At 65.6% G+C, this 47,285-nt stretch carries 45 protein-coding genes; 25 read left to right on the top strand and 20 right to left on the bottom strand.

What is annotated here, in order from left to right; all coding sequences use genetic code 11:
- Positions 1-35: 35 nt before the first annotated feature.
- From msrQ to HMPREF2716_RS29595, 7 genes are all read right to left on the bottom strand, one after another.
- Positions 36-644, bottom strand: a complete 609-nt coding sequence (gene msrQ, locus HMPREF2716_RS06270; RefSeq protein WP_023518112.1) for a protein-methionine-sulfoxide reductase heme-binding subunit MsrQ — start codon at positions 642-644, stop codon at positions 36-38.
- Positions 644-1,657 (bottom strand): protein-methionine-sulfoxide reductase catalytic subunit MsrP, encoded by a 1,014-nt coding sequence (gene msrP / locus HMPREF2716_RS06275; protein ID WP_003121058.1) that lies wholly within the window; start codon positions 1,655-1,657, stop codon positions 644-646. The genes msrQ and msrP overlap by 1 nt, the downstream gene beginning before the upstream one ends.
- 60 nt (positions 1,658-1,717) lie before the next feature.
- Positions 1,718-2,533, bottom strand: coding sequence for a CDP-diacylglycerol--serine O-phosphatidyltransferase (pssA, locus tag HMPREF2716_RS06280; RefSeq protein WP_070621837.1), 816 nt, complete (start codon positions 2,531-2,533; stop codon positions 1,718-1,720).
- 154 nt (positions 2,534-2,687) lie between these two features.
- The gene (gene ilvC, locus HMPREF2716_RS06285) at positions 2,688-3,704 is read right to left on the bottom strand and encodes a ketol-acid reductoisomerase (RefSeq protein WP_003095066.1); all 1,017 of its coding nucleotides are present in this window, start codon (positions 3,702-3,704) and stop codon (positions 2,688-2,690) included.
- A 42-nt stretch (positions 3,705-3,746) separates the two neighbouring features.
- Positions 3,747-4,238 carry an acetolactate synthase small subunit gene (gene ilvN / locus HMPREF2716_RS06290; protein WP_003095069.1) on the bottom strand — a complete coding sequence of 164 codons (492 nt, stop codon included), beginning with the start codon at positions 4,236-4,238 and terminating at the stop codon, positions 3,747-3,749.
- Positions 4,239-4,240: 2 nt separating this feature from the next.
- On the bottom strand, positions 4,241-5,965 hold the full coding sequence (locus tag HMPREF2716_RS06295; RefSeq protein ID WP_003095071.1) for an acetolactate synthase 3 large subunit: 1,725 nt from the start codon (positions 5,963-5,965) through the stop codon (positions 4,241-4,243).
- 288 nt (positions 5,966-6,253) lie between these two features.
- Positions 6,254-6,526, bottom strand: coding sequence for a hypothetical protein (locus tag HMPREF2716_RS29595; RefSeq protein ID WP_152934532.1), 273 nt, complete (start codon positions 6,524-6,526; stop codon positions 6,254-6,256).
- Between HMPREF2716_RS29595 and HMPREF2716_RS06300 the strand changes: the two genes are divergently transcribed.
- The gene (locus tag HMPREF2716_RS06300; protein WP_003095076.1) at positions 6,516-6,968 is read left to right on the top strand and encodes a DUF4124 domain-containing protein; all 453 of its coding nucleotides are present in this window, start codon (positions 6,516-6,518) and stop codon (positions 6,966-6,968) included. The genes HMPREF2716_RS29595 and HMPREF2716_RS06300 overlap by 11 nt on opposite strands.
- 107 nt (positions 6,969-7,075) lie before the next feature.
- Here HMPREF2716_RS06300 and HMPREF2716_RS06305 read toward each other — a convergent pair whose 3' ends face one another.
- Genes HMPREF2716_RS06305 through mrcB form a run of 3 tightly spaced genes read right to left on the bottom strand, consistent with a single transcriptional unit; the run spans position 7,076 to position 10,525 of the window.
- A complete protein-coding gene (locus HMPREF2716_RS06305; RefSeq protein ID WP_003111351.1) occupies positions 7,076-7,405 on the bottom strand; it encodes a YqcC family protein in 330 nt (109 codons plus the stop codon).
- On the bottom strand, positions 7,405-8,184 hold the full coding sequence (gene lpoP / locus HMPREF2716_RS06310) for a penicillin-binding protein activator LpoP (RefSeq protein ID WP_003116066.1): 780 nt from the start codon (positions 8,182-8,184) through the stop codon (positions 7,405-7,407). Before lpoP ends, HMPREF2716_RS06305 begins: the two co-directional genes overlap by 1 nt.
- Before the next feature lie 16 nt (positions 8,185-8,200).
- The gene (gene mrcB, locus HMPREF2716_RS06315; protein WP_003100154.1) at positions 8,201-10,525 is read right to left on the bottom strand and encodes a penicillin-binding protein 1B; all 2,325 of its coding nucleotides are present in this window, start codon (positions 10,523-10,525) and stop codon (positions 8,201-8,203) included.
- Positions 10,526-10,737: 212 nt separating this feature from the next.
- Here mrcB and HMPREF2716_RS06320 point away from each other — a divergent pair, with 212 nt between their 5' ends.
- The 4 genes from HMPREF2716_RS06320 to cbpA all read left to right on the top strand — a co-directional run bounded on the left by HMPREF2716_RS06320 (position 10,738) and on the right by cbpA (position 14,140).
- Positions 10,738-12,300, top strand: a complete 1,563-nt coding sequence (locus tag HMPREF2716_RS06320) for a bifunctional aminoglycoside phosphotransferase/ATP-binding protein (RefSeq protein WP_003095088.1) — start codon at positions 10,738-10,740, stop codon at positions 12,298-12,300.
- Between the two features lie 91 nt (positions 12,301-12,391).
- Positions 12,392-12,739, top strand: coding sequence for a pentapeptide repeat-containing protein (locus HMPREF2716_RS06325; protein ID WP_003095090.1), 348 nt, complete (start codon positions 12,392-12,394; stop codon positions 12,737-12,739).
- Between the two features lie 225 nt (positions 12,740-12,964).
- On the top strand, positions 12,965-13,237 hold the full coding sequence (locus HMPREF2716_RS06330) for a TfoX/Sxy family protein (protein WP_003095094.1): 273 nt from the start codon (positions 12,965-12,967) through the stop codon (positions 13,235-13,237).
- A 105-nt stretch (positions 13,238-13,342) separates the two neighbouring features.
- A complete protein-coding gene (gene cbpA / locus HMPREF2716_RS06335; RefSeq protein WP_003095096.1) occupies positions 13,343-14,140 on the top strand; it encodes a cAMP-binding protein CbpA in 798 nt (265 codons plus the stop codon).
- A gap of 463 nt (positions 14,141-14,603) precedes the next feature.
- On the opposite strand, the gene HMPREF2716_RS06340 is transcribed toward cbpA, so the two are convergent.
- Genes HMPREF2716_RS06340 through HMPREF2716_RS06360 form a run of 5 tightly spaced genes read right to left on the bottom strand, consistent with a single transcriptional unit; the run spans position 14,604 to position 19,270 of the window.
- The gene (locus tag HMPREF2716_RS06340) at positions 14,604-15,491 is read right to left on the bottom strand and encodes a ChaN family lipoprotein (RefSeq protein ID WP_023518114.1); all 888 of its coding nucleotides are present in this window, start codon (positions 15,489-15,491) and stop codon (positions 14,604-14,606) included.
- 10 nt (positions 15,492-15,501) lie between these two features.
- Positions 15,502-16,269, bottom strand: coding sequence for a heme ABC transporter ATP-binding protein (locus HMPREF2716_RS06345; RefSeq protein ID WP_003095098.1), 768 nt, complete (start codon positions 16,267-16,269; stop codon positions 15,502-15,504).
- Complete coding sequence (locus tag HMPREF2716_RS06350) at positions 16,269-17,261, bottom strand: FecCD family ABC transporter permease (protein WP_079279930.1); 993 nt, start codon at positions 17,259-17,261, stop codon at positions 16,269-16,271. Before HMPREF2716_RS06350 ends, HMPREF2716_RS06345 begins: the two co-directional genes overlap by 1 nt.
- Positions 17,262-17,302: 41 nt before the next feature.
- On the bottom strand, positions 17,303-18,196 hold the full coding sequence (locus HMPREF2716_RS06355; RefSeq protein WP_003095100.1) for a hemin ABC transporter substrate-binding protein: 894 nt from the start codon (positions 18,194-18,196) through the stop codon (positions 17,303-17,305).
- Positions 18,197-18,205: 9 nt separating this feature from the next.
- The gene (locus HMPREF2716_RS06360; protein ID WP_003095101.1) at positions 18,206-19,270 is read right to left on the bottom strand and encodes a hemin-degrading factor; all 1,065 of its coding nucleotides are present in this window, start codon (positions 19,268-19,270) and stop codon (positions 18,206-18,208) included.
- Positions 19,271-19,450: 180 nt separating this feature from the next.
- Between HMPREF2716_RS06360 and phuR the strand changes: the two genes are divergently transcribed.
- The 3 genes from phuR to HMPREF2716_RS06375 all read left to right on the top strand — a co-directional run bounded on the left by phuR (position 19,451) and on the right by HMPREF2716_RS06375 (position 22,788).
- A complete protein-coding gene (phuR, locus tag HMPREF2716_RS06365; RefSeq protein WP_003095102.1) occupies positions 19,451-21,745 on the top strand; it encodes a heme/hemoglobin uptake receptor PhuR in 2,295 nt (764 codons plus the stop codon).
- A 102-nt stretch (positions 21,746-21,847) separates the two neighbouring features.
- Positions 21,848-22,195 carry a Rieske (2Fe-2S) protein gene (locus tag HMPREF2716_RS06370; protein ID WP_073650764.1) on the top strand — a complete coding sequence of 116 codons (348 nt, stop codon included), beginning with the start codon at positions 21,848-21,850 and terminating at the stop codon, positions 22,193-22,195.
- An 80-nt stretch (positions 22,196-22,275) separates the two neighbouring features.
- The gene (locus tag HMPREF2716_RS06375; RefSeq protein WP_003095104.1) at positions 22,276-22,788 is read left to right on the top strand and encodes a DUF4136 domain-containing protein; all 513 of its coding nucleotides are present in this window, start codon (positions 22,276-22,278) and stop codon (positions 22,786-22,788) included.
- Between the two features lie 3 nt (positions 22,789-22,791).
- Here HMPREF2716_RS06375 and HMPREF2716_RS06380 read toward each other — a convergent pair whose 3' ends face one another.
- Positions 22,792-23,241, bottom strand: a complete 450-nt coding sequence (locus HMPREF2716_RS06380; RefSeq protein WP_003095105.1) for a DUF4345 family protein — start codon at positions 23,239-23,241, stop codon at positions 22,792-22,794.
- A 248-nt stretch (positions 23,242-23,489) separates the two neighbouring features.
- On the opposite strand from HMPREF2716_RS06380, the gene HMPREF2716_RS06385 reads away from it, so the two are divergent.
- A complete protein-coding gene (locus tag HMPREF2716_RS06385; protein ID WP_003095106.1) occupies positions 23,490-23,939 on the top strand; it encodes a DUF411 domain-containing protein in 450 nt (149 codons plus the stop codon).
- Positions 23,940-23,997: 58 nt separating this feature from the next.
- Here HMPREF2716_RS06385 and alaC read toward each other — a convergent pair whose 3' ends face one another.
- Positions 23,998-25,233, bottom strand: a complete 1,236-nt coding sequence (alaC, locus tag HMPREF2716_RS06390; protein WP_004365361.1) for an alanine transaminase — start codon at positions 25,231-25,233, stop codon at positions 23,998-24,000.
- 169 nt (positions 25,234-25,402) lie between these two features.
- Between alaC and HMPREF2716_RS06395 the strand changes: the two genes are divergently transcribed.
- Positions 25,403-26,257 carry a PhzF family phenazine biosynthesis protein gene (locus HMPREF2716_RS06395; RefSeq protein WP_023518116.1) on the top strand — a complete coding sequence of 285 codons (855 nt, stop codon included), beginning with the start codon at positions 25,403-25,405 and terminating at the stop codon, positions 26,255-26,257.
- A 67-nt stretch (positions 26,258-26,324) separates the two neighbouring features.
- On the top strand, positions 26,325-27,221 hold the full coding sequence (locus tag HMPREF2716_RS06400; protein ID WP_023518117.1) for a KPN_02809 family neutral zinc metallopeptidase: 897 nt from the start codon (positions 26,325-26,327) through the stop codon (positions 27,219-27,221).
- A 21-nt stretch (positions 27,222-27,242) separates the two neighbouring features.
- On the opposite strand, the gene HMPREF2716_RS06405 is transcribed toward HMPREF2716_RS06400, so the two are convergent.
- Positions 27,243-27,719 carry a SecDF P1 head subdomain-containing protein gene (locus HMPREF2716_RS06405; protein WP_023518118.1) on the bottom strand — a complete coding sequence of 159 codons (477 nt, stop codon included), beginning with the start codon at positions 27,717-27,719 and terminating at the stop codon, positions 27,243-27,245.
- A gap of 413 nt (positions 27,720-28,132) precedes the next feature.
- Between HMPREF2716_RS06405 and HMPREF2716_RS06410 the strand changes: the two genes are divergently transcribed.
- Together HMPREF2716_RS06410 and trmA are read left to right on the top strand one after the other, a co-directional pair.
- Positions 28,133-29,428, top strand: a complete 1,296-nt coding sequence (locus HMPREF2716_RS06410) for an NCS2 family permease (protein WP_003095114.1) — start codon at positions 28,133-28,135, stop codon at positions 29,426-29,428.
- A complete protein-coding gene (gene trmA, locus HMPREF2716_RS06415; protein ID WP_023518119.1) occupies positions 29,425-30,516 on the top strand; it encodes a tRNA (uridine(54)-C5)-methyltransferase TrmA in 1,092 nt (363 codons plus the stop codon). The genes HMPREF2716_RS06410 and trmA overlap by 4 nt, the downstream gene beginning before the upstream one ends.
- Positions 30,517-30,547: 31 nt before the next feature.
- Here trmA and sfsA read toward each other — a convergent pair whose 3' ends face one another.
- On the bottom strand, positions 30,548-31,255 hold the full coding sequence (gene sfsA / locus HMPREF2716_RS06420; protein ID WP_003123499.1) for a DNA/RNA nuclease SfsA: 708 nt from the start codon (positions 31,253-31,255) through the stop codon (positions 30,548-30,550).
- Positions 31,255-32,427, bottom strand: a complete 1,173-nt coding sequence (locus tag HMPREF2716_RS06425) for a pyridoxal phosphate-dependent aminotransferase (protein ID WP_003113459.1) — start codon at positions 32,425-32,427, stop codon at positions 31,255-31,257. The genes sfsA and HMPREF2716_RS06425 overlap by 1 nt, the downstream gene beginning before the upstream one ends.
- 192 nt (positions 32,428-32,619) lie before the next feature.
- Here HMPREF2716_RS06425 and dksA point away from each other — a divergent pair, with 192 nt between their 5' ends.
- From dksA to acs, 12 genes are all read left to right on the top strand, one after another.
- The gene (gene dksA, locus HMPREF2716_RS06430; RefSeq protein WP_003095122.1) at positions 32,620-33,066 is read left to right on the top strand and encodes an RNA polymerase-binding protein DksA; all 447 of its coding nucleotides are present in this window, start codon (positions 32,620-32,622) and stop codon (positions 33,064-33,066) included.
- A gap of 67 nt (positions 33,067-33,133) precedes the next feature.
- On the top strand, positions 33,134-34,015 hold the full coding sequence (gluQRS, locus tag HMPREF2716_RS06435) for a tRNA glutamyl-Q(34) synthetase GluQRS (RefSeq protein ID WP_003146131.1): 882 nt from the start codon (positions 33,134-33,136) through the stop codon (positions 34,013-34,015).
- A 69-nt stretch (positions 34,016-34,084) separates the two neighbouring features.
- Positions 34,085-34,261 (top strand): hypothetical protein, encoded by a 177-nt coding sequence (locus HMPREF2716_RS06440; RefSeq protein WP_003095129.1) that lies wholly within the window; start codon positions 34,085-34,087, stop codon positions 34,259-34,261.
- Positions 34,245-37,196 carry a two-component system sensor histidine kinase CbrA gene (gene cbrA / locus HMPREF2716_RS06445; RefSeq protein ID WP_003095132.1) on the top strand — a complete coding sequence of 984 codons (2,952 nt, stop codon included), beginning with the start codon at positions 34,245-34,247 and terminating at the stop codon, positions 37,194-37,196. The genes HMPREF2716_RS06440 and cbrA overlap by 17 nt, the downstream gene beginning before the upstream one ends.
- Before the next feature lie 26 nt (positions 37,197-37,222).
- Positions 37,223-38,659, top strand: a complete 1,437-nt coding sequence (gene cbrB, locus HMPREF2716_RS06450) for a two-component system response regulator CbrB (RefSeq protein WP_070611156.1) — start codon at positions 37,223-37,225, stop codon at positions 38,657-38,659.
- Positions 38,660-39,559: 900 nt separating this feature from the next.
- Positions 39,560-40,963, top strand: a complete 1,404-nt coding sequence (locus HMPREF2716_RS06455; RefSeq protein WP_003095142.1) for a polynucleotide adenylyltransferase PcnB — start codon at positions 39,560-39,562, stop codon at positions 40,961-40,963.
- Complete coding sequence (folK, locus tag HMPREF2716_RS06460) at positions 40,960-41,448, top strand: 2-amino-4-hydroxy-6-hydroxymethyldihydropteridine diphosphokinase (protein ID WP_003095144.1); 489 nt, start codon at positions 40,960-40,962, stop codon at positions 41,446-41,448. The genes HMPREF2716_RS06455 and folK overlap by 4 nt, the downstream gene beginning before the upstream one ends.
- 249 nt (positions 41,449-41,697) lie before the next feature.
- The gene (panB, locus tag HMPREF2716_RS06465; protein WP_003095147.1) at positions 41,698-42,498 is read left to right on the top strand and encodes a 3-methyl-2-oxobutanoate hydroxymethyltransferase; all 801 of its coding nucleotides are present in this window, start codon (positions 41,698-41,700) and stop codon (positions 42,496-42,498) included.
- Positions 42,495-43,346 (top strand): pantoate--beta-alanine ligase, encoded by an 852-nt coding sequence (gene panC / locus HMPREF2716_RS06470; RefSeq protein WP_023105604.1) that lies wholly within the window; start codon positions 42,495-42,497, stop codon positions 43,344-43,346. Before panB ends, panC begins: the two co-directional genes overlap by 4 nt.
- A 93-nt stretch (positions 43,347-43,439) precedes the next feature.
- Positions 43,440-43,820, top strand: a complete 381-nt coding sequence (gene panD / locus HMPREF2716_RS06475) for an aspartate 1-decarboxylase (protein WP_003095150.1) — start codon at positions 43,440-43,442, stop codon at positions 43,818-43,820.
- 89 nt (positions 43,821-43,909) lie between these two features.
- Positions 43,910-45,574, top strand: a complete 1,665-nt coding sequence (gene pgi / locus HMPREF2716_RS06480) for a glucose-6-phosphate isomerase (protein WP_003100194.1) — start codon at positions 43,910-43,912, stop codon at positions 45,572-45,574.
- A 193-nt stretch (positions 45,575-45,767) separates the two neighbouring features.
- Positions 45,768-47,285 (top strand): acetate--CoA ligase (gene acs, locus HMPREF2716_RS06485; RefSeq protein WP_049263567.1); only part of this gene is annotated, 1,518 nt, incomplete at its 3' end.

Consider the following 47,285-nt stretch of genomic DNA (forward strand, 5'->3'; position numbering starts at 1 on the left):
TAGAAACTGGCGTCAACACTTATTTGAAACTTTTATTACGAAACACCGTGACGAGTTCGAAGCCTGGGCAGGCGGCGAGCGATCGAGGGTAGCCGCAGCAGCATGAGCGACGCACCAACCACAGCGTACAGGGTCCACTCCTCCAGGTCTGCCCGCACCACCCAGAGCATGTGCAGCAAGCCGAGCCCAAGGATCAGGTAGACCAGGCGATGCAGCTTCTTCCAGCGGCTACCGAGCTTGCGCATGGCGAAGCGGTTGGAAGTGATCGCCAACAGGAACAGGCAGACGAATCCAAGCATTCCCACGATGATGTAGGGACGCTTGCTCAATTCGATGCCCAACTGCCCCCAGTCCAACCCCAGGATGAACACGCAGTAAGCGCTCAGGTGCAGCAGCACATAGGTGAAGCACCACAACCCCAACGGGCGACGCACGGCGATCCAGCCCGGCCAGCCGCTCAGCTTCTGCAGTGGCGTCATCGCCAGGGTGAGTAGCAGCAATACCAAGGCGCCCAGCCCCAGTCGATCGACCAGGGTCTTGCCCGGGTCAGGTCCGAGGGCAAAGATCCAGGCTTGGTACAACCACCAGGCCGGCACCGCCAGCGCCCCCAGGAATACCGCAAGGCGCAGATACCAGTAGCGCATCAGTAGTACTTCCTCAGATCCATGCCGCTATAAAGGGAAGCGACCTCGCTCCCGTAGCCATTGAACATCTGCGTATCCCGTACATTGGGGCTGAACAAGCCACTGGGCAGGCGCCGCTCGCGGGCCTGGGACCACCGAGGGTGGTCGACCTGCGGATTGACGTTGGCATAGAACCCGTACTCGTTGGCGGCAATGCTTTCCCAGGTGGTCTTCGGCTGCTCGCGGACCAGACTGATACGCACGATGGACTTGATGCTCTTGAAGCCATACTTCCACGGCACCACCAGGCGCAACGGCGCGCCATTCTGGTTGGGCAACAGCCGCCCGTACATGCCCACCGCCAGAATTGCCAGGGGATGCATCGCCTCGTCCATGCGCAAGCCTTCCATATAAGGCCAGTCGATCACCGAGAAACCGGAGCGTTGGCCGACCATCTGTTCCGGACGCTGCAGGGTTTCGAAACGGACGAACTTCGCCTGCCCATTGGGTTCGACCCGCTTGAGCAGGTCCGCCAGGGGAAAGCCCAGCCAAGGGATCACCATCGACCAGGCTTCCACGCAGCGCAGCCGATAGATGCGCTCTTCCAGTTGGTAGGGTTTGACGAAATCCTCGAGGGCATAGGTACCCGGCTTGCCGACCTCGCCGTCGATCACCACCGACCAGGGCTCGGTCTTCAGGGCCGAGGCGTTTTCCGCCGGGTCGCCCTTGTTCGGCCCGAATTCGTAGAAATTGTTGTAGTGGGTGGCGTCCTTGAATGGCGTGATCGCCTCCCTCTGGACATCCACCGCCTGCCAGCGGGTCTGCGGTAGCTTTTCGGCGAACCAGCCCGGCGCCGGCACCGGCTCGACGCCGGCATAGCGCTGTTCGTCGGCAAAGCCCAGGCGCGGCAGGCCGCTGGCCAGCGCCAATCCGGCGAAGGAAGCACCGAGCAGACGCCGACGGGACAGGTAGAGGGTTTCGGACGTGACTTCCGACTCGGAACAGTCGGAACGGGAGGGAATCTTGATCAGCATGACGGGCTCCGCAATGACCAGCTTTGTGCCAGTAGACTACGGAGCCCGTTGGAAATTACATCAGCTCGGCTGCTTCCGGCGACGCAGTTGCAGCAGGTATTGCACAGGACCGGAGGCCGCGTAGGCAAGGAACAGCAACAGGAGGATGCGCGGCGGGTCGGTAAAGACCACGGCGAAGGCCAGCACCACGATAAGGATCGCCACGAACGGCACCCGGCCGCGCAGGTCGAGATCCTTGAAGCTGTGGTACTTGATGTTGCTGCCCATCAGCACACCGGCGGCGGCGACCAGCAGGGCGACGAGGAAGGCAACCTTGGCGCCCTGGATCTCGAAATCGCTGAACGCCCATACCGTGCCCGCCACCAGTGCCGCGGCGGCCGGACTGGCCAGGCCGATGAAATAGCGCTTGTCGGCCTTGCCGACCTGGGTGTTGAAACGAGCCAGACGCAGGGCGGCGCCCGCAACGTAGATGAAGGCGACCATCCAGCCGACCTTGCCGAGGCTGCCAAGCGCCCATTCGAAGGCGACCAGCGCCGGCGCCACACCGAAGGCGACCATGTCGGACAGCGAGTCATACTCGGCGCCGAAGGCGCTCTGGGTGTTGGTCAGGCGAGCCACACGGCCGTCCAGTCCATCGAGGACCATGGCCACGAAGATAGCGATGGCGGCGTTGGCGAACTGGCCGCTCATGCCATTGATGATGGCGTAGAAGCCGGAAAACAGGGCCGCCGTGGTGAACAGGTTGGGCAGCAGGTAGATACCGCGGTGACGAACCTTCCGCCCTTCGGCGTCGTGCCCTTCTTCTATATGTTCGTCGATGGGCAGCAGGCTTTCTTCGTCGGAGGCCTTGTTCGGCTCCTCGGGACGTTCACTCATGGACAATTCCTTGGGAACTGATGGGGTACGAATATGCCGACAGCTCTTCTGACTAGGAAGACAACTCCGCCGGCCCAGGCTTTATACCAGATCGCCAGGCAAGAACGAAAAAACGCGGCCGGGGCCGCGTTTCTTCGTCTGTCGCCGGAGCCGCTTAGTTCTTGCTCTTGTCGACGATCTTGTTGGCTGCGATCCACGGCATCATCGCGCGCAGCTTCTCGCCGATCTGCTCGATCGGGTGAGCGGCGTTGTTGCGGCGGTAGGCAGTCATCGACGGGTAGTTGGCCGCACCTTCGGTAATGAACATCTTCGCGTACTCGCCGTCCTGGATGCGCTTCAGGGCGTTGCGCATGGCAGCACGGGACTCGGCGTTGATCACCTCCGGACCGGTTACGTACTCACCGTATTCGGCATTGTTGGAGATGGAGTAGTTCATGTTGGCGATGCCGCCTTCGTACATCAGGTCGACGATCAGCTTCAGCTCGTGCAGGCACTCGAAGTAGGCCATTTCCGGCGCGTAACCGGCTTCGACCAGGGTTTCGAAACCGGCCTTGACCAGCTCGACGCAACCACCGCAGAGAACGGCCTGCTCACCGAACAGGTCGGTTTCGGTCTCGTCCTTGAAGGTGGTTTCGATGATACCGGTACGACCGCCGCCGACGCCGCAGGCGTAGGACAGGGCGACGTTCTTGGCGTTGCCGGAAGCGTCCTGGTAGATGGCGATCAGGTCAGGGATGCCACCGCCCTTGACGAACTCGGAACGCACGGTGTGACCCGGGGCCTTCGGCGCGATCATGATCACGTCGAGGTCGGCGCGCGGGACGACCTGGTTGTAGTGGATGGAGAAGCCGTGAGCGAAGGCCAGGGTGGCGCCCTTCTTCAGGTTCGGCTCGATCTCTTCCTTGTACAGGCGGCCCTGGAACTCGTCCGGGGTGAGGATCATGACCACGTCGGCTGCGGCGACGGCGGTCTTCACGTCGGCAACCTTCAGACCGTGCGCTTCGGCCTTGGCCACGGTGGCGGAGCCGCTACGCAGGCCCACGGTGACGTCGACGCCGGAGTCCTTCAGGTTGCAGGCATGGGCGTGGCCCTGGGAGCCGTAGCCGATGATGGCAACTTTCTTGCCCTGGATGATCGAGAGGTCACAGTCTTTATCGTAGAAAACGCGCATGGGAATTCCCCTTCAGTAAGGCCTCGCGGGCCTGCTTTCAGTTCAGATGCTCAGAGTCTTGTCGCCACGGGCGATGCCGGTGACGCCACTGCGGACCACTTCCAGGATCGACGCGGTGCCGATGGCCTGGATGAAGCTGTCCAGTTTGTCGCTGGTACCCGCCAGTTGCACGGTATAGACGCTACTGGTGACGTCGACGATCTGCCCACGGAAGATATCGGTGGTGCGCTTGACCTCGGCGCGCTGGGCGCCCGTGGCCTTGACCTTCACCAGCATCAGCTCGCGCTCGATATGGGCGCTTTCCGACAGATCCACCAGCTTGACCACTTCGATCAGCTTGTTGAGGTTTTTGGTGATCTGCTCGATCACCTCATCGTGCCCCACGGTGGTCAGCGTCAGACGCGACAGGGTCGGGTCCTCGGTCGGCGCCACGGTCAGGCTTTCGATGTTGTAGTTGCGTTGGGAGAACAGGCCGACCACGCGGGACAATGCGCCTGGCTCGTTTTCCAGCAGCAGGGAAATGATGTGTCGCATGATCAGGTACGCTCCGTCTTGCTCAGCCACATGTCGCGCATCGCGCCGTCACGGATCTGCATCGGATAGACGTGTTCGCTGGCGTCCACCTGGATGTCGAGGAAGACCAGGCGATTCTTCATGGCGAACGCCTCCTCCATCTTCGGCTTCAGATCCTTCAGGTCGGTGATGCGCATGCCGACATGCCCGTAGGCTTCGGCAAGCTTGACGAAGTCCGGCAGGGATTCCATGTAGGAATGCGAATAACGGCTGTTGTACTGCATGTCCTGCCACTGGCGGACCATGCCCAGGGCACCATTGTTCAGGTTGACGATCTTCACCGGCAGGTCGTACTGCAGGCAGGTAGACAGTTCCTGGATATTCATCTGGATACTGCCCTCGCCGGTCACGCAGGCGACATCGTCGTCCGGGAAGTTGAGCTTGATGCCCATCGCCGCCGGGAAGCCGAAGCCCATGGTGCCGAGACCGCCGGAGTTGATCCAGCGATTGGGCTTGTTGAACTTGTAGTACTGCGAGGCGAACATCTGGTGCTGGCCGACATCGGAGGTGATGAAGGCATCGCCATGGGTAACCTCGTAGAGCGTCTCGATGACGGTCTGCGGCTTGATGATGCTGCCGTCGCCCTTGTCGTACGGGAACAACCCACGGTTACCACGCCATTCGTCGATCTGCTTCCACCAGGCAGCCTGGGCATCCTGGTTCGGGGTCTCGCCGATTTCCCTGACGATCGCGACCATTTCGGTGAGAACGCTGTCCACCGGGCCGACGATCGGGATGTCGGCCTTGATGGTCTTGGAAATCGACGCCGGATCGATGTCGATGTGGATGATCTTGGCGTTCGGGCAGAACTTCGCCGCGCCGTTGATGACCCGGTCGTCGAAACGCGCGCCGACCGCGAGGATCACGTCGCTGTGATGCATCGCCAGGTTGGCGGTGAAGCTGCCGTGCATCCCGAGCATGCCGAGGAACTGGCGGTCCGCGCCGGGATACCCGCCGAGGCCCATCAGGGTGTTGGTCACCGGCAGGTTGAGCATCTGCGCCAGCTCGGTCAGCGGCGCCGCGGCATTGCCCATGATCACGCCGCCGCCGGAATAGACCACCGGGCGCTTGGCGGCCAGGAGCATCTCGGCGGCCTTGCGGATCTGCCCCGAGTGACCGCGAACGGCCGGGCTGTAAGAACGCAACTTGACCTTCTTCGGATAGGAATATTCGAACTTCTGCGTCGGGTCGCCCATGTCCTTCGGAATATCCACGACCACCGGCCCCGGACGACCGGACTGCGCCAGGTAGAAGGCCTTCTTGATCACCTCGGGAATTTCCGAGGGATGCTTGATGATGAAGCTGTGCTTCACGATCGGCCGGGAGATCCCGACCATGTCGGTTTCCTGGAACGCGTCGGTACCGACCATGTTGCTCGGCACCTGGCCCGACAGGATCACCATCGGGATGGAGTCCATGTACGCGGTGGCGATACCGGTGATGGCGTTGGTCGCGCCCGGGCCGGAAGTCACCAGCACGACACCGGGTTTGCCGGTGGCGCGGGCGTAGCCGTCGGCCATATGGGTAGCCGCCTGTTCGTGGCGCACCAGGATGTGGGTCACGTCGTGCTCCTTGAAGAGCGCGTCGTAGATATGCAGGAGGGCACCACCCGGGTACCCGTAGATGTACTTAACGCCTTCGTCGCGCAACGAGCGGACGACCATTTCAGCGCCAGATAAAAGCTCCACGTTTTCACCTCTAGAACGCTATACGGCCACCCAGGGGCGGGCGACCGAAATTCGGTTGGCTGCCCGGCAGAGCATGGGTGACGGTAGTCACCGGCTACGTCAACTGCCGATTGAGCAAACTTGGAAGGGCGCCTGGTGTTACGGAGCTCTTCCACCCAGCGCGAGGTAACGCGAAGCAGGGTGTAACTTTCGGCGCGGGTAGGCACCTCATGGTCTGCCGGAGAGGGGACTGGGTTGCAGACGGCCCGCTACAGCGAGCTTGGATTCTTCGCATTCGTCGAACGCAAGTCAAGCTTTATTCTGAAAATTATCAAAAAAAATTCCAAGGAAGCTGCCATACCCTTCCATAAAAAAGCTGATCAATGACCAAAAACAGATTTTATGGCTAGAAAATTCCGATTTAGAGCAAACTTTTCCAAAATGCCCATGATTCCCGCGAGGACTTGCCACGGCGAGGCCGTCTCCGGCGGCGGTTGTGATGCCGTGCAGCATGCCGCGCTGGCGGATTTGGTTATAGTTAGCCGCAGTTAGCGCATTCCAAGGACTCCGCATGCGACGCATGATCCTCCCGGCCAGCTTGTTGCTCGCCCTCTCCTCTTTCGCCATGGCCGCCCCGATCTACAAATGGGTCGACGCCGAGGGCGTCACCCACTTCGGCGCACAACCGCCGCAAGGTGCGCAAGCGACCACGGTGAATACCCAGACCGCCCCGCCGCCGGACAACTTCCCCCTGCCCCCCTCGACCCCGGCACCGACCATCCAGCAGAAACCGGCCGATCCCGAGCAGAAGGCGATCGACGACAAGGTGAAGCAGCAAGTGGCGAAGGAAGAGGCCGAGCGCAAGCAGTTCTGCGAAGAGACCCGCAACAACCTCGCGCAACTGAAGAACAACCCGCGCGTAAGGGTCGACGAAGGCAAGGGCGAACTCCGTCGCCTCGGCGAGGAAGAACGCCAGGAGCGAATCGCCAAGGCCGAAAAGGCGATCCAGGAGAATTGCCGCTGAGGCGAACACAGCCCCGTCCCGCAGCATGGGGCTGACCCGGCTCTCCGCCTTGCTTGAAGCAAAGAAAAACCCGGCCTGTAGCCGGGTTTTTCTTTACTGCCGAAGCTTCATGACGGCCCGCCGATCAGCCGGTCGAACTCGCCAAGCGCCGCCAGCAGGCCGGCGACTTCCTCGCCACGCTGCGCATAGGCCACCTCGGCCATGGCCAGGATACCCGAGGCTTGCGGCAAGGCGCTGTCGCTTTCGAGAATCAGCTTCATCCGTGGCAGGAAGATCCATTGCAGCCATTGCTCGAGCGCCAGCGTATCCACGCAGAACGGCTCGGGGCTGGCCAGCGCTTCCGGGGCGGGGCTGCTTTCGCTCCACCAGCCGAGGGCACGCAACTCACGCTCGATCAGCAACAACTGGTCGGCCAGCGCATAGACCCGTCGATCCATCAGGAGCTGACCTTGGCCTTCTGCCGGGCCAGCGCAGCGCCGGCGGAGTCTCCCTGCTTCTCCCGAGCCTGGGCGATCAGTTCCCAGAGCCCGGCCTGCAAGGCCGGCCGGCCATTGGCGTAGCTCAAGCCACGGCGCGCGACCTGCTCGGCCTGGGCCGCATCGCCCTGGGCCAGGCGCACCTGGGCCAGGCGATAGAGCACCTGCGGCTCGCGCGGAGCGATGCGCTGGGCTCGCTCGAGGCTGGCGGCGGCGCTGTTCAGGTCGCCGCTGCCCTGCTGTTGCTGGGCGGTTGTGAGCATCGCCAGGACCGGCCCGTCCAACTGCTCGTCGGCCGCCAGGCTGCCGGCCGAGCCGGAGGCCGGAATGCCGGTGGGCGCGGAACGACTGGCGCCGCTGGGCGGCATGTTGTAGCTGCCACCCAGCGGTGGCGTGGAGGCGCTGCTGGGCGGAGCCTGGTACTGGGTGCCGGTGCCGAGCGGAGCGCTGCTGATCGGCGCGGCGCCGGACTGCGCCGGGAAAGTCTGGATCGGTGCGGAATTGGCGCCCTGCGGCACCATCACCACCACACCGGAGTCGCCGCCCTGGGGAATGCCCTGGGTGGCGGCGCCTTGCTGGGTACGCGGTACCTGGGTACGGGTGATGCGGAAACCGCCGCTTTCCTGGTTGGACACCGGAGTACCGGAATCCACCACCGGGATCGCCCCGTGCTGCGGGCTGGCGCAGCCCGCGAGCAGGGCACTGCCGGCAAGCGCGGCGAATACGAAAATCTTCTTCACGTCAGGTCCTCTCGGATCAATTCAGCCAGCCACGTACCCAGTCCATCACCTCGCCGGCGGGGTTCTGGCTCCCGCAGCCTGGGCCCTGGGCGGGCTCGCTGCCACGAATATAGGGCATCTGTACGGCATTCGGGCAATCCGCCGCCGAGCCCTGCCCGGTCTGCGCGTCGACCCAGGCCATCACCACGTTCTCCGGCATCGGCATTTCCAGCGATTGCGGATGCGCCTTGCGCATGAAGCTGGCCCACACCTGCAAGGCACCGGTGGCGCCGGTAAGCGGCGTCTTGCCGTTGTCGTCGCGACCGAGCCAGACCACAGCCTGGAGGTCGCCGCCGAAACCGGAGAACCAGCTATCGCGCGAGTCGTTGCTGGTGCCGGTCTTGCCGGCGAGGGTCAGCGACGACGGCAATTGACTGTACACCGAACGCCCGGTGCCTTCGCGCATGACCCGTTGCATGGCGTTCTGCACCAGGTAGACGGCGCCCGAGTCGAAGCGCTGTTCGACCTGGAACGGATAGCGCTTGAGCGGCTGGCCGTCGGCAGTGAGGACGCTGCGGATCCCCCGCAACGGCGTGTTGAAGCCGCCGCTGGCGATGGTCTGGTACATGGTGGCGACCTCCATCGGACTGAGCGAACCGGCGCCCAGCAGCATCGAAGGATAGGCCGGCCAGTCACGGTTGATACCCAGCCGGGCGACGGTCTGCAGCACGTTGGGCACACCGACGTCGAGGCCGAGCTTGGCGGTGGACAGGTTGTAGGAGTTTGCCAGGCCCTGGTACAGGAAGATCGTGCCATGCGAGCGCCGGTCGTAGTTCTGCGGTCGCCAGACCTGGCCGTCCTGGCCTTTCACCGCGAAGGGCTCGTCCTGTACCCAGGTGGTCAGGGTGTACTTGCTCGGCCGCTCGAGAGCGGTCAGGTAGACCGCCGGCTTGATCAGCGAACCGATCGGCCGCACCGCGTCCAGGGCCCGGTTGAAGCCGGCGAAGCGCGGGTCGCGACTGCCGATCAGGGCCTGGATCTCACCGGTTTCCGGATTGGTCACGACCATCGCCGCCTCGACCTGGTCGACCCCCTTGCGCCCACTGAGACGCTTGAGCGTTTCGTTGACGGAGGTCTCGGCCTTCTCCTGCAGGATCGGATCGAAGCTGGTGAAGATGCGCAGCCCTTCCTCAGTCAGGTCCTCGTCGCGGTAGTCCTGGCGCAACTGGCGCTTGACCAGGTCGAGGAAGGCCGGATAGGAGCTGTCGGCCATGCTGCCCTGCCGGGTCACGCCGAGCGGGCGCAGCTTGGCGGCGTCGACTTCCTGCTGGGTCGCCACGCCCTGCTCGGCGAGCACGTCGAGCACCAGGTTGCGCCGCGCCAGCGCACGATCCGGGTAACGCCGCGGGTTGAAGTAGGACGGCCCCTTGACCATGCCGACCAGCAGCGCCACCTGGTCGAGCTTGAGCTCGGCCAACGGCTGACTGAAGAAATACTGGCTGGCCAGGCCGAAGCCATGGATCGCTCGTTGCCCATCCTGGCCGAGGAACACCTCGTTGAGATAGGACTCGAGGATGTCGCGCTTGTCGTAGTGCAGTTCCAGCAGCACCGCCATCATCGCTTCGTTGATCTTGCGGCTCAGGCTGCGCTCATTGCTCAGGAAGAAGTTCTTCACCAACTGCTGGGTCAGGGTGCTGCCGCCCTGGCGCAACTGGCCGGCCGTGGTGTTGACCCACACCGCCCGCGCCACGGATTTCAGCGACACACCATGGTGGTTCCAGAAGTCGCGATCCTCGACCGCGACCAGGGTGTCGATCAGGTAGGTCGGCACCTGGTCGAGCTTGACCAGGATGCGATCCTCATGGTGCGCCGGATACAAGCCGCCGATCAGCAGCGGCTCAAGGCGCGCCACCGCCAGTTCCTTGCCGTTGGCCTGGCTCAGCCCGCTGACGTAGTTGCCGTTGAAGCGCACGCGCACGCGCTGGGCCGGTTCCGCGCCTTCGTAGAACTGGAAGCCACGGGTATTGAGTTCGACCGCGCTGGCCGCCACCGATACGGTTCCAGGGCCGCTCACGCTGGGCTCGCGACGGTAGCCGAGGGCGTCGAGTTCGCGCAGGAAGTCTTCCCTGCTCAGCTTCAGGCCGTTGAACAGCTCCAGCGGGCGGGCATAGACCTTCGCCGGGATGGTCCAGCGCCGGCCGGAGAATTTCTCCTGCACCACGGCATCGAGATAGATGGCGAAGCCGGCGAGGAGCACCAGGCCGACGAGGCCGAGCTTGAGAGCCCAGCTGAGCCATTTGTTCAGGCCGGGTGCCGGGCGTGCTTTGCTGTTACGGGAACGGGGGGATCGGGGACGCGTCATGGCGGCGCATTATACGTACTTTATCCACAGCGGACAGACACCGCATCGGCGGCATCCACGGTCTGCGCGGCCCCGGTGGATAGACGCGGCGGCAGCGCGGCGCATTCGACCGGCGATCCGGCAAATGGTTGCTATCCGCCAGCGAGGTTTGCACTGTCACCCCTTCCCGCCATAATGCGGGTTTTCGCATATTTCAGAGGCAAGGATATCCCGTGAGCCAGACCCTGATCGCCGCCCTGCAGAACCCGGCCCTCTACCCCCACCCGGTGGAGCGCTTCGAGGTCATCGAGACGCACATCTCCTGGGTCCTGTTGACCGGTCCCTACGCCTACAAGATCAAGAAGCCGATGGATTTCGGCTTTCTCGATTTCACCAGCCTGGACAAGCGCCGCTTCTATTGCAACGAAGAGCTGCGCCTGAACCAGCGCCTCACCGACGATCTCTACCTGGAGGTCCTGCCGATCACCGGCAGCGAAGAGGCGCCGCGGATCGGCGGCGACGGCGAGGCAATCGAATACCTGCTGAAGATGCGCCAGTTCCCGCAGGACAACCTGCTGGCGGCAATCCAGGGCCGCGGCGAACTGTCCAACCAGCATATTGACGAACTGGCCGAGCAGATCGCGCACTTCCACCAGAACACTCCGAAGGTGCCGCTGGAGCACCCGCTGGGCACCGCCGAGTCCTGCATGGCGCCGGTGCGGCAGAATTTCGAGCAGGTTCGCCCGCTGCTCAAGGACAAGGCCGACCTGCAACAGCTGGATGCCCTCGAAGCCTGGGCGGAAAGCAGCTTCGAACGCCTGCTGCCGGTGCTCCAGGAGCGCAAGGCGAAGGGCTTCATCCGCGAATGCCACGGCGACATCCACCTGGGCAACGCCGCGCTGATCGACGGCAGGGTAGTGCTGTTCGACTGCATCGAATTCAACGAACCGTTCCGCTTCACCGATGTCTGCGCCGACTTCGCCTTCCTCGCGATGGACCTGGAAGATCGCGGCCTGAAGTGCCACGCTCGACGCTTCGTCAGCCTCTATCTGGAACACACCGGCGACTACCAGGCCCTGGAACTGCTGAACTTCTACAAGGCCTACCGCGCCATGGTCCGCGCCAAGGTCGCGCTGTTCAGCCTCGGCTACCAGACCGATGCCGTGCAGCGCGCCGCGACCCTGCGCCAGTACCGCAACTACGCCAACCTGGCGGAAAGCTACAGCGCCATTCCCTCGCGCTTCCTGGCGGTCACCCATGGTGTCTCCGCGGTCGGCAAGAGCCAGGTGGCCATGCGTCTGGTGGAGGCTCTGGGCGCCGTGCGCCTGCGCTCGGATATCGAACGCAAGCGTCTGTTCGGCGAGCAGCCGGAACACGACAGGGGCCAGTTCGCCGCCGGCATCTATAGCAGCCAGGCCAGCGAAGCGACCTATGCGCACCTTCACCAGTTGGCCGCGAAGATCCTCCAGGCCGGCTATCCGGTGGTGATCGATGCCGCCTACCTGAAGCAGAATCAGCGCCAGGCCGCTTGCCACATCGCGGAAGAAACCGGCGTGCCGTTCCTGATCCTCGACTGCCAGGCGCCCGAAGCGGTGATCGCCGGCTGGCTTGCGCAACGCCAGGCGGAAGGCAAGGATCCGTCCGACGCGACTCTCGACGTGATCCGCACCCAGCAGGCTACCCGCGAGCCGCTGACAGCGGCGGAGACGGTCCAGAGCAAGCGCGTCGACACCCACGACGCGGCCAGCCTCGACGGGCTGGTCGACGGCATTCGCCAGCGCCTGCCCGGTCTCTGAACGAACTGCCATGGCGCCCGCCCCTCCAGGGCGGGCGCCGTGCCGCTGCTCTTCTATACTCACGGCGAGCCTTCTGCGCAGGACGCCGCCCATGAACTCGCCCCGTCAGCTCGACTCGCCGCTCTACCAACTGCTCCACGCCGAAGACATCGAAGGCTTCAACCGACAGAAGCCGGCCGACGGCTGGATCGACCTGGCCGGCGGCGACTTCCGCGGCCTTGACCTGCGTCTGCTGGATGCCGCCCGCGTCGACTTCAGCGATGCCTATTTCCGCGGCGCCGACCTGCGCGGCGTGGATCTGCGCGAGGCGCGCCTGGAGGGCGCCAGCCTGGCCCATGCGCAGATATCCGGTACGTATTTCCCGTTGCGCCTGGCGCCGGACGAGATCCGCATGTCGGTGAACTTCGGCACCCGCCTGCGCTACCTGCCGGAGCCCTGAGAAGCGGAAGGACCACGCCAGGCCACGTTTTGCCGGGAGGCCGCTACACTTCTGGCAGGTACCCGGCCGGCTGAGGATCGGTCCCGGACCGCCTACGCCGGATCGTAAGGACGAAGGCCGCTCGCGTCGGCCATCTCGCTCCATCGCGCCGGCCCTGTCGGCTCCGGACCGGTTCCAGGCAGTTCCGCGCCATCACGCTTCTGAGCGGCATCGCAAGGACCGACGATGAACGACGAACTGCTGAACCTGAAAAACCTCGGGAAAACCTCGACCCAATGGTTGCATGCCGTGGGTATCCACAGCGCCACCGATCTGCGTCGGCTCGGCTCGGTGGGAGCCTATCGCGCGGTCCGCGCGCGCGGCTTCCGAGCCTCGAAAGTCCTGCTCTATGCCATCGAAGGCGCACTCCTCGACGTTCACTGGAACGAGCTGTCCCCAGACCACAAGGCCGCACTGCTCGGCGAGCTGGAGACTTTCCCCGTGCGAAACAAGAGCTAGCTCACACCTGCCACGGGAAGATATTTACTCCCCCCCGGGCGCCCACCTATCGTCTCGTGGACGTTCGTACCTCCTCTCCCGACCAGGCAGCTCAAGGAAATGGCCATGTATCTACTCGGCGAGCAACCGGCGTATGCCGACCAATTGATCAATCGCCTGCAGGGAATCCCTCACCGCTTGCTCGAAGGCCTGGCACCCAGCGGCCCCGCCCTGGAACTGGAACGTAGCGACGACTTGGAACGCGAGCTGCCCGCCGACCAGGTATTCCTGGTGGAAAGCGGCCTGCTGCATGCGCTGGTCGACGAACGCCCACTGTTCTACCTCCAGGAAGGCGACCTCCTCGGACTTCGACGCGGACTCGAGCTCCCCGCCTGCCGGCATGCCAACGAAGAGCCGATCCGCCTGCTGCCCTATTCGCGCGATGCGCTGCTCCAGCACATCCATGCTGACCAGGAACGTCAGGAACTGCTATTGCAGTACCTGATCGGACAGACTGCCCTGCTCGGCGATGCGCTGGCGCACCTGAAGCAGCCGGAAGTCCGCCCGGCCACCGGCTTCCGCCACTTCGCCGCGGGCGAGGCGCTGATCCGCCAGGGCGACGATGCGGATCATGTATTCATCATCATCGAAGGGCACGCCGAAGCGCTGGTGGACGGCCAGAAAGTCGGCGATGTGCAGAAGGACGAGATCTTCGGCGCCATGGCCGTGTTCACTCGCGAGAAACGCAGCGCCACGGTGGTCGCCAGCGAACCCTGCACGGTGATGGTGATTCCCAAGGAGCAGTTCCTCGGCCTTATGCAGAACAACCCGCGAATCGCCCATAGCCTGATCGAAGGCATGGCCCGGCGGATAGACCTGCTTAACCGGGAAGTGACCCAACTGCGCCTGCGCCGCAGCGCCTGAGGCCCATTCCAGAGGGCTCGCGACTAGCTAGCAGAAAAGTTTGGCGAAAGCGTTTGACATGGAAATGAGAATCATTATTATGTCACTCAACTGGTCGCGAGATCAGCCGGTAAGCTGAGAGACCCACGCAGTCGGACTCTTCAGATTATCTCCTCATCAGGCTAATCACGGTTTTTGACCCGGCACTTTGCCGGGTCTTTTTTTGCCTGCGATTCGGCCGGAGACGACCGTTCATCGGCTGACGATGGAATGAATGAGAACCGGCTTGACCTGATAATGAGAATAGTTATTATTACACCAACTGGTCGCGAGGCCAGCAGGTAAGCTGAGAGACCAAGCAGTCGGACTCTTCAGATTATCTCCTCATCAGGCTAATCACGGTTTCGACCCGGCACTTTGCCGGGTCTTTTTTTGCCCGCGAAAACGTAGCGCGATACGCGGCTCCAGGCCTCGCGCCCTTCCTTCAACGTGCCTTCTTCATCTCCGCGCAATAGTCCTTGTCCGGCTGTGCCGGCGTGTACCAGGCGTAGTCGGCCTCACGCGTCGTTACCGCCTGCCCGGCCTCGACCAGCATCAGTACCTGCGTGCCCTTCTCCGCACCAAGGTCGCGCAGGTGGACCGGTACGCCGAGGTCGCGCCGGGCGTGGAAGCTGCCGGCGACGAGCATCGCCGGCAGTGGCGCATCGCGAAAACGCTCGGCCATACGGCGGTCACGTTGCTGCTGGACGGCGAGCATCGCCGGCAATTGATCGTCGGGAAGCATGCCGCAGTGGGATTCGCGAATCTGCGCAAGCAGCGGCAGGCGCACGCTGTCACGCCTGGAGGCCGTTCCGGGAAGCGGCGGTCGCTCCCTGTAGATGCGCATGATCTCGCTCCGCTGGAGGTTCGCCGCCAGCAACGGCGCGGGTTGCGCAACCGCCCAGGACACCAGGGGTCCGTACTGCGTCCAGTCCCAACCTTTCTGCCAGTCCAGGGCCTCCTCCAGGTTCGCCACCGGCTTGCCGTTCCCGAGTTGTGCGCGGACCGCATCCACCCGTGGTTGCTGGCCGGGATCGAGCATTTCCAGCAGCAGGCTGCCCTGCGCCCGGTATTCGCCCAGGGCCTGCGCCAGCCACAGCTCCACGGCATGATGATCGGGATTGTCGTGCTTCTCGCCGACGATCACTCGCGGCGCGGCCGCCAGGCGTGCGACCAGTTGCTGCGGGCTCAGCGTCACGCCGCTGCGCAATTCGACGATTCGTCCCGTCTGCGGATCGTCGCGCCCTTCCGGGCTCTGCCAATCAGGCAGCGGCGGCAGTTGGGACTGGCAGCCGCCCAGCAGCAGACAGAAAGCGAACAGGCGAATGCGCATGGCGACTCCTTCAACGGGCGACGATCAGCGGATGACCTCGCTCGGGATGACGCTGGACCAGGACCTCGAGGCCGAACACCGCGCGCAACGGCTCGGGGCGCAGGACTTCCTCGGGCGTACCGAGCAGGTGCGGGCGACCATTCTGCAACAGCAGCAGGCGGTCGCAATAGCGCGCGGCCAGGTTGAGATCGTGGAGGATCACCAGCACCGAGGCACCACGGCGGGCGAAATCATGCACCGCCTGCAGGGTAGTGTGCTGGTGCAGCGGGTCGAGCGCCGAGGTCGGTTCGTCGAGCAGCAGCACCTGCCCCGGCTCGCCCGGCCACAGCTGCGCCAGCACCCGCGCCAGGTGCACGCGCTGGCGTTCGCCGCCGGACAGCGCCAGGTAGCTGCGCCCGGCCAGATGGCTGGCGTCGGCCGCCGCCAAGGCCTCGGCGACGATCTGCACATCGCGCTCGCGGCCGCTGGAATGGGGCAGCCGACCGAAGCCGACCACCGCCTCCACCGGAAAGGCGAAGCCCAGCGACGAACTCTGCGGCAGCACCGCCAGGCGCTGCGCGCGAGCGACGCCCGGCCAGTCGTCGAGGCCGCGCTCGTCGAGCAGCACCAGCCCTTCGGCCGGCTCCAGTTCGCCACAGAGAGCGCCAAGCAAGGTGCTCTTGCCAGCGCCGTTGGGGCCGAGTACGCCGAGCATCTCGCCAGGCCGCAGCTCCAGTTCGAGGCCTTCCAGTACAGTCTTTCCGCCACGGCGGATGGACAGGTTCTCCACGCGCAGCATCAGGCCCGCCCCCGCAATAGCAGATAAAGGAAGAACGGCGCGCCGATCAGTGCCGTGACGATGCCGATCGGCAACTCCGCCGGAGCCAGCGCCAGGCGCGCCAGCAGGTCGGCAAGCAGCAGGAGAATGGCGCCGGCCATCATCGAGGCCGGCAGCAACGTCCGATGATCCGGACCGGCAACCAGACGGATCAGGTGCGGCACCACCAGGCCGATGAAGCCGATCATCCCCGCCGCCGCCACTGCGGCGCCGACGCCGAGGGCAGTGCAAAGCACCAGTTCGGCCTTCAATCGCTCGACGTCGAAGCCCAGGTGACGGGCCTCGGACTCGCCGAGCAGCAGTGCGTTCAGCGCATCTGCCCGGCGCGGTAGCCAGCAGGCCACCAGCAGCGCCACCAGCAGCAGCGGCCAGAGTCGTGGGTAGCTGGCGCCGTTCAGGCTGCCCAGGTTCCAGAAGGTCAGGGTACGCAAGGTGGCGTCATCGGCGAGATAGGTAAACAGTCCGATCACCGCGCCGGACAGCGCGGTCAAGGCGATCCCTGCCAGCAACATGGTGGCCACGCTGGTCTGGCCATCGCGGCGGCCAAGTCGATAGACCAGCCAGGTCACCCCCAGGCCGCCGCCGAAGGCGCACAGCGACAGCAGGTAGGGCGCGAGGAACGCCGGCAAGCCACCCAGCGAGGCGCCGAATACGATGGCCAGCGCCGCGCCGAGGGCCGCGCCGCTGGACACCCCGACCAGCCCTGGATCGGCCAGCGGGTTGCGGAACAGGCCCTGCATCGCCACCCCGGACAGCGCCAGCACCGCGCCCACGGCCAGGCCGAGCAGGGTCCGCGGCAGGCGGATCTGGCCGAGGATCATTTCCGCCTGGGCCAGGCCCGTTCCATCGAGCGGCAGCCCGGCCAGGCGCAGCGCGGCGCGCAGGGTATCGCCCAGCGGCAGGCTGACGGGACCGAGGGCGAGGGACAACCAGAGGACCAATACGAGCGAAATCCCCAGCGCACCGAACAGTGCGCGGGGACGAACAACCGATTTCAATGGGCGGCTTCCGTACTCAGCGGTTTCGCGGAAGGATAAAAGGCTGCGGAGAGAGCCGCCAGGCCATCCGGCAGGCGCGGACCGAGGCCGCCCACCAGGAGCGTCGGGTCCAGCACCAGCAGACGTCCGTCACGCGCCGCGCGGGTCGCGGCGAGCCCGGGGTTCTGCTTGAGCAGCGCGGCACGCGCCGCATCACCTTCGAGGCTGCGGTCGGCGATCACCACCGCGACCGGATCGAGCGCTGCCAGGGCTTCCACCGAGATCGGCTTGTAACCCTCATGGGTAGCCAGGTTGCGTGCTCCGGCTCGGTTCAGGACCCAATCGCCGCCGGTATTGCGCCCGGCTACCAGCAACTGACCGCCGGCGTTGCCGATCACCAGCAGGACGCCCGGGGCCGGCTGACTCTTCTGCGCGGCCGCGATCCAGTCCGCCTGGCGCCGCAGCCGCTGACGATAGTCAAGTTCGGCGGCCTCGGCGCGCTGGGGCACGCCGAGCCAGTCGCCGAGCTTCTTCAGATTGCTTTCCAGTGCCTCCAGATCCGGCTTGGCGGAGAGGGTCTCGACCCGCACGCCGGCGCCTTCGAGCTGCTTGAGTACCGGCGGAGGCCCCATTTCCTCGGTGCCGATGAGGATATCCGGGCGTAACGCCAGCACGCCCTCGGCAGCCAGTTGGCGCTGGTAGCCGACGCTCGGCAACTGTTTCAGCGCCTGCGGATGCTGGCTGGTGGTGTCCACCCCGACCAGCTTGCTCTCGCCGCCCAGCGCCACCACCCATTCGCTCAGCGAGCCGCCCGCGCTCACCCAGCGTTGCGGCAGCTCGGCGGCCTGGGCCATGCCGGTGCCGAGCAGGATGCCCAGCGCCAACCCGTTGAATAGTCGATCGATACGCATGATCTCTCCTCAGAGCGCCTTGAAGGATTCGGCCAGTTCGCGCCAGTCGTCGCGCTCGGGCTCGCCGGGCTTGCGTGCGCCGAACAGTTGCACGATCAGTTCGCCGTCGGCGTCGAAGGCCTCCCAGCTGGTTACGATGCCATCGGTGCTCGGCTTGCGCACCCGCCAAAGCTCGGCGATGCCGGTGGTCTTCAGGTGCAGGTTGAATTCCGGATCGAGCACGTTGAACCAGTCGTCCAGCCACTTCAGGTTGCACACAGGCCCGGTATGGATCTGGATGCAGTGGGCGTTGCCGACGAACACCATGATCGGCAATCCGCTTTCAGCCGCCGCTTCGAAGAGTTTCGCCAGGTCGCCCTTGTCTAGGCGCTCGGCCCATTCGCCGCCAGCCAGGCGCAGCGCCTGGGTGCGCTGCGCGCCATGCTTCTTCAGCAGGGCGTGGAAATGATGGGTGTCCTTCAACGCGGCCCAGCCTTCGCGCAAGGCGGCGGCATCGATCTGCGCATCGACGAGCGCCGCAGCCGGTGCGCGGGGTTCGTGCAGCGCCAGCACGGCATCCTGCTCGGCAGCCCGCAGGCGCTCGACCAGCGGTTCCCAGGCGCGGACGTCGCTGGCCTCGGTAAGGAACACCTTGTGCACCGCCACGCCCTGCTGGTCGAACACCTGGATGCTGCGCTGGGTACCCCGCGCTGTCTCCTCGGCAATGGCGAAGACGGCGTTCCACCCCCCCAGGAACAGGCGCAGGTCGATATCCGGCGAGACCACCAGGCCCATCTGCCCATTGGCAGAGACCGTCACTTCGCGATACGGCCCCTTGCGTTCGTGGACGCAATGCTCGTTGCGGGTCAGCGCCATGATCGGCCCCAGTTCGCCGAGCGCCGGCAGCAAGGCGGCCCAGTCCGGCCGCAGGCGCACGGCATCGATGCCGACCCGGCTGGCGACCAGCTCGCCTTCGCTGACCTGCAACAGCGCGGCGGCGTCGCGCGCGCGTAGCTGCGGTCGCTCGGCGCGCAGGTCCTGCCAGGCGCGGTAAAGCTCGGCAGGGGAATGGGAAAGGCTGGGAGTGCTGCTCATCGACGGTTCCTCGGGCATATCCGGTTCGGTCGCGCTACGCGCAAAAACAGGTGAACTTTGCCACAAAACGCATATCTGAATCCATTTGATAATTATTTGCATTAGCGTTTTTCTGGCAGTACCTTGTGCGCCCGACGTCCCCCTGACTATTCGCCACCGGCCCGACCCAAGGAGTCCCACATGCCGCTCTCCCCGCCCTTCGCCCTGCGCCCCTGCCTGGCCCTGCTGTTGCTCAGCCCTTCCCTGGCCCTGGCGGGGAACGCCGTCCCGCTGACCCCGACCACCATCACCGCCACCCGTACCGAGCAGGCAGTGGATTCGGTGCCAAGCACCGTCAGCGTGCAGACCCGCGAACAACTGGACCGGCAGAACGTCAACAACATCAAGGAACTGGTGCGCTACGAACCGGGAGTCTCGGTCGGCGGCGCCGGCCAGCGTGCCGGGATCACCGGCTACAACATCCGCGGCATCGACGGGAACCGCATCCTTACGCAGATCGACGGGGTCGAACTGCCCAACGACTTCTTCAGCGGCCCCTACGCGCAGACCCACCGCAACTACGTCGATCCGGACATCGTAAAGCGCGTGGAAATCCTTCGCGGCCCGGCCTCGGCGCTGTACGGCAGCAACGCCATCGGCGGCGCGGTGAGCTACTTCACCCTCGACCCGTCGGACATCATCAAGGACGGCAAGGACGTCGGCGCCCGGCTGAAGGCCGGCTACGAGTCGGCCAGCCACTCCTGGTTGACCTCGGCCACCGTCGCCGGCCGCGCCGACGACTTCGACGGCCTGCTGCATTATGGCTACCGCCAGGGCCACGAGACCGAATCCAACGGCGGCCACGGCGGCACCGGGCTCTCGCGCAGCGAAGCCAACCCGGAAGACGCCGACAGCTACAGCCTGCTCGGCAAGCTGGGCTGGAACTACGCCGAGGGCAGCCGCTTCGGGCTGGTCTTCGAGAAGTACAAGAGCGACGTCGATACCGACCAGAAGAGCGCCTATGGCGGCCCGTACGACAAGGGCAAGCCGGCCATCCCGCCGAGCATGCTGCCGGGCGGCATGTACCAGTGGCGCAAGGGCAACGACACCCTGACTCGCGAGCGCTACGGCCTGGAGCACCATTTCCTGCTCGACAGCCCGGTCGCCGATCGCATCCAATGGAGCCTGAACTACCAGTTGGCGAAGACCGACCAGGCGACCCGCGAGTTCTACTACCCGATCACCCGCAAGGTCCTGCGTACCCGCGACACTACCTACAAGGAACGCCTGTGGGTCTTCGACAGCCAGTTGGACAAGAGCTTCGCCATCGGCGAGACCGAGCACCTGCTGAGCTACGGGATCAATCTCAAGCACCAGAAGGTCACCGGCATGCGCAGCGGCACCGGCACCAACCTGGACACCGGCGCGGACAGCCCGCGCGATGCCCTGGAACGCAGCAGCGACTTTCCCGATCCGACGGTGAAGACCTACGCCCTGTTCGCCCAGGACAGCATCAGCTGGAACGACTGGACCTTCACTCCCGGCCTGCGTTACGACTACACGCGCATGGAGCCGCACATCACCGACGAGTTCCTGCGCACCATGAAGCAGAGCCAGAACACCGCGGTCGACGAGTCGGACAAGAAATGGCACCGGGTTTCGCCCAAGTTCGGCGTGACCTACGACTTCGCCCAGCACTACACCTGGTACGGCCAATACGCCCAGGGCTTCCGCACGCCCACCGCCAAGGCGCTGTACGGTCGATTCGAGAACCTGCAGGCGGGCTACCACATCGAGCCTAACCCCAACCTCAAGCCGGAAAAGAGCCAGAGCTTCGAGACCGGGTTGCGCGGCAAGTTCGACGAAGGCAGCTTCGGCGTAGCGGTGTTCTACAACAAATATCGCGACTTCATCGACGAAGACGCCCTGAATACCGATAGCACCGGCGGCAACGGCCAGACCTTCCAGTCCAACAACATCGAGCGGGCGGTGATCAAGGGCGTCGAGCTCAAGGGCCGCCTGGAGCTGGGCGCCTTCGGCGCGCCGCAGGGACTCTACACCCAGGGCAGCGTGGCCTACGCCTACGGTCGCAACAAGGACAACGGCGAGCCGATCAACAGCGTCAACCCACTCACCGGAGTGTTCGGCCTGGGCTACGACGAAGCAGACGGCAACTACGGCGGGCTGCTCAGCTGGACCCTGGTCAAACGCAAGGATCGCGTCGACGACAGCACCTTCCACACCCCGGATGGCACCGCCAGCCAGTTCAAGACCCCGGGCTTCGGCGTCCTCGACCTCAGCGCCTACTACAGGCTGAGCAAGGACCTGACCCTCAACGCCGGTCTCTACAATCTGACCGACAAGAAATACTGGCTGTGGGATGACGTGCGCGGCTACGACAGCGTCGGCGAGGCTTCGGCGCTGGCCCCGGCCAACATCGACCGGCTGTCCCAGCCAGGCCGTAATTTCGCGGTCAACCTGGTCTGGGACATCTGACCCGTTACCCCTTCGCACACGGAAGTGCCCCCATACCCAGCGCCTGGCCATGCCGGGCGCTTTCCATGCCACAGGTGAAAGCCGTCCTCCGGATCAGGGATAATGATCCCGGCAAACGGAGCGCCCATGATCCACCTGTGTCCCTCTTCCCATCTCGCCGAAGGCAACAGCCGCGGCTTCCTCGTCGATGAGCGGCGGCTGTTCGCGGTGCGTCGCGACGGCCGCGCCTACATCTACCTGAACCGCTGCCCGCATCGCGGCATCCCGTTGGAGTGGCAGCCCGATGCCTTCCTCGACGACAGCGCCAGCCTGATCCGTTGCGCCAGCCACGGCGCGCTGTTCCTCATCGAGTCCGGCGAGTGCATCGCCGGCCCCTGCGCTGGCGAGCGCTTGCGCGCCCTGCCCTGCCGGGAAGACGCCGAAGGCCTCTGGGTGGAGCTGGACGACTGACCCAACGGGGGATGGGCGGCAAGCCGCGAGGCAACGGCTAGGCTTGCGGCACAAAGATAAAAAAGAGGAAGGAACGCGCCATGCGCCGATTCAGCCTGCGCTTCGTCCTGCTGCTCCTGTTCGGCCTGCTGCTCTATGCCTGCCGCAATGAACCGGGCCCCGTACGGCTCGCCCCTGGCGTAACAGCGGCGGATTACCGGACTTTCTTCATCCAGGCGGTACGCGCCGAGGGGCACCGCATCGACTTCGAGGAGCGTTTCGATACGGCCGTGCGCCGCGCCCTGGAGGCCAAGGGCTATCGCTACCAGGCGGAACACGGCGACCTGCGGGTGATCTACGCCCTCGGCCTGCAACGCCAGCCGGGCCTGGAAATGCGCCCGGTGATCACCCAGGATGGCGTCTTCACCCAGACCCAACTGACCGAAGACACCGAGGCCAGGCTGGCGCTGCGCATCCTTGATGAAAGCAACGGCAGGGTCCTTCTGGAAAGCGTGCTGAGCCGCCAACTGCACGATCCGGCGCTGACCCAGGAAGCGTTCGACCGCGGCGTCGCGCAGTTGCTGAAGGACTTCCCGAGTCGCAGTCAACCTTGAATGTCACAGGCCGTCGAAGTCGTCCTCGCGACGCTCGGCGCTCTCGCCGGGTGCCGACAGCCGGGGCGGCCGCCGTTGCAGCCACCACAGGGCGGCGATCCCCAGGGCAGCCATTGCGCCACGGAACAGCAAGCCGAACAGGTTGCCGTCGGCCTCCATCCCGCCCTCGATCCAGGCAATCAATAGCCGCGACAGGGTCAGGATCGATTGCAGCAGCACTACCAGGATCAATGCCGGCTGCACCAGCGAAGCCCGGCGCAGGGCGAACAGCAGGAACAACGCCAGGGCGAACTGATGGCCGCCATAGAACACCCGCGCATCGCTGACCGCCGAAGGCTCCATCAGCAGCATGCCACTGAGATTGGCCATCTCGTAGGGACGCACCCAGTACAGCACTCCCAGCGCGCCCCATACCAGCGCCTGAACCAGCAAAACCAAACGGGCGAAGAGCATCCCCTTTCTCCTCGGGCCTGTTGCCCCAGCGGTCAGTTCGACACCGGCGGCGAACGCCCCGGCAACCCTAAGGACAGCAGACCCAAACCGCGCCGACGAGTTCGCTGCGACAATCCGTCCCTGCCCAACGGCACCCCGGCGCGGCGGGCAGCGCATCGCTTCGTCACAAGTGGATACAGCTCACCGGCTGGGTGGCGGCGGGTGCCAGCGGTATGCTCCCGGCATTCGCTCGCAGCAAGGAGAATCCCATGCGCCGCTTCGCTCCCCTGGCCGTCCTGGCCGCCACCCTGCTCCACGGTTCCCTGGTCCAGGCCGCCGAACCGCTGGCCATCGACGTCCACCGCGACGCCAACTGCGGCTGCTGCAAGGACTGGATCAAGCACCTCGAAGCCAACGGTTTCAAGGTCACCGACCATGTGGAAGCAGACATGAGCGCAGTCAAGAGCCGCCTCGGCGTGCCCTACAGCATGGGCTCCTGTCATACCGGAGTGATCGACGGCAAGTTCGTCGAAGGCCACGTGCCGGCAGCCGACATCCTCAAGCTGCGCGAACGCGCCGACCTGGTCGGCGCCGCCGTACCGGGCATGCCGGTCGGCTCGCCGGGCATGGAAATGGGCGACCGCCAGGACGCCTACCAGGTCGTCGGCCTGACCAGGAGCGGCCAGGCCTCGGTCCTGGCGGAGTACCCGGGACGCTAACGAAAACGCCGTTTCCCCCAGGGGAAACGGCGTTTTTCCTTGTAGCAGGGCGTGAGGATCACTCCGCCAGGCTATCGACCTTCCTCTGCGGCGACAGCAGCCCGTCGGCGCGGAACATCGACTTGATCCCGCGCACCGCCTGGCGCAGGCGGTCGCGGTTCTCGATCAGGGCGAAACGCACATGATCGTCGCCGTAGTCGCCGAAGCCGATCCCCGGCGACACCGAGACCTTGGCGTCCTGCAACAGCTTCTTGGCGAACTCCAGCGAGCCCAGATGCGCGTAGGGCTCGGGGATCTTCGCCCAGACGTACATCGAGGCCTTCGGGTTCTCCACCATCCAGCCGGCCTCGCGCAGCCCCTTCACCAGGACGTCGCGGCGCTGCTGGTACTGCCGGGCGATATCGCGGACGCACTGCTGGTCGCCTTCCAGAGCGGCGATGGCCGCCACCTGCAGGGGCGTGAAGGTACCGTAGTCGTGGTAGCTCTTGATCCGCGCCAGGGCCGAGACCAGCTCGGGATTGCCGACCATGAAGCCGATCCGCCAGCCGGCCATGTTGTAGCTCTTCGACAGGGTGAAGAACTCCACGGCGATATCCTTGGCACCCGGTACCTGCATGATCGACGGCGCTTTCCAGCCGTCGTAGACGATGTCTGCATAGGCCAGGTCGTGCACGACCATCACGTCGTACTGCTTGGCCAGCGCCACCACGCGCTCGAAGAAGTCCAGCTCGACGCACTGCGCGGTAGGGTTGGAGGGGAAACCGAGAATCATCATGCGCGGCTTGGGAATCGATTCGCGGATCGCCCGTTCCAGCTCGTTGAAGAAATCGATGCCCGGCACCAGCGGCACCGAGCGCACCTGGGCGCCGGCGATCACCGCACCGTAGATGTGGATCGGATAGCTCGGGTTGGGCACGAGGATGGTGTCGCCATGGTCGAGGGTCGCCAGCATCAGGTGCGCGAGGCCTTCCTTGGAGCCGATGGTGACTATGGCTTCGCTTTCCGGGTCGATCTGCACGTCGTAGCGGTCGCGGTACCAGTGCGAGATGGCCCGGCGCAGGCGCGGGATGCCGCGCGAGGTGGAGTAGCCATGGGTGTCTTCGCGCTGGGCGACGGTGCAGAGCTTCTCGACGATATGCGGCGGGGTCGGCCCGTCGGGATTGCCCATGCTCAGGTCGATGATGTCCTCGCCACGGCGACGAGCGGCCATCTTCAGTTCGGCGGTGATATTGAAAACGTAGGGGGGAAGGCGGTCGATGCGCGCGAAACGGCGCGCAGGGCGTGATTCAGCCATGCTGTCCTCGGAGTAACGTAAGCGCCCGGAACCGTCCGAGCGACGCCGGCCGCTGCGGCGGCCTGGAAAGCGCCAGCCAGGCGCTTTCTTGTCGGCGAACATAAAGGCCGATAGGCTGCTTGTCGAGTCCCCCCTCGCGTTTTTCATTCCATTTCACAGGAAAAGGCCCATGTCCCGACGCTACTGGCAACTCGATGTGTTCGCCGAGCGTCCGCTCACCGGCAACGGCCTGGCCGTGTTCGACGACGCCAGCGCCCTCGATGACGCCGCCATGCAGGCCTGGACCCGCGAACTGCGCCAGTTCGAGTCGATCTTCCTGCTGCCGGGCGACGACCCACGGGCCTTCCGCGCACGCATCTTCACCCTGGAGGAAGAACTGCCGTTCGCCGGCCACCCGCTGCTCGGCGCCGCCGCCCTGCTCCATCACCTGCGCGGCGGCGACAACGAACAGCACTGGACGCTGCACCTGGCCAGCAAGTCGGTGGCCCTGCGCAGCGTGCGGGCGGGCAGAGGTTTCTACGCCGAGATGGACCAGGGCCACGCCGAATTCGGCGCCACCCCGGACGCCGGGACCTGCCGCTGGTTCGCCGAAGCCTTCTCGCTATCGGCCAACGACCTGTCCGGGCATCCGCCGCGGGTGGTGAGCACCGGCCTGCCCTACCTGCTCCTGCCGGTGACCGCCGAGGCGCTGGGTCGAGCCCGTCAGGTCAACGATTTGCAAGAAGCCCTGGATAAACTCGGCGCGGCGTTTGTCTATCTGCTCGACGTCGACGGGCGCGAGGGCCGGACCTGGGACAACCTGGGGCTGGTGGAAGACGTGGCTACCGGCAGCGCTGCCGGTCCGGTCGCCGCCTACCTGGTGGAATACGGGCTTGCCGCGCGCGGCGAACCCTTCGTCCTGCACCAGGGACGCTTCCTCGAGCGGCCGAGCCGGCTCGACGTCCAGGTCGCGACAGACGGTAGCGTAAGGGTCGGCGGCCACGTCCAACTGCTCGCCCGCGCCGAGCTGCTGACCTCGGCCTGACGGTCGGGGTGGCGCTGGCGGCGGACGACGACAACACTGAAGAAGCGAAACGTACAGGAGAACCGCCATGCTCTGGCGCAAAGGACGACGCAGTGACAACGTGATTGATGCCCGGGGCGAAGGAGGCGCAGGTGGCGGCGGTGGCGGCATGCGCATCGGCGGCAAGGGCCTCAGCCTGGGTGGGGTGGCCATCGTGGTGGTGGTCGGCCTGCTGATGGGCCAGGACCCGATGCAGATTCTCGGGTCGCTGCTCGGCCAGATGGACAGCCCGGCGCCGGCCACCCAGCAGCAGGCCGGCGGTCGGGCCCCGGCGGCCAACGACGAGCAGAGCGAGTTCGTCCGCTCGATCCTCGGCGACACCGAGGACACCTGGGAACAGATCTTCGCCAGCGGCCAGGCACAATACCAACAGCCCAAGCTGGTGCTGTTCAGCAATGGGGTGAATTCCGCCTGCGGCTTCGCCTCGTCGGCCACCGGGCCGTTCTACTGTCCGGCCGACCGCCGGGTCTACCTCGACCTGGAGTTCTTCCGCGAGATGGAACAGCGCTTCTCCGCCGCCGGCGACTTCGCCCAGGCCTATGTGATCGCCCACGAGGTCGGCCACCACGTGCAGAACCTGATGGGCATCTCGGCCAAGATCAACGCAGCCCGCCAGCGCGGCGCGCGCATGGAGGGCGCCAACGGCCTGTCGGTACGCCAGGAACTGCAGGCGGACTGCTTCGCCGGGGTCTGGGCCAACCGTGCACAGCAGCGGCTGAACTGGCTGGAGCCGGGCGACATCGAGGAAGCCCTGAACGCCGCCAACGCCATCGGCGACGATCGCCTGCAACGCCAGGGCCGCGGCATGGTGGTGCCGGATTCCTTCACCCATGGCTCCTCGGCGCAACGCATGCGCTGGTTCAAGACCGGCTTCGAGAGCGGCTCGCCGGCCAGTTGCGATACCTTCAAGGCCCAGACGCTCTGAGCCTCGCCGCCAGCCGGGCGCTTAGCGCCCCGGCTGGCTTCCCAGCGCATTCAACTGATCGGCCAGTTCCCTGGCCTCGTAGACCGAAGCCAACCCGTCGAGATAGACCTTGCCGTTGCGGATCGGCTCGCGCACCCGCGGCGCCAGGCGCAGGCGCCCGTCCACCAGTACCGCGAGAGTGCGCCCCCGGGCCTCGCCGGTCAGCGCGGCCAGGCGGCGGGCGGCCGGTTCGGTGAAGGTGACTTCGACGCCGGGTCGACCGTTCTGGTCGTACAGGACCTCGGCGCGGAGTACGTCAGCCTGGGTCAGGCTGGGCTTCAGCGCCACCAGCATGGCCTTGCCCTGCGGGTCGGCCAGGGTGCGGAACGCCGCGGAAGGCGAGCTGGCGGTGGCATAGACCCCGAAGCTGTGCTGCGGGATCGGCAGCGGATCGCTGGCGCAGGCGGCCAGCAGCAGCGCCAGGCCCAGCGGAAGGAGTGCGAGTTTCGAGCGTTTCATGATGAGGTACTGCAGAAAACCTAGGCGGAGCGTCCGTCCGGACGCCAACGCCTATGTTAACGCCGACCGCGCCGGGCGGGCGAGCAGGCCCTTCCGCGAGGCGACGATCGACTAGACTGGCGGAAATTCACCCCTCTCCCGCGAACTGGTATGATGCGCGCCTTTTCGAGCCGTATGAACCCCACGCAGGCCGCCGCGAGGCCCCTGGCGTGCGTGGGTCGTTTCATGCGGCTCGCGCATTTTCGGGACTCAGCCGTCTGCCGGGATCGTTCGCGATACCGCGCCGACGAGACAGCGATGCAACGCCCGCCACGCGGAAATTCGGTTTTCCCTGGTCGGCGGCCGGCTCCACGGCCGGCCACTTCTGCTGGCGCCATGGGGATCGTTGCAGAGCACATTCAGGGGAATCCAACATGCTGGAAAAGCTGTTTCAACTAAAGGCGCACAACACCACGGTGCGCACCGAGATCCTGGCGGGGATCACCACCTTCCTGACCATGGCCTACATCCTCTTCGTCAACCCGAGCATCCTCGGCGAGACCGGCATGGACAAGGGCGCGGTGTTCGTCGCCACCTGCCTGGCAGCGGCCATCGGCTCGACCATCATGGGCCTGATCGCCAACTACCCGATCGCCCTGGCCCCCGGCATGGGCCTCAACGCCTTCTTCACCTACACCGTGGTGCTGCACATGGGCCACAGCTGGCAGGTCGCGCTGGGCGCAGTGTTCATTTCCGCCACCATGTTCTTCCTGCTGTCGATCTTTCGCATCCGCGAATGGATCATCAACAGCATCCCCCTGCCGCTGCGCTCGGCGATCGCCGCCGGCATCGGCCTGTTCCTCGCACTGATTGCCCTGCAGAACGCGGGCATCGTGGTGGACAACCCGGCAACCCTGATCGGCATGGGCGACCTGACCAAGCCGGCACCGATCCTCGCCACCCTCGGCTTCATCCTGATCGTCGCCCTGGAGGCGCGTAGCGTCACCGGCGCGGTGCTGATCGGTATCCTGGTGGTCACCGCCATCGCCATCCTGCTCGGCGTGACCCAGTTCGGCGGCGTGGTCTCGATGCCGCCGTCGCTGGCGCCGACCTTCCTCCAACTGGACATCAAGGGCGCGCTGGACATCGGTCTGGTCAGCGTGATCTTCGCCTTCCTCTTCGTCGACCTGTTCGACAACTCCGGCACCCTGATCGGCGTCGCCAAGCGCGCCGGACTGATGGGCAAGGACGGCCACATGCCGAAGATGGGCCGCGCGCTGATCGCCGACAGTACCGCCGCCATGGGCGGCTCGCTGCTGGGCACCTCGACCACCACCAGCTACATCGAGTCCGCCGCGGGCGTCAGCGCCGGCGGCCGCACCGGCCTGACCGCCATCGTCGTCGCCATCCTGTTCCTCCTCGCGCTGTTCTTCGCCCCACTGGCCGGCAGCGTACCGGCCTTCGCCACCGCCCCGGCGCTGCTCTTCGTCGCCGTGCTGATGGCCTCGGGCCTGGCAGAGATCGACTGGGAAGACATCACCGTCGCCGCGCCGGTGGTCGTCACCGCGCTGGCCATGCCGTTCACCTACTCGATCGCCACCGGCATCGCCTTCGGCTTCATATCCTGGACCGCGATCAAGGTGCTGTCCGGGCGCTGGCGCGAACTGAACCCGGCGCTGGTGATCCTCTCCGTCCTGTTCGTGATCAAGCTGGGCTTCTTCAACGCATGAGCCGTCCACAGTTCGACCCCAGCGCCTACGCCGCGCAACTGGAAGACAAGAAGTCCCGCCTCGCCGGATTGCTGGCCCCGTTCGCGGCACCCGCGCCGGAGGTCTTCGAGTCGCCGCGAGAGCATTACCGGCTGCGCGCCGAATTCCGCCTGTGGCGGGAAACCGGCAACGAGAAGCGTCACTACGCGATGTTCGAGCAGGGCGACAAGCACACGCCGATCCTGATCGAGGATTTCCCCATCGCCAGCCGCCGCATCAACGAACTGATGCCGCGCCTGAAGGCGGCCTGGGCCGACCCGGCGCTGGGCTTCAAGCTGTTCCAGGTGGAGTTTCTCACCACCCTGGCCGGCGACGCGCTGATCACCCTCTGCTACCACCGGCCGATCGACGACGCCTGGCGACAGGCAGCGGAAAAGCTCGCGGCGGAACTGGGCGTGAACCTGGTCGGGCGTTCGCGCGGCAAGCGTATCGTCGTCGGACGCGACTATGTGGAGGAGGAACTGTCGGTCGCCGGCCGGCGCTTCCGCTACCGCCAGCCCGAGGGGGCTTTCACCCAGCCCAACGGCGAGGTCAACCAGAAGATGCTCGGCTGGGCCTACGAGGCGCTCGGCCAGCGCGACGACGACCTGCTCGAACTGTACTGCGGCAACGGCAACTTCACCCTGCCCCTGGCCACCCGGGTACGCAAGGTGCTGGCCACCGAGATCAGCAAGTCCTCGGTCAATGCGGCGCTGGCCAACCTGGCCGACAACGCGGTGGACAACGTCAGCCTGGTGCGCCTGTCGGCCGAAGAGCTGACCCAGGCGCTGAACGAGGTTCGCCCGTTCCGCCGCCTGGCCGACATCGATCTGAAGAGCTACGCCTTCGGCAATGTCTTCGTCGATCCGCCACGAGCCGGCATGGATCCGGACACCTGCGAGCTGACCCGGCGCTTCGAGCGCATCCTGTACATTTCGTGCAACCCGGAAACCCTGGCGCAGAACATCGCTCAACTGCACGACACGCACCGGATCAGCCGCTGCGCGCTGTTCGACCAGTTCCCCTACACCCACCACATGGAAACCGGCGTCCTGCTCGAACGCCGCTGAGAGTGGCCGCGCCCCACGGCGCGGCTGTGCCTCAGAGTCGCACCGGGAGGCGCCGCGCCAGGTGCAATCCTTCCGTCGTCACCTCGGCGCCATAGGCCAGCACCTCGACGCCCGCTTGCGCCGCCTCGCGCAACGCCTTGCCATAGGCTGGATCGATCTCGTCGGCGGGGCGCACCGCCTCGACCCCGGAAAGGTTCACGCAGTACAGCTGCACCGCGCGGATCCCCTTCCGCGCCAGCGCCGCCAGTTCGCGCAGGTGCTTGGCGCCGCGCAGCGTCACCGCGTCGGGAAAGGCCGCCACGGCGGTTTCGTCGAAGCCCAGGGTGACGCTCTTCACCTCGATGAACAGTGCGCCCGTGGGGTATTCCAGGCGAAAGTCGGCGCGACTGTTCTCCACGCCGTAGGCCACTTCCCGGCGCAGAGCGGTGAAACCGGCAAGCTCCGCGATGATCCCAGCCAGCAGCGCCTCCTCTACCAGGCGGTTGGCCCGCGCCGTGTTGACGCAGGCCAGGCGGCCCTGCGGAGTCTCGCTCAGCTCCCAGGTCCCCGGCAGCTTGCGCTTGGGGTCGTTGGAGCGGCTGAACCAGACCCGGCAACCTTCGCTCATGCAATTGAGCATCGAACCGGTATTCGGACAGTGGATAGTCAGGCGCTCGCCACCGGCGCTCTCGATATCGGCGAGGAAACGCTTGTAGCGACGCAGCAGGCGGCCTTCTTCCAGTGGCTGCTCGAAACGCATCAGGGCCGCCAGTTCTTCAGGCCGCGGGCGATCCGCTCCACCGCTTCCTGCAGGCGCGGCAGGTTCTGGGTATAGGCGAAACGCACGTGGTGGCCGGCCTGGTGGCGGCCGAAATCCAGCCCCGGAGTGAAGGCCACGTGCTCGGTCTCGATGAAGTGCTTGCAGAAGGCGTAGGCATCACCGCCGAACGCGCTGATATCGGCGTAGAGATAGAAGGCGCCTTCCGGCTCCACGGCGATTCCGAAACCCAGCTCGCGCAGGGCCGGCAGGAGGAAGTCGCGACGGCGGGCGAACTCTTCGCGACGCTCTTCGAGAATGGCGATGGTGGTCGGCTCGAAACAGGCCAGCGCGGCCTGCTGGGCCATGCTCGGCGCGCTGATGTAGAGGTTCTGCGCCAGCTTCTCCAGTTCAGGCACCGCCGCTGTCGGCGCCACCAGCCAGCCCAGGCGCCACCCGGTCATGCCGAAATACTTGGAAAAACTATTCAGGACGAAAGCGTCGTCGTCGACTTCCAGCACCGAGGCGGCGTCCACGCCATAGGTCAGGCCGTGATAGATCTCGTCCACCACCAGGTGCCCGCCGCGGGCCTTCAAGGCGCCCGACAGGCCGGCCAGTTCGTCGCGATCGAGCAGGGTCCCGGTCGGATTCGCCGGCGTCGCCACCAGAGCGCCTACACTGTCTGAATCCCAGTGCCGCTCGATGAGATCCGGCGTCAGTTGGTAACGGCTGTCCGGCCCCACCGGCACCAGTTGCGCGGCGCCTTCCACCAGGCGCAGGAAATGCCTGTTGCACGGGTAGCCCGGGTCGGCGAGCAACCAGTGGCGGCCGGGGTCGACCAGCAAGCTGCTGGCCAGCAGCAGGGCGCCGGAGCCGCCCGGAGTGACCAGCACGCGCTGCGGGTCGAGGTCGACCCCGTAGCGTTCGCCGTAGAATTTCGCGATCGCCTCGCGCAGCGCCGGCAGGCCGCGGGCGGCGGTGTAGCGGGTATGCCCGGCGGCCAGGGCGGCGCGCCCGGCCTCGACGATCGGCTCGGCCGTGGTGAAGTCCGGCTCGCCGATCTCCAGGTGGATCACATCGTGGCCGGCGGCCTGCAACTCGTTGGCCCGCGCCAGCAGGGCCATAACATGGAAAGGCTCGATGGCCCGACTGCGCGCGCTATAGGAGGTAGCCATGGATATTCCGAACTTTGCGAGGAAAAACCGATTCTAACCAAGCCATTACGCGGGCGACACCAGCCTCGACAACCGGGAGTAGCGCCAAGGTTATCGTTCTGGTAAGTTCGCCCGCTTGCGACCGCGGGGCCGGAGAGCCGGCGAGGGAACCCTGCCGCGGACAGGATTAGCGAAAGTGAGAGGCGGCCATTCATGTCCACCAAAGCAAAACAACAGAGCAGCCAGCAGATGACCCGCGGCTTCGAACCCTATCAGGAAACCAAGGGCGAGGAGTACATGAGCGAGCGCATGCGCGCGCACTTCACCGCGATCCTGAACAAATGGAAACAGGAGCTGATGGAAGAGGTCGACCGTACCGTGCATCACATGCAGGACGAAGCGGCCAACTTCCCCGATCCGGCCGACCGCGCCAGCCAGGAAGAAGAATTCAGCCTGGAACTGCGCGCCCGCGACCGCGAGCGCAAGCTGATCAAGAAGATCGACGAGACCCTGCAACTGATCGAAGACGAAGAGTACGGCTGGTGCGACTCCTGCGGCGTCGAGATTGGCATCCGTCGCCTGGAGGCACGCCCCACCGCGACCCTCTGCATCGACTGCAAGACCCTCGCGGAAATCCGCGAGAAGCAACTCGGCTCCTGAGCCGGACCGACGGGGCGCCAAGGCGCCCCGTTTCGTTTCCGCCGTTCCCCGCCGCACCGCCCGCGCCATGACCTCTTCCTATGTAGGCCGCTTCGCCCCGACGCCCAGCGGCTACCTGCACTTCGGTTCCCTGGTGGCGGCCGTCGCCTCCTACCTGGACGCGCGTGCCGTCGGCGGCCGCTGGCTGGTGCGCATGGAGGACCTCGACCCGCCCCGCGAAGTCCCGGGCGCCCAGCAGGCGATCCTGGAAACCCTGGAGCGCTACGGCTTCGAATGGGACGGCGCGGTGGAGCGGCAGAGCGAACGCTTCCCGGCCTACGCCGCAGTGGTCGAGCAACTGCTGCGCAGCGGCCTGGCCTACGCCTGCACTTGCTCGCGCAAGCAGCTTGAGGGATTCGCCGGGATCTACCCGGGCTTCTGCCGCGACGCCGGGCACGCCCGCGAGGATGCGGCGATCCGCCTGCGCGTGCCGGAGCTGGAATATCGCTTCGTCGACCGCGTGCAGGGCGAAGTCCGCCAGCATCTCGGCCGCGAGGTCGGCGATTTCGTCATCCAGCGCCGCGATGGCTTCTACGCCTACCAACTGGCGGTGGTGCTGGACGACGCCTGGCAGGGCATCACCGACATCGTCCGCGGCGCCGACCTGCTCGACTCGACCCCGCGCCAGCTTTACCTCCAGGAATTGCTGGGGTTGAGCCAGCCGCGCTACCTGCACGTGCCGCTGATCGTCCAGCCGGACGGGCACAAGCTCGGCAAGTCCTACCGCTCCCCGCCACTGCCCGCCGAGCAGGCCGCCGCGCCGCTGACCCGCGCCCTGCGCGCGCTCGGCCAGCGGCCGCCGGCCGAACTGGCCCAGGCCAGCGCCAGCGAGGCGCTGGCCTGGGGCGTCGCGCACTGGGACGCCACGCGCATCCCGCGCTGCGCTACCCTTCCCGAGGAACGCCTGTAGCCCGCCCGGCGGCTTGCCGGCACCCACCCGCAGCCTGTAGCCTGCCGGCCCAAGCATGAGGGAAGCGGCATGTACATCTACCGACTGGTCCTGCTCCTGGTCGTGGGCATCTATCTCTTTTCCCCCGCCATCATGGACTGGTGGATCGACCCCAACGGCGCCTGGTACCGCCCGTACCTGCTGTGGCTGATCCTCATCGTGGTCACTTTCATCCTGCAGAGCCAGCGCGATGCTGACGAGCTTTAGCCTGACCCAGCTGATCCTGATCAGCGTCGCCTACCTCTCCACCCTCTTCGGCATCGCCTGGATCACCGAGCGCGGCTACGTGCCGCGCCGGCTGGTACGCCACCCGCTGGTCTACACCCTGTCGCTGGGCGTCTACGCCAGTGCCTGGGCGTTCTACGGCACGGTAGGCCTGGCCTACCAGTACGGCTACGGGTTCCTCGCCATCTACCTGGGGATTTCCGGGGCCTTCCTGCTCGCCCCAGTGCTGCTCTATCCGATCCTCAGGGTGACACGCGCCTACCAGCTGTCCTCGCTGGCCGACCTCTTCGCCTTCCGTTTCCGCAGTACCTGGGCCGGCGCCCTGACCACGCTGTTCATGCTGATCGGCGTGCTGCCGATGCTGGCCCTGCAGATCCAGGCGGTCACCGATTCGATCAGCATTCTCACCCGCGACCCGGCCCAGGAGCGGGTCGCGTTCGTCTTCTGCACCCTGATCACCCTGTTCGCGATCCTCTTCGGCGCTCGCCACATCGCCACCCGCGAACGCCACGAGGGACTGGTGTTCGCCATCGCCTTCGAGTCGCTGGTCAAGCTGGTGATGCTCGGCAGTATCGGCCTCTACGCCCTGTACGGCGTCTTCGGCGGGCCGGAAGGCCTGGAAGTCTGGCTGCTGCAGAACCAGACCGCGCTGACCACCCTGCACACGCCGCTGGCCGAGGGTCCATGGCGAACGCTGCTGCTGGTGTTCTTCGCCGCGGCCATCGTGATGCCGCACATGTTCCACATGATCTTCACCGAGAACCTCAACCCGCGCGCGCTGATTTCCGCCAGTTGGGGCCTGCCGCTGTTCCTGCTGCTGATGAGCCTTGCGGTACCGCCGATCCTCTGGGCCGGGCTGCGCCTCGGCGCCTCGACCACACCGGAGTACTACACCATCGGCCTCGGCCTGGCGGTGGACAGCCCGGCCCTGGCCCTGGCCGCCTTCATCGGCGGCATCTCCGCCGCCAGCGGGCTGACTATCGTGATGACCCTGGCGCTCTCGGGAATGGTCCTCAACCACCTGGTGCTGCCGCTCTACCAGCCGCCGGCGCAGGGCAACATCTACCGCTGGCTGAAATGGACCCGGCGCCTGCTGATCGTCGCCATCATCATGGCCAGCTACGCCTTCTACCTGCTGCTGGGCGCCGAACAGGACCTCTCCAACCTGGGCATAGTGTCCTTCGTCGCCACCCTGCAATTCCTTCCCGGCGCCCTCTCGGTGCTGTACTGGCCGACCGCCAACCGCCGTGGCTTCATCTCCGGGCTGATCGCCGGCATGCTGGTCTGGGCGATCACCATGCTGCTGCCCCTGATGGGGAACGTACAGGGCCTGTACCTGCCGCTGTTCGACGTGATCTACGTGCTGGACGATTCGAACTGGCACCTGGCGGCGCTGTCCTCGCTGGCGGCCAACGTGCTGGTATTCACCCTGGTGTCGCTGTTCACCGAGGCCAGCGACGAGGAAAAAGGCGCCGCCGAGGCCTGCGCGGTGGACAACGTACGCCGTCCGCAACGCCGCGAACTGTTCGCCGGTTCGCCGCAGGAGTTCGCCAGCCAGTTGGCCAAGCCGCTGGGCGCCAAGACCGCGCAGAAGGAGGTCGAGCAGGCCCTGCGCGATCTCCACCTGCCCTTCGACGAACGTCGCCCCTATGCCCTGCGTCGCTTGCGCGACCGCATCGAGGCGAACCTTTCCGGGCTGATGGGACCCAGTGTCGCCCAGGACATCGTAGAGACCTTCCTTCCCTACAAGACCAGCGAAGAAAGCTATGTCACCGAGGACATCCACTTCATCGAGAGCCGCCTGGAGGACTATCACTCCCGGCTGACCGGCCTGGCTGCCGAACTCGACACCCTGCGCCGCTACCACCGGCAGACCCTGCAAGACCTGCCGATGGGCGTCTGCTCCCTGGCCAAGGACCAGGAAGTGCTGATGTGGAACCGCGCCATCGAGGAACTCACCGGGGTCGGCGCGCAGAAGGTCGTCGGTTCGCGCCTGTCGGCCTTGCCCGAACCCTGGAAGGGCCTGCTGGAACGTTTCATCGACGCCCCCGACGAGCACCTGCACAAGCAGCGCCTGGTCTACGACGGCCACACCCGCTGGCTGAACCTGCACAAGGCGGCCATCGAGGAACCCCTGGCGCCGGGCAACAGCGGCCTGGTGCTACTGGTGGAAGACCTCACCGAAACCCAACTGTTGGAAGACAAGCTGGTCCACTCCGAGCGCCTGGCTTCCATCGGCCGCCTTGCCGCCGGGGTGGCCCACGAGATCGGCAATCCGATCACCGGCATCGCCTGCCTGGCGCAGAACCTGCGCGAGGAACGCGAAGGCGACGGCGAGCTGACCGAAATCAGCGAGCAGATCCTCGACCAGACCAAGCGCGTATCGCGCATCGTCCAGTCGTTGATGAGCTTCGCCCACTCCGGCAGCCACCTGCAGGCCCTGGAACCGGTGTGCCTGAGCGAAGTCGCCCAGGAGGCCATCGGACTGCTGTCGCTGAACCGGCGTAGCGTCGAAGTAGAGTTCTTCAACCTCTGCGATCCGGCGCACTGGGTCGAGGGAGACTCGCAGCGCCTGGCCCAGGTGCTGATCAACCTGCTCTCCAATGCTCGCGACGCCAGCCCGCCGGGCGGCGCGATCCGGGTCCGCAGCGAAGCCTCGGAACATACCGTGGACCTGGTCGTCGAGGACGAGGGCAGCGGCATTCCGAAGGCGATCATGGACCAGTTGTTCGAACCGTTCTTCACCACCAAGGACCCCGGCAAGGGGACCGGGCTCGGCCTCGCACTGGTCTATTCGATCGTGGAAGAGCATTATGGACAGATAACCATCGAGAGCCCGACGGATCACCAGCGAGAAGGCGGCACCCGCTTCCGCGTGACCCTGCCGCGGCACCCTGGCCCGACGGCCGAGCTGTAGACGAGCACGTCGAGAGAGCTGAATACATGGCACATATTCTGATCGTCGAAGACGAAACCATTATCCGATCTGCATTGCGACGCCTGCTGGAGCGCAACCAGTACCAGGTCAGCGAAGCCGGCTCGGTGCAGGAAGCCCAGGAGCGCTACACCATCCCCTCCTTCGACATGGTGGTCAGCGACCTGCGCCTGCCGGGCGCCCCCGGCACCGAACTGATCAAGCTCGCCGAAGGCATTCCGGTGCTGATCATGACCAGCTACGCCAGCCTGCGTTCGGCGGTGGATTCGATGAAGATGGGCGCGGTGGACTACATCGCCAAGCCTTTCGACCACGACGAAATGCTCCAGGCCGTGGCGCGCATCCTCAAGGACCGCCAGGAGAACCGCAGCGCGGCCCCGGTCTCCGCCAACGGCGGCAAGGCCGGCGGCGAGCGCGGCGCCAGCCCGGCGGCAGCCGACGGCGAGATAGGCATCATCGGCTCCTGTGCGCCGATGCAAGAGCTGTACAGCAAGATTCGCAAGGTCGCGCCGACCGACTCCACGGTACTGATCCAGGGCGAGTCCGGCACCGGCAAGGAACTGGTCGCCCGCGCCCTGCACAACCTGTCGAAGCGCGCCAAGGCGCCGCTGATCTCGGTGAACTGTGCGGCGATTCCGGAAACCCTGATCGAATCCGAGCTGTTCGGCCATGAAAAAGGCGCCTTCACCGGTGCCAGCGCCGGGCGCGCCGGGCTGGTCGAAGCGGCCGACGGCGGCCCCCTGTTCCTCGACGAGATCGGCGAACTGCCGCTGGAGGCCCAGGCCCGCCTGCTGCGCGTATTGCAGGAAGGCGAGATCCGCCGGGTCGGCTCGGTGCAATCGCAGAAGGTCGACGTGCGCCTGATCGCTGCCACCCACCGCGACCTGAAAACCCTGGCCAAGACCGGGCAATTCCGCGAAGACCTCTATTACCGCCTGCATGTGATCTCGCTGAAGCTGCCCGCCCTGCGCGAGCGTGGCAACGACGTGATGGAGATCGCCCGCGCCTTTCTGGCTCGCCAGTGCACCCGGATGGGGCGCGCGCCGCTCAGCTTCGCCCACGACGCCGAACAGGCGATCCGCCATTACCCATGGCCGGGCAACGTGCGCGAACTGGAAAACGCCATCGAGCGGGCGGTGATCCTCAGCGAGAGCCAGGAAATCCACGCCGACCTGCTGGGTATCGACATCGAGCTGGACGACCTCGAGGACGACTTCGCCGCCGACCTCGGCCTCGGCCCGGCGGGCGCCGCGGCCAGCAACCACGAGCCCACCGAGGACCTTTCGCTGGAAGACTACTTCCAGCACTTCGTCCTCGAGCACCAGGACCACATGACCGAGACCGAGCTGGCCCGCAAGCTGGGCATCAGCCGCAAATGCCTGTGGGAACGCCGCCAGCGCCTGGGCATTCCGCGGCGTAAATCAGGGGCCTCGGCCGACTCGTAACACCCTGCAACCTGTTACCGCGGACGTACCGCGTAACAGAAACCGGGTTCATCGGTAACGGGAACCCGGTTTTTTTGTGCCCTCCGCCGACCCACCGAAAACCTCAACCCCTTGATTTTACTGGGTTTCGAAAAACTGGCACGGCATCTGCTTATGTATTGGCACAACAACAATAACAAGCAACGACGAAGACAATAAAAACAACACGTAACGACTCCAGCACAACAAAAACAAAATCGCGGAGGCGCAGCTAACTGATTCTTTTGGAGAGGAGTTGCTGTCGGGACCCGTCCCGCAGCCAGTCGGAAGAAGAATAAAACTGCCTTGAGGCAGCGCACAGACTGGTTGGATCGCTCGACGATCATGGCAGCATCAGCGACCAAAGCAATCCGTTTGCTATTGAACTCCCAGCCTGGGAGATATCCCTGAAGCGACTGGCTCAAGGGACGGGTCGACAAACAAAAACAACAAGCCCGAAATCATAATAAAAACAAAGCACGCACCTACTTGGGGGGGAGCTTCGGCTCCCCCAGTAGCTTCACCCCCTCCCTCCGTTTTCCCCGTTTTTCCTTCGCCTTACACCATTTCCCCATCCAATGCTAGAATCCGCGCAGACTATGCGGCCATCCGCATGCCTTGCCAGATTCACCGCAGCCTTCCCGGCCCTCTCCCGCTTCGCGGGAACAGGATGTACGGCCCCTGTTCGTTTCTGTCAGGATGCATGGCGCAGTCGGTTCCGGCGCCCGGGACGCCCTGTGCGTCGCGGGGCCAAACATTCAACGGGTACAGAACACGCCTCGCCCGAGAGGTCCTGATAATGCCGCAGCATTACCCGACGTCCGTCCTGTTTGAGCAACGCAGGCGTGCAATCACCCACATCGTGCTCCCGATAACACATCCATGCTGAAAAAGCTGATCCAGACCATTCGTTCCCCCCTGCGCCGTCCGCGCGCCGTCCGTACAACCCCGGAAGTCATCGGTAACAACCAGCACTCCCTGCGCCGGGACCAGTTCAGCCGGAACGCCGTCAAGGTCGTCGAGATCCTCCAGCGGGCCGGCTACCAGGCCTACGTGGTCGGGGGCTGCGTACGCGACCAGATGCTCGGCATCGCTCCCAAGGACTTCGATGTCGCCACCAGCGCCACGCCGGAGCAGGTCCGCGCCGAATTCCGCAACGCGCGGATCATCGGCCGCCGCTTCAAACTGGTACACGTGCACTTCGGCCGCGAGATCATCGAGGTCGCCACCTTCCGCGCCCATCATCCGGAAGGCCAGGACGATGGCGATAGCCGCGCGTCCAGCAACGAAAGCGGCCGCATCCTGCGCGACAACGTCTATGGCAGCCTGGAAGACGACGCCCAGCGCCGTGACTTCACCATCAATGCCCTGTACTTCGACGTCACCAGCGAGCGGCTGCTGGACTACGCCAATGGCGTTCACGACATCCGCAATCGCCTGATCCGCCTGATCGGCGATCCGGAGCAGCGTTATCTGGAAGACCCGGTGCGGATGCTGCGGGCGGTACGTTTCGCCGCCAAGCTCGACTTCGAAATCGAGAAGCACAGCGCCGCGCCGATTCGCCGGCTGGCCCCGCTGCTGCGGGAAATCCCTTCGGCGCGCCTGTTCGACGAGGTGCTCAAGCTGTTCCTCGCCGGCCGGGCCGAGCGCACTTTCGAACTGCTGGTCGAGTACGAACTGTTCGCGCCGCTGTTCCCGGCCAGCGCCAAGGCACTGCAGGCCAACCCCGACTACACCGGCAAGCTGATCCGCCAGGCCCTGGCCAATACCGATGCGCGCATTCGCCAGGGCAAGCCGGTAACCCCGGCCTTCCTCTTCGCCGCGCTGCTCTGGCCGGCCCTGCCGGCGCGCGTCGCGCAGTTGCAGGAGAAAGGCATGCCGGCCATCCCGGCGATGCAGGAAGCCGCCCACGAACTGATCAGCGAACAGTGCCAGCGGATTGCCATTCCCAAGCGTTTCACCCTGCCGATCCGCGAGATCTGGGATATGCAGGAACGTCTGCCGCGACGCCAGGGCAAGCGCGCCGACCTGCTCCTGGAAAACCCGCGCTTCCGCGCCGGCTACGACTTCCTCCTGCTGCGCGAAAGTGCCGGCGAGGAAACCGAAGGACTCGGCCAATGGTGGACCGATTACCAGGAAGTCAGCGACAGCGAGCGGCGCAACATGATCCGCGACCTGGTCAGCCAGGAAGACGGCAGCGCCCCGCGCAAGCGGCGCCGCGGCGGCAACAGCGGCCGTCGGCGCCGCGGGCCGCGCAAGGAAGGCAGCGGCGGAAGCGGCGAATGATCCAGCGCGTCTACGTGGCGCTGGGCAGCAACCTGGCCGAACCGCGCGAGCAGATCCAGGCTGCCCTCGATGCCTTCGAGCGGCTTCCCGAGACCCGCCTGGTCGCCGTCTCGCCGCTCTATATCAGCGACCCGCTCGGCCCCGCCGACCAGCCGCGCTTCGTCAACGGCGTGGCGGCCCTCGACACCAACCTGGCGCCGCTCGACCTGCTCGACGCCCTGCAGGCCATCGAACTGGAACAAGGGCGCGTCCGCGACCTGCGCTGGGGTCCGCGCACGCTCGACCTGGACATCCTGCTGTTCGGCGAACAATTGCTTGACCTGCCGCGCCTGAAGGTGCCGCACTACCACATGCAGGCGCGCGCTTTCGTGCTCTATCCCCTCGCCGATCTCGCCCCCGACCTGCGCTTGCCCGATGGCCGCCACCTGCCGGAGCTGCTCGCGGCCTGTCCGTTCGAGGGCATCGAACGCCTTCCGGGCGCCTGACCCTGCCTGCCCGCCGCTGCGCGGATACCTCGCGGCGGGCTCTTCACACTGTTATCGAAAAGCTGACGAAGGACGCCGCGGATGGGCGTACACTGCGCGCGCAACCGCAGGCGGCGCGGCGTTCGGCAGTGGCAGTAACGCCGTAACAATGCGGTAACACCTGCAATTGACTTCGAGCCACCCCATCCGGACTATAAGTGGCCGTTTGCCCCGCGCCGGCTCATCACCGGCCCAACGAGGAGCCTTTCCATGCCTGATGTAACCCTGACCACCCTGCAAGGGTTGAAGCAGAGCGGCGAGAAGATCGCCATGCTGACCTGCTACGACGCCACCTTCGCCCACACCGCCAGCCAGGCCGGCGTGGACGTGCTTCTGGTCGGAGATTCGCTCGGAATGGTATTGCAGGGTCACGACAGCACCCTGCCGGTCAGCAACGAGGAAATGGCCTATCACACGGCCTGCGTGAAACGCGGTAACAAAGGTTCCCTGATCGTCACCGACCTGGCCTTCGAATCCAGCCATTCCGTGGCCCAGACCCTTGCCGACGCGGTCCGCCTGATGCAGGCCGGCGCACACATGGTCAAGCTGGAGGGTGGGGCCTGGCTGGCGGAGCCGATCGCCCGCCTGGCACAGATGGGCGTGCCGGTCTGCGCGCATCTCGGCCTGACCCCGCAGGCGGTCAACCTGTTCGGCGGCTTCAAGGTCCAGGGCCGCCAGGAAACCCAGGCGCGCCAGTTGCGCGCCGATGCCATCGCCCTGGAGCAGGCCGGCGCCGCCATGCTGCTGCTGGAGTGCGTGCCCAGCGTGCTGGCCGAAGAGATCACCCAGGCGGTGAAGATCCCGGTGATCGGGATTGGCGCCGGTGCGGCGACCGATGGCCAGGTGCTGGTCATGCACGACATGCTCGGTCTCTCGCTGACCGGCCGCTCGCCCAAGTTCGTCAAGGATTTCATGCAAGGCCAGGAGAGCATCCCGGCCGCCATCGCGGCCTATGTCCGCGCCGTCAAGGACGTGTCCTTCCCCGCCGCCGAACACGGATTCAACGCATGAACACCGTCAAGACCGTCCGTGAACTGCGCGCCGCGGTGGCGCGCGCCCGCAGCGAAGGCAAGCGCATCGGCTTCGTGCCGACCATGGGCAACCTCCACGCCGGCCATGCCGCGCTGGTAAAGAAAGCCGGCGAACGCGCCGACTTCGTGGTCGTCAGCATCTTCGTCAACCCGCTGCAATTCGGCCCCAGCGAAGACCTCGACACATACCCGCGAACCCTCGCAGCCGACCAGGAACGCCTGCTCGAAGCCGGCTGCCACCTGCTGTTCACCCCGACCGTCGAGGAAATGTACCCCGACGGCATGGACGGGCAGACCCGCATCCATGTTCCCGGCGTCTCCGAAGGTCTTTGCGGCGCCAGTCGTCCCGGCCATTTCGGAGGCGTGGCGACCGTGGTCAGCAAGCTGCTGAACATGGTCCAGCCGGACCTCGCGCTGTTCGGCGAAAAGGATTTCCAGCAGTTGGCGGTGATCCGCAAGCTGGTCCGCGACCTCAACCTGCCGGTGCAGATCTTCGGCGAGCCGACGGTGCGCGCCGCCGATGGCCTGGCGTTGTCCTCGCGCAACGGTTACCTCGACGAGCAGCAGCGCGCCGCCGCCCCGGCGATCTACCGCACCCTGCGGCAGCTCGGCGAACGCATCCGCGCCGGCGCCGAGGACTTCCCGGCATTGCTCGCCGACGCCCGCCAGGCCCTGGAACAGGCCGGGCTGCGCCCCGACTACCTGGAAATCCGCGAGCCGATCAGCCTGCGCCCCGGGGTACCCGGCGACCGCCAACTGGTGATCCTGGTCGCCGCCTACCTGGGCAGTACGCGGCTGATCGACAACCTCTCAGTCCACCTCGATTGACGCATGCCGAGCCCCCGGTTCCCGGGGGCTTGAGCGCTCACCACGGACTCGCCATACTCTGCCGCCCCCCGCGGACCCGATAGGAGTCGCCCCATGCACGCCATCATGCTCAAAGCCAAGTTGCATCGCGCCGAAGTCACCCATGCCGTCCTCGACTACGAAGGCTCCTGCGCCATCGACGGCGATTGGCTGGACCTCTCCGGAATCCGCGAGTACGAACAGATCCAGATCTACAACGTCGACAACGGCGAGCGCTTCACCACCTATGCGATCCGCGCCGAGAACGGCTCGAAGATGATCTCGGTGAACGGCGCCGCGGCACACAAGGCCAAGGTCGGCGACCGCGTGATCATCTGCGCCTACGCACACTACAGCGAAGCCGAACTGGCCAGCCACAAGCCGCGCATGCTGTACATGGCGCCGGGCAACCAGCTCAGCCATACCAGCGAGGCGATTCCGATACAGGTCGCCTGACCTCGCCCCCTCTGGATAAAGCCCGGTTTCATCCGGGCTTTTTCATGTTCAAATAAGTGCGCCATCGAATTCCAACCAAAAGGTCAGCCATGAAGCACCACCTCACTCCGCTGGATGCCACGCAACTCGACAGTTGGCGCGCCCTGGCCGCCCATCGCCAGGAACTGCAGGACTTCAGGATGCGCCAGGCGTTCATCGACGATCCGGAGCGCTTCAAGCGGTTTTCCTTCAGCGCCTGTGGACTGTTCCTCGACTTCTCGAAGAACCTGATTCGCCAGGACACCATCGACCTGCTGGTGAAGCTGGCCGAGGAAGCACGGCTGAGCGACGCGATCCGGGCGATGTTCGACGGCGAGGCGATCAATGCCTCCGAGCGCCGGCCGGTACTGCATACCGCGCTGCGTCGACCGATCGGCGACAAAGTGCTGGTCGATGGCGTCGACGTGATGCCGGAAGTCCACCGCGTCCTGCACCAGATGACCGAGCTGGTAGGCTACGTGCACAACGGCCTGTGGCGCGGCTATACCGAAAAGCCGATCACCGACGTGGTGAACATCGGCATCGGCGGCTCCTTCCTCGGCCCGCAACTGGTATCCGAAGCCTTGCTGCCGTTCGCCCAGAAAGGCGTGCGCTGCCACTACCTGGCGAACATCGACGGTAGCGAGTTCCATGAACTGGCCAGCCGCCTGAACGCCGAGACCACCCTGTTCATCGTTTCCTCCAAGTCCTTCGGGACCCTGGAAACCCTGAAGAACGCCCAGGCCGCACGCGCCTGGTACCTGGCCCAGGGCGGCACCGAGGAAGAGCTTTACCGCCATTTCATCGCCGTCTCCAGCAACAAGGAAGCCGCGATCGCCTTCGGCATCCGCGAGGAAAACATCTTCCCCATGTGGGACTGGGTCGGCGGCCGCTACTCGCTGTGGTCGGCCATCGGCCTGCCGATCGCCATGTCCATCGGCATCTCCAACTTCAAGGAACTGCTGTCCGGCGCCTACAACATGGACCAGCACTTCCAGACCGCGCCGTTCGAACGCAACATCCCGGTGCTGCTCGGCCTGCTCGGCGTCTGGTACGGCGACTTCTGGGGCGCGAACAGCCACGCGATCCTGCCCTACGACTACTATCTGCGGAATATCACCGACCACCTGCAACAACTGGACATGGAATCCAACGGCAAGAGCGTGCGCCAGGACGGCACGCCGGTCACCAGCGGCACCGGGCCGGTGATCTGGGGTGGTGTCGGCTGCAACGGCCAGCACGCCTACCATCAGTTGCTGCACCAGGGCACCCAGTTGATCCCGGCGGACTTCATCGTCCCGGTGAGCAGCTACAACCCGGTGGCCGACCATCACCAGTGGCTGTACGCCAACTGCCTGTCGCAGAGCCAGGCGCTGATGCTCGGCAAGAGCCGCGAGGAGGCCGAGGCCGAACTGCGCGCCAAGGGCCTGCCGGAAGCCGAAGTGCAGCGCCTGGCGCCGCACAAGGTGATCCCGGGCAACCGACCGAGCAACACCCTGGTGGTCGAGCGCATCAGTGCCCGCCGCCTCGGCGCGCTGATCGCCATGTACGAGCACAAGGTCTACGTACAGAGCATCCTCTGGGGCATCAACGCCTTCGACCAATGGGGCGTGGAGCTTGGCAAGGAACTCGGCAAGGGTGTCTATTCGCGTCTGGTCGGCAGCGAGGAAACCCCGGCCGAGGACGCCTCCACCCAAGGCCTGATCGACTTCTTCCGCGGCCGCCATCGCGGCTGATCCGCCTCTCCCCAAAGCCCGGCCCTAGGCCGGGCTTTTTCATTCCGTCCGGCGATTGACCCCGGCGCCTTCCCCGCTCGCGCCTTTGGCACTTGAACATGGCTCTCGCCTGGCCCACCCTTGGTCGAACCTGGAGAGGGGCCGCGTGCGGTCTCTCGACACCTTGCGGAGCAGAAAAACAAAGGAAACCGCCATGTTCGAGATCAGCGTCCACCCGGTGCCGGACGCCGTCCGCCAGCGTGCCTACCTGAACGACGACGACTACCAGCGCCTGTACCGCCAATCCGTCGAGAACCCCGACGAGTTCTGGGGCGAGCAGGCCAAGGCCTTCCTCGATTGGTTCAAGCCCTGGCACAGCGTCCACCACGGCGACCTGAGGAAAGGCCAGGCCACCTGGTTCAAGGGCGGCCAGTTGAACGTCGCCTACAACTGCATCGATCGCCACCTGGAACGCCGCGGCGAACAGATCGCGATCGTCTGGGAAGGCGACAACCCCAGCGAATCCGCGCACATCACCTACCGCAAGCTGCACCACAACGTCTGCCGCCTGGCTAACGTGCTGAAGAGCCGCGGCGTGGAAAAGGGCGACCGGGTCTGCATCTACATGCCGATGATTCCCGAGGCCGCCTACGCCATGCTCGCCTGCGCCCGTATCGGGGCGGTGCACTCGGTGGTGTTCGGCGGCTTCTCGCCGGACTCGCTGCGCGACCGCATCCTCGATGCCGACTGCCGCACCGTGATCACCGCCGACGAGGGCGTGCGCGGCGGCAAGTACATCCCGCTGAAGCAGAATGTGGAAAAGGCACTGAAGGACTGCCCGGACGTCTCTACCGTGGTGGTGGTCGAGCGCACCCAGGGCGACATACCCTGGGTCGAAGGCCGCGACATCTGGTACCACGAGGCGCTCCACGCGGCCTCAGCCGACTGCCCGGCGGAAGCGATGGACGCCGAGGACCCGCTGTTCATCCTCTATACCTCCGGCAGCACCGGCAAGCCGAAGGGCGTGTTGCACACCACCGGGGGCTACCTGCTCGGCGCGGCGATGACCCACAAGTACGTGTTCGACTACCACGATGGCGACGTCTACTGGTGCACCGCCGACGTCGGCTGGGTCACCGGACACAGCTATATCGTCTACGGCCCGCTGGCCAACGGTGCCACCACCCTCATGTTCGAGGGCGTGCCCAACTACCCGGACGCCTCGCGCTTCTGGCAGGTGATCGACAAGCACCAGGTGAATATCTTCTACACCGCGCCGACCGCGATCCGCGCGCTGATGCGCGAAGGCGACGCCCCGGTCCGCCAGACCTCGCGCAGCAGCCTGCGCCTGCTCGGCTCGGTGGGCGAGCCGATCAACCCGGAGGCTTGGGAGTGGTACTACCAGGTGGTCGGCGAGAAGCGCTGCCCCATCGTCGATACCTGGTGGCAGACCGAGACCGGCAGCATCCTGATCACCCCGTTGCCCGGCGCCACTGCGCTAAAGCCAGGTTCGGCTACCCGCCCGTTCTTCGGCGTGCAACCCGTGCTGCTCGACGAGAAAGGCAAGGAAATCGACGGCGCGGGCAGCGGCGTACTGGCGATCAAGGCCAGTTGGCCGAGTCAGATCCGCAGCGTCTACGGCGACCACCAGCGGATGATCGACACCTACTTCAAGCCCTACCCCGGGTATTACTTCAGCGGCGACGGCGCGCGCCGCGACGAGGACGGCTAC

This window comes from Pseudomonas sp. HMSC076A11 (assembly GCF_001810205.1).
GTDB lineage: Bacteria > Pseudomonadota > Gammaproteobacteria > Pseudomonadales > Pseudomonadaceae > Pseudomonas > Pseudomonas aeruginosa.

What these genes read in the sequence shown, in the direction of transcription:
- pssA (WP_070621837.1), bottom strand. Translation starts at nt 2,533, where the DNA reads ATGAGTGAACGTCCCGAGGAGCCGAACAAGGCCTCCGACGAAGAAAGC.
- HMPREF2716_RS06400 (WP_023518117.1), top strand. Translation starts at nt 26,325, where the DNA reads ATGCTCTGGCGCAAAGGACGACGCAGTGACAACGTGATTGATGCCCGG.
- folK (WP_003095144.1), top strand. Translation starts at nt 40,960, where the DNA reads ATGATCCAGCGCGTCTACGTGGCGCTGGGCAGCAACCTGGCCGAACCG.
- ilvC (WP_003095066.1), bottom strand. Translation starts at nt 3,704, where the DNA reads ATGCGCGTTTTCTACGATAAAGACTGTGACCTCTCGATCATCCAGGGC.
- HMPREF2716_RS29595 (WP_152934532.1), bottom strand. Translation starts at nt 6,526, where the DNA reads ATGCGTCGCATGCGGAGTCCTTGGAATGCGCTAACTGCGGCTAACTAT.
- HMPREF2716_RS06395 (WP_023518116.1), top strand. Translation starts at nt 25,403, where the DNA reads ATGTCCCGACGCTACTGGCAACTCGATGTGTTCGCCGAGCGTCCGCTC.
- pgi (WP_003100194.1), top strand. Translation starts at nt 43,910, where the DNA reads ATGAAGCACCACCTCACTCCGCTGGATGCCACGCAACTCGACAGTTGG.
- HMPREF2716_RS06300 (WP_003095076.1), top strand. Translation starts at nt 6,516, where the DNA reads ATGCGACGCATGATCCTCCCGGCCAGCTTGTTGCTCGCCCTCTCCTCT.
- dksA (WP_003095122.1), top strand. Translation starts at nt 32,620, where the DNA reads ATGTCCACCAAAGCAAAACAACAGAGCAGCCAGCAGATGACCCGCGGC.
- trmA (WP_023518119.1), top strand. Translation starts at nt 29,425, where the DNA reads ATGAGCCGTCCACAGTTCGACCCCAGCGCCTACGCCGCGCAACTGGAA.
- HMPREF2716_RS06405 (WP_023518118.1), bottom strand. Translation starts at nt 27,719, where the DNA reads ATGAAACGCTCGAAACTCGCACTCCTTCCGCTGGGCCTGGCGCTGCTG.
- HMPREF2716_RS06440 (WP_003095129.1), top strand. Translation starts at nt 34,085, where the DNA reads ATGTACATCTACCGACTGGTCCTGCTCCTGGTCGTGGGCATCTATCTC.
- phuR (WP_003095102.1), top strand. Translation starts at nt 19,451, where the DNA reads ATGCCGCTCTCCCCGCCCTTCGCCCTGCGCCCCTGCCTGGCCCTGCTG.
- gluQRS (WP_003146131.1), top strand. Translation starts at nt 33,134, where the DNA reads ATGACCTCTTCCTATGTAGGCCGCTTCGCCCCGACGCCCAGCGGCTAC.
- panB (WP_003095147.1), top strand. Translation starts at nt 41,698, where the DNA reads ATGCCTGATGTAACCCTGACCACCCTGCAAGGGTTGAAGCAGAGCGGC.
- HMPREF2716_RS06345 (WP_003095098.1), bottom strand. Translation starts at nt 16,269, where the DNA reads ATGCTGCGCGTGGAGAACCTGTCCATCCGCCGTGGCGGAAAGACTGTA.
- HMPREF2716_RS06385 (WP_003095106.1), top strand. Translation starts at nt 23,490, where the DNA reads ATGCGCCGCTTCGCTCCCCTGGCCGTCCTGGCCGCCACCCTGCTCCAC.
- alaC (WP_004365361.1), bottom strand. Translation starts at nt 25,233, where the DNA reads ATGGCTGAATCACGCCCTGCGCGCCGTTTCGCGCGCATCGACCGCCTT.
- HMPREF2716_RS06375 (WP_003095104.1), top strand. Translation starts at nt 22,276, where the DNA reads ATGCGCCGATTCAGCCTGCGCTTCGTCCTGCTGCTCCTGTTCGGCCTG.
- cbpA (WP_003095096.1), top strand. Translation starts at nt 13,343, where the DNA reads ATGTATCTACTCGGCGAGCAACCGGCGTATGCCGACCAATTGATCAAT.
- ilvN (WP_003095069.1), bottom strand. Translation starts at nt 4,238, where the DNA reads ATGCGACACATCATTTCCCTGCTGCTGGAAAACGAGCCAGGCGCATTG.
- HMPREF2716_RS06455 (WP_003095142.1), top strand. Translation starts at nt 39,560, where the DNA reads ATGCTGAAAAAGCTGATCCAGACCATTCGTTCCCCCCTGCGCCGTCCG.
- HMPREF2716_RS06360 (WP_003095101.1), bottom strand. Translation starts at nt 19,270, where the DNA reads ATGAGCAGCACTCCCAGCCTTTCCCATTCCCCTGCCGAGCTTTACCGC.
- panD (WP_003095150.1), top strand. Translation starts at nt 43,440, where the DNA reads ATGCACGCCATCATGCTCAAAGCCAAGTTGCATCGCGCCGAAGTCACC.
- sfsA (WP_003123499.1), bottom strand. Translation starts at nt 31,255, where the DNA reads ATGCGTTTCGAGCAGCCACTGGAAGAAGGCCGCCTGCTGCGTCGCTAC.
- HMPREF2716_RS06355 (WP_003095100.1), bottom strand. Translation starts at nt 18,196, where the DNA reads ATGCGTATCGATCGACTATTCAACGGGTTGGCGCTGGGCATCCTGCTC.
- HMPREF2716_RS06305 (WP_003111351.1), bottom strand. Translation starts at nt 7,405, where the DNA reads ATGGATCGACGGGTCTATGCGCTGGCCGACCAGTTGTTGCTGATCGAG.
- HMPREF2716_RS06370 (WP_073650764.1), top strand. Translation starts at nt 21,848, where the DNA reads ATGATCCCGGCAAACGGAGCGCCCATGATCCACCTGTGTCCCTCTTCC.
- cbrA (WP_003095132.1), top strand. Translation starts at nt 34,245, where the DNA reads ATGCTGACGAGCTTTAGCCTGACCCAGCTGATCCTGATCAGCGTCGCC.
- HMPREF2716_RS06425 (WP_003113459.1), bottom strand. Translation starts at nt 32,427, where the DNA reads ATGGCTACCTCCTATAGCGCGCGCAGTCGGGCCATCGAGCCTTTCCAT.
- HMPREF2716_RS06330 (WP_003095094.1), top strand. Translation starts at nt 12,965, where the DNA reads ATGAACGACGAACTGCTGAACCTGAAAAACCTCGGGAAAACCTCGACC.
- mrcB (WP_003100154.1), bottom strand. Translation starts at nt 10,525, where the DNA reads ATGACGCGTCCCCGATCCCCCCGTTCCCGTAACAGCAAAGCACGCCCG.
- HMPREF2716_RS06325 (WP_003095090.1), top strand. Translation starts at nt 12,392, where the DNA reads ATGAACTCGCCCCGTCAGCTCGACTCGCCGCTCTACCAACTGCTCCAC.
- msrP (WP_003121058.1), bottom strand. Translation starts at nt 1,657, where the DNA reads ATGCTGATCAAGATTCCCTCCCGTTCCGACTGTTCCGAGTCGGAAGTC.
- cbrB (WP_070611156.1), top strand. Translation starts at nt 37,223, where the DNA reads ATGGCACATATTCTGATCGTCGAAGACGAAACCATTATCCGATCTGCA.
- msrQ (WP_023518112.1), bottom strand. Translation starts at nt 644, where the DNA reads ATGCGCTACTGGTATCTGCGCCTTGCGGTATTCCTGGGGGCGCTGGCG.
- panC (WP_023105604.1), top strand. Translation starts at nt 42,495, where the DNA reads ATGAACACCGTCAAGACCGTCCGTGAACTGCGCGCCGCGGTGGCGCGC.
- HMPREF2716_RS06410 (WP_003095114.1), top strand. Translation starts at nt 28,133, where the DNA reads ATGCTGGAAAAGCTGTTTCAACTAAAGGCGCACAACACCACGGTGCGC.
- HMPREF2716_RS06340 (WP_023518114.1), bottom strand. Translation starts at nt 15,491, where the DNA reads ATGCGCATTCGCCTGTTCGCTTTCTGTCTGCTGCTGGGCGGCTGCCAG.
- HMPREF2716_RS06380 (WP_003095105.1), bottom strand. Translation starts at nt 23,241, where the DNA reads ATGCTCTTCGCCCGTTTGGTTTTGCTGGTTCAGGCGCTGGTATGGGGC.